Genomic DNA, 57,671 nt, shown 5'->3' with positions numbered 1-57,671 from the left:
TCGCCGGCATGCAGGCGCAGTCTCTGGAGCACGCCGCTCACCGGCGCCAGTACAGTGAACTTCTCGCGGACCCTGGTCTGCCCTTCGACCGTAATCGTTTCTTCGAAACGGCCGCGGGTGATGATGGCGCTTTCAATTTGTACCGGCTGCTTTTGAAAGGCGAGGACAATCAGAACCAGCGCAGCTCCGCCCAGAGCGGCGTAGATCAGTCTTCGACCCTTCAGCCAGCTTTTCCAGTTCATCGCGGCCTTCCTCCACGCTCCGGTTACTCGCGCACCTTGAGCACTGCGACAAGATCCAGGCGGCGAATTCGACGGTAAAGAAAGTACAGACTGGCCGCTGCGGCAACGCTGGTGTTCAGCGCGGCCAGCATGTAGGTCGAAAGGTCAATCTTCAGTGGAATTACGAAGCCCTCGACCGGCATTCCGACGATTGCCAGCCAGGCCATCAGCAATCCCAGCAGCGCGCCAGCCGGCAGCGCCAGAGCTGTTTGGACAGCCAGTTCGCCAGCCAGAATCCGGAAAACTTCCGTCGGTGAAAATCCCAGGATGCGCAGGCTGGCCAGTTCAAAGGCGCGCTCCGATAGAGCGCTCATCGCAGTGTTGTAGACAACGCCAAAGGCAATGACTGCGGCGCAGGCCAGCAGGATCAAACTGGTGGTCACGATTACCGCGGCGCTCTGTTCGCGAAAAATGCTCAGGCCCTGGCTGCGTGTCACTGCGGCGCTGACCCGCGGCATCTTACGCAGGCCGGCAAAGAGTTCGGCGCTGTAGGCTGGATCATAGAGCAGCCCGGCGCTGGTAATACGCCGTCCTTCGCCTGCCAGTCGGTTTGCCTCCTCCAGCGAAAGCAGGACACTGCGGCCCATAAATTCATCGACCAGCCCTTCAATACGCATCTGGCTCACACGTCGCTCGCCTTCCAGCGTTTCCACTTCAATGCGATCTCCGGCGCGCGCGCCCAGATCTTCTGCCAGCATTCGATTCAACAACATGCCGCCGGGAGGAGTACGCGGACTGCGCAGGCGTCGATTCAGAACGCGCCGCAATCGCTGGTCATCAGGTGCGCCGGTTATCGCCGCGTCCTCATGGCGCGGTCCAAAACGCAGGCGAACTGGCAGATCCCGGTAGCCTTCCGCATAGATCACGCCTGGCATGTGTTGCAGTTCTAGCAGCGCGCTCTCGGATACCGGCGCGGTGAAGACGACGGTTGCTTCCTCGCGATGCAGCAGATAGTACTGAACATGGACGATGTAGTCAATTGCATCCTGCCAGAACATTCCGACGACCACTACCGCCGATGCAAAGCCAATGCCTACGACGGCCAGCAGCGTCCGCAGCGGTCGCAATGTCAGTGCGCGCAGTAGCATGCGCGATCGCATTCCCGGGAATACTTTACTGAATCCAAGTTGTTCGGCAAGGCTGCGCTGGAAGGACGCCGGCTCCGGCGGGCGCATTGCCTGCGCCGGCGGCAAACGAGCGGCCTGCCGAAAAGCGCCGGCTGCGCCGCCCACGGCGGACACAATACTGATCAGGGCGCCAAGCGCGGGCAGATGGACGCCAAACTCGAAGCGCAGATCCGGAAAACGAAAAAAATCGCGATAGAGATCGACCCAGAGGGCGCCCAGGTAGTAGCCCGGCACGGCGCCAGCAATGCCGCCGGCGCCGGCAATCAACACGGCGATCAACACGTAATGGCGAGCGATGCTACGGTTGTCGTATCCAAGGGCCTTCAGTGTCGCCACCTGGTCGCGTTGTCGGGCGACCAGGCGATGCATGACGACGTTCAGCAGAAACGCGGTAACGCCCAGAAAGATAGCGGGCAATACGATCGCCATGGAGCGCAGCTGGTCCAGTTCATTGGCGACGAAGATGTCAGATGGTATTTCCTTACGCAGTCGCGCGCCATGGCCGCCTGCGGATTTCAACAATTCGTCGATTCTGGCCAGCGCCAGGCGGGGCGAAGCTCCTGGCCGCAGTGCAATAGCCAGGCTGTTGAAGGACCCCTGCATATCCCAGGCCGCTTCCAGCGTGCGACGCGAAACCCAGAGGATCGCATAATTCTGATCATCGGGCAGGCCTGCGCCGGGGCGGATGGCAGTCACATATTCGGCGCTCAAGGCTACGCCAGTAATGCGAAAGTTGCGTCGTTTGCCATTGAGCAACACCGCAATGCGGGCGCCAGGTCGCAGCGCGTTTTTCAATGCAAAGGCCTCGCTGACCAGCGCCTCGTCGGCGTCCTCCGGCCGCGGCAGGCGACCGCTGCGCAGGATTGGTCGATTCAAGCCGATTTCACCCTCGTAGGGCAAAGAAATCAAATTGGCGGCGGCTGGAAATCTTCCTCCCGGCATGTCCAGCGTGGCAAAGTAAACAAGGCGCGACTCGGCCAGCTGAACATCGGCAAGGGCGCGCAGCCGTTCGAGGGTCGACTCGGGCGCCCGCTGAACATCGGCAAAGATATCTGCGATGCGCGCCTGTCGATAGAAGCGATCGCGCGCCGAGCGCAGGCTCTGGTAGGCGCTGAGCGAAGAAGTCAGGACGATAACGCCGGCGGCGGCGACGGCGCCAATGCTGAAAGCCTGCCAGCGCAATAGGCGCAGGTCTCGCAATGCCTTTCGATCGATCGAGCGCATGCCTGACTACCAGCTGATCTCATCGGGTAGTCGTCGGCGGGTATTGTGCGTCGCGGCGACTATGCGTCCGTCGGCCATACGCAGCGTACGATCGCCAAGTTCGGCCATGGCTGCATTGTGAGTGATTACAACGCAAATGGCGCCAAGACTTTCGTTTACCCGCCCGATTGCCTGCAATACCAGACGTCCAGTTGCGTGATCGAGCGCGCCAGTTGGCTCATCGCAAAATAGAACCTCGGGTTGTTTGGCAATAGCACGAGCAATCGCCACGCGCTGCTGCTCGCCGCCGGAAAGTTGCGAGGGGAAATGATCGGCGCGATCGGCCAGGCCGACCAGCGCCAGCGCCTCGCTTGCCGCCAAGGGTCGAGCTGCAATCTCCGTAACCAGTTCCACATTTTCACGAGCCGTCAAACTGGGGATCAGATTGTAGAATTGAAAAACAAAACCGACATGTTCGCGACGATAGCGCGTTAACTCTTCGTCGTTGGCAGCGGTCAGCAGCCGGTTGCGAAATTCAATCTGACCCGCGCTGGCCGTATCGAGACCGCCCAGCAGGTTGAGAAGCGTCGATTTGCCGCTGCCCGAAGGCCCAAGCAACGTCACGTATTCTCCCGCAAAGATTTCGAGATCAACGGACCGCAGGGCGACAGTCTCGACCTCGCCGCTGCGATAGACTCGACTGAGGCCCTGCGCACGCAGTACGCACTCCGCCGGCCGCGAGACGGCAGCCGACTTGCGCCGGCCGCCCATCAGCCGAATGCCGATGCAAGTGATTCGATCTTAAATCTCGGACCGCCATCCAGGCTCGCGCTTTCGCCGACCTTTTTTCCCAGCAAGGCCTGGGCCAGAGGGGAGGCGTAAGAAATGATGTTTTGCTCCGTATCGGCGTCCCAGGGGCCAAGAATGCGGTAGCTGATGCGGCTGCCATCGGCCTGACTGAGTTCGACCAGCGAACCAATGGCTGCAACATCGCGGCGAACCTTCTTTGGCTCGATGATTTCGGCTCGCTTAACTTCTTCGCTGACCTGTTGAATTTCGGCCTGCAACGTACTCTGACGTTCCATAGCCGCCTTGTATTCGGCATTCTCCCGCAAGTCGCCCTTTTCCATCGCTTCGCCGATGTCGCGCGAATTGGCCGGCATCACAACATTGATCAAGTGATCGAGATGCTCGCGGCGCTTCTGCAGCGCCCCCGCCGAAACCAGAATGACGCCCTCCGGCGGAAGGAGCGACTCTACCGACTCGCTATCCTCTTCGGCGTCGGCCGTCGTTGCGCTATCGGCGCTGAAATCGGGCCGCATCTCGCTGAGATACTGCAGGAAGTTTTCCTTGTGGGCGTCAGCGACGTAGGGTACCTCGCGAAACAGAGCATACATGCGACGCAGGCGATCGACAGCGGCGGCCAGCACCAATTCGCCCAAACTATCGTTTTTCTTCAGGTTTTCAACGGTGATATTGCCGGTCCCCAGGATGGTTTCTATGGCGGTGTTCTTCAGCCGCGTTCCTTTCTTTTCAATGCTGTTCAGCGGCTTCAGCAGACGAAACACCATCAACAGCGTGTCCTCGCGCGTCGCCTCGACCCAGGAGTAGTTCCACTGTCCGGTCAAAATGCCCTTGGCCGCCCAGAGGAAAGTTTCGGGATGCTCGCGATAGCGAGTCAAGGTCTTGTGCAGGAAGGACTTGAGCGTGGCCTCCTGGCTGGTACGATTGAGTTCGTTGAGAACGTGGCGGTTGACTTTGATGGGCACTTCGAAAAGGATTTCCTCAAGAATCTCGGCATAGTCGGGGCGATTGCGCGCGATCCAGTTTACGATCTCGCGCTTCATGTCCACGGCGGTGGTTTCCGCGCACCACTTGATCAGATCCTTTGGCTTTGCTTTCTGAATCAATTCGCGCACCTGGTCGCGCTTCAAACGGCGATCGGCAATCTCCTCGCCCATGGCCTGCTGGGCAAGCTCCAGAAAAAGGAAACTGTGCAGCTGCTTGAGCGCGTCCCGCGAGGTTTCGCTTTCGCGATAGAACTGCACGCAGGTCTGAGCAGCGTCCTCGGTTTGATCGCTCTTCAGCGACTCCAGCGCCAGGTCGAGCTTCTGATTCCAGTCGGAGGCCGCCTGAAAACGCATCGATAGCTCTTCGGATGGAGAGACCTCGTTTTCGCGCAGTACGATCTCGTCCTTCTTTTTGAGGTTGAAGCCAAAACGCGGATGATCCTTGATTACTGTGCGCGCTCGCGTCCACCATTTAGACCACTCCGCAATGGAAAGGAAACGCGGCGTCAGCTCCGACTTGATTTCAGCGAGGGTCATTCGGCTGCCAAAGGACGAAAGCAGCATCTCGAAGAACATCGGCAGGTCGGTCTTGAAAAGCTCCTCCATGTCTGCCGGGGCTTCATACATGCGCACCCAGAAGTGGTTGGAAGTAATCGGTTGCAGGCTGGAAATCGCCATCTGGATCGACATGCGCTGTCCCGGATTGTCGCGGAAGTCGACGATCACCTGATCTTTGTCGATTTCTGCAATCTTTCCTACGCCGCGCGTGCGATGGTAGACGTAGTTGCCCTTATCGAAGACAATATTGCGTTCAAAGCTGGCGATGCACGGACCAACCGGCTTTTTGTGGTTGGTCAAGTCGGACATTTTCAGGAACTCGGCAAGCAGCGAGTGGTTTTCATAGAGCGAACGGTAAGCGCGCACCAGATCGCCGCGGGCGCGCGTTGAATCCGGTTGGTACTCCAGGATTTTCTTGAGAACGCTGATGACCGCCGGCCAGTTCTCCTCGGCGCGATGCGGCTCTACAAGATTGACCAGGTAGGCGGCGGCGCGGGTTTTTTCGCGGTTGCCAACCAAGATCCGCTCAATGCGTTCAAAGAAAGCCAGATCTTTGTAGTCGTGCTGGACAACCAGGTTCCAGATTTCCTCGAGATTGCGATAATCCTTGAGGCGAGCATAGGATTCAGCCGCCTGCTTCAGCGAACTGATGGCCCGAGGCGCATCCTCATCCAGAATGGAAAGGGCGAATTTTTTGACTACATCGGGATTCTTGCGATCGATCTGCGCCAGACGTTCCAGAAAGGGGCGCAGCTCTTTTTTTCCTTTGAGCCGCTCGGTGGCGTCTACCTTGGCGCGCAATGCCGTGCGATTGTTTTCATCCGTTTCCAGGATGCGGTCCGCAATGTGATCGACAATGGTCCATTTAGCATTGCGCGAGTAGTGATCCAGCAGGCTCTTCAGGCGGCCTTCGATGTCAACGCCCTCCTGCCGAAAGGAGGCCAGTCCCAGAACGTAGCGCGATACCAACGAGGTTCCGCTTTCCTTCAGGTTCTCCTCCAGGAGTCCTACTATTTCTGCCCTGTTGGCTGCGGCGCCAAGCTCCTGCGCGATATCGTCGAGATTCTTGAACTTACTCAACTGAACCAGATTCAAATCTTTGACAAGCTTCTCTTCATTGATCTGCGCCACGACTTTCTGGTAGAGCGGATCACGTACTTCAGTTTCGACTGTTTGCGACATGGTCTGGCCTCGGGTTGCGCGAGGCCTGCGCCTCCCGCACATATCGTTGATGCATGCCTTGCGGCCGCAGTTGTCCGTCCCTGAAAAATCCGAAAATCGCCGGACAAGCCTTGAGCCGGCCGGACCTCGCGCCATTTTGACGCGGCCGACGCTGGCGCTAACAGCTTAGCCTAATTTTCAACAGAGACTGGCGTAGCCAGCCCTCAAAGAGCGGACATATACCAGGATCGGCAAAAGTGGGCCAGGGGTCAAACGCTTTGGCTGACTGCAGCCGGGACTCAAAATACTGATCAAGTGTTTAGATATTTTGCCGCGCAGTTTGCTGGCGGGACCTTCATCTGCGACTTGCTTGCCGCGACCTGCCGCTTTGACAGTCTGACCATTCGATCGTCCGTAGCATCAGCAAGACTCATGAGCCAGAAATTTCCAGAATGGTCAAGCAAAGAGAAGGCAAAGGATCGCGAAGAGCGCCTGCTGCAGTTCTGGAAGAAGAAAAGGGTCTTTGAGCGCGGCGCACGCCAGAATGCCAGCGGGCCTTCTTTCGTTTTCTTCGAAGGTCCGCCCACAGCCAACGGTCGGCCCGGAATCCACCACGTCCTCAGTCGCGTCTACAAGGACATCTACATTCGATTTCACATGCAGCAGGGCTTTCATGTGCCGCGACGAGCCGGCTGGGACTGCCACGGGCTTCCCGTCGAACGCGAAGTGGAAAAGGAACTGGGCATCCAGGCCAAGAGCGAAATCGAAGAGAAGTACGGCATTTCAAAGTTCAACGATCTTTGCCGCCAGAGCGTGCTGCGCTATGTGGAGGCCTGGGACCGCTTCACCGAGCGCATGGCCTTCTGGGTCGATTTGAAGAAGCCCTACTTCACAATGGACAATTCGTTCATGGAGAGCGTTTGGTCGCTGCTCAAAGGAATCTGGGAGCGCGGCTTGATTTACCAGAGCTTTCGCGTCACGCCTATCGATCCGGTGATGGGCGCAACGATGTCGGATGCCGAGGTCGACCTGGGCTACCGCGAAACAGAGGACCCATCTCTGACTGTTCGCTTTGCGCTGGCCGGCGATGAGTTTGGAGAGAATGTCAGTCTGCTGGTCTGGACTACGACGCCCTGGACGCTGCCATCTAACGTTGCGCTGGCCGTGGCCCCCGACGCAGTCTATTTGTTGGCCGAACGCGACGCCGGCGAGGGGCGGCGCGAGCGCTTGATTTTTGCAGAGGCTTTGCAGAATTCACTTTTTGCCGACCAAGACTTGCAAACTGTTAAGAAGATGCAGGGCCGCGAACTGGAGGGCCTGCGCTACCGCCAGCTGCTGCCGCACATTCCCGCTGATCCAGCCTGGAACGCCTTTCGCGTGATCTGCGCCGATTTTGTTACGCTGGATACCGGAACCGGCATTGTCCATCTGGCGCCGGCCTATGGGGCGGATGACCTTGCCGCCGGACAGGCGCACGGATTGCCTGTCGTTCACGGAGTTGGGTTGGATGGAAAATTTCTGCCGGGCACGCCGCATGCCGGCCTTTTTTTCAAGGACGCCGATCCGCTCATTGTTCGCGAGCTGAAGCAGGCCGGCCTTGTTTTCAAATCGGAGCGCTACAAGCACAACTATCCTTTTGGCTACCGCACCGGCGCTCCGTTGATCTACTTTGCAAAGAACGCCTGGTACATTCGCACCACAGAGATTCGCGAACAGATGATAGCCAACAACCAGCAAATCCGCTGGGTGCCCGATCACGTCCAGAACGGGCGCTTTGGCAACTGGTTGGCGGCCAATCGCGACTGGGCGCTGTCGCGCGAACGCTACTGGGGAACGCCGTTGCCCATCTGGACGGACGGCGAGGGCGAATATCGCGTCATCGGATCGGTCAAAGAACTGGAAAAGCTATGCGGCCGCAAGCTGGGCCAGCTGGATCTGCATCGACCGCACATTGATGAGATTACTTTTGTGGATCCAGAGAGCGGCCGCACCATGCGGCGCGTTGCGGAAGTCATTGATTGCTGGTTTGATTCAGGCGCCATGCCCTATGCACAATGGGGCTGGCCAGCGCGCGGCAAGTCCGACTTTGCGCGCTACTTCCCGGCGGACTTCATCTGCGAGGCCGTGGACCAGACCCGCGGCTGGTTTTATACGCTGCTGGCCATTTCCACCATGGCCTCCGATTGCGCTTCCTATCGCAATGTCGTCTGTCTGGGGCATGTACTCGACGAAAAGGGCGAGAAGATGTCCAAGAGCAGGGGCAATGTCGTCGATCCCTGGAAGGTTTTTGAAATCCATGGCGCCGATGCCATTCGCTGGTACTTTTTGACGCAGGCGCCGCCCGGCAATGCGCGGCGTGTTGGACAGCCCGGCGATAAGAACGACCCGGTGGCTGTCGTCCACGGTCTGTTCAATATGCTGGCCAACAGCGTATCCTTTTTTTCGCTCTATGCGAATGTTGACGGCGTGCAGCTGGATAGCGACTGGCAGCATGCGCCAATCGCTGGCGCGCTGCCTGCGGCGCAACGTCCGCCAGCCGATCGCTGGATTCTTTCGGCGCGCAGTGGGCTGATCGAGCAAGTCACTTCAAATTTAAAGGATTACGATTGTCTGGCGGCGGGCAAAGCCATCGAGGAATTTGCTGACAGTCTCTCCAACTGGTACATTCGGCGCAACCGACGCCGCTTCTGGAAAGGCGCGCTGGACGCCGACAAATTGGCCGCCTATGATACGCTGCATCTGTGCTTGACCGCGGTAGCGCAACTGCTTGCGCCCTTTGCGCCCTTTTTTGCCGAGGAAATGTACCAGCAGCTGGTATGTGCGCCGCTGAAGAATCGCAAGGGCGTAGAATTTGCGGATAGCGTGCATCTGGCGGGCTGGCCGCAGGGCGATGCCAAAAGCTATTATGACGCCGCGGCCTTGCGTGAAGGGGAGCTGGTTAAATTGGCCGCCTTTCTGGGTCGCGCGGCGCGCGCCGATTCGGGCGTCAAGGTGCGTCAGCCGCTTTCGCGTCTGCTGGTCCATGTCGAGCGCGCCGAGGACCGACAGGCGCTGGAGAATAATGCCGATACGCTGCTCGATGAACTGAATGTGAAGAGCCTGGAATTTCTGGATGGCGCCGCCGGCATCCTGGAATACCGCATCAAGCCCAATCTGCCGCGCATCGGCCGCAGTCTGGGGGCGCGCGTCAAGGAAGTGCAGCAATTTATTCTGGCGGCGGATGCTCGCCAACTGGCGGCGCGCATCAAGCGCGGCGAAAACATTTCGATTGGCGAGGCGCCGCCGATTGTACTGGCCGGCGAGGATTTCTTGCTGGAGTCGATTTCAGCAGAGGGCGTCAGCGGCGCCGAATCCGGCGGTCTGCTGGTGGCGCTGGACACGCGCCTGAATGAGGCGCTGATTCAGGAGGGAATGGTGCGCGAGTTGGTGCGCAACATTCAAGAATTGCGTAAAGGAAGCGGACTGGAGGTAACCGATCGAATTCGTCTGCAGATCGAGGCCAGCGAGCGTTTGCAGGCAGCCGCGGCGCAGCACCGGAGCTATATCGATTCGGAAACCCTGGCGGAGCAAGGGAGCGGGGCAGGCGAGGCGCTAGGACAGAGTACGATGAAGCTGGAAGGGGAGGAAGCCCGCATCCGACTGTGGAAGCTTTGAGTGCATTGAAGAAAAAGGGATTGTCGCGCCGAGCAGTTTGACGAAGCCTTCTGTCATGGCCCGCTTCAAGCCCGTAAAAAAGACCACATTTCTGGAGGCGGTGGCTGCCGCCATCGACCATGAAAAGCGCGTCTTCGAATTTTATCTGCGTAATGCGGAGTCAATGCCCGAAGGGCGCATCAAGCAGTTGTTTTACCAGTTGGCCGAAGAAGTCGAAGACCACATTGACCTGATCAAAGAAATCTACAGCCAGGTGCAGGGCGGCGAAGCGCTGCCCAATTTGAAGATGCTCTCCAGCGTGCAGAAATTTCACTCCACCTCGTTGAACATTCTGATGAAGCGGCTCGATCGCAATACTCAAAGCGATGCTGGCGGCGACGAGCTGGAAGCGGTCAGCATGGCTACGCGGCAGCATGAAGACGCGGCGGACTTTTACCGCAAGATTACTGATAAGTTCGAGGATCCCAGCATTCGCATGCTCTTCCAGCGTCTGGCCAACTTCCAGGACGAGAATCGCATGTTGCTGGAATCTTATGCTGCGTACATGACGCAGGGCACGCCCTACAGTCAGCCGGGCGCCTACTGGGAAGAGGAGCACCTGTAGGGCGATCGATCGTTTGCTTGTATACTTGATCTAATCTGATCCTAATTCCGTAGAGTAAAGAATGCCAGAGCTTCGCGCCTTTCGCGCCCTTCGTCCGCAACCTGAATATGCCGATCAAATCGTCAGCGTTCCCTACGACGTAGTCGACCGCGAGGAAGCCCGCGCCATGGCCAAGGGCGCGCCCTGGCGCTTTTTGCGCATCACGCGTTCCGACCTAGAATTTCCGGATTCCGTAGATGCCTACAGCGACCAGGTCTACGCCCGGGCCGTGGAAAATCTGGAGAAATTCCAGCAAGCCGGCAAGTTACTGCGCGAAACAAGCGACCATGTCTATATCTATCGATTGAATCAGGGTTCGCGCCAGCAAACCGGGCTGGTGGCGCTCTCCTCCATTGAAGACTACAGGAGCGACCGCATCAAGAAACACGAGCTGACGCGCGCCGAAAAGGAGCGCGACCGTACTGTCCACATCGATCGTACCGGCGCCAATACTGGTCCGGTCTTTTTGCTCTACAACAACAGCCAGGCGCCGCGACTGGCGCAATTGATGGACGCTCATGCCGATACTACGCAGCCGCTCTATGATGTAAGTTTTGATGATGGAGTGCGCCATCGCATATGGCCAGTAGGCCCTGGCGCCGAGCAAAGCGAATTGCTTGCATTGTACCATTCACTTCCGGCCGCCTACATTGCCGATGGTCATCACCGTGCAGCATCAGCGGTTTCTGTGGGCGGCGCGCGGCGCAAGAGCGCAGCTCAGGTCAGCGGGAAGGAGCTCTTCAATTATTTTTTGACGGTAAGCTTTCCCGACGACCAATTGAGCATCCTCCCCTACAATCGGGCTGTCGTCGATCTGAATGGCCACAGTGGCGAACGTCTTCTGCAACTGGCAGCAGAGAGATTTGAAGTCCTGCCGGCAACTGCCGCGCCCCCCGCAGCCAATGAGTGCCGTATGCTGCTGGAAGGCCAATGGCGCACGCTCCGCGCCCGAGCCGGCAGCTATGACGATAATGATCCTATTGCATCGCTTATGGTAAGCATACTCCAGGCAAATTTGCTGGGACCCGTCCTGGGCATCGAGGATCCGCGCACCTCCGATCGTATTTCCTTTATCGGCGGCATCCGCGGCGAGGCGGAACTGGAGCGTCTGCTTGCTTCCGGCAAATTCCAGCTGGCCTTTTCCATGCCGCCGGTCAGCACGGCGCAACTGATCGCCGTCTCTGATGCCGGAAAGATTATGCCGCCCAAGTCGACCTGGTTTGAACCCAAGCTACGCTCAGGCTTCCTGGTTCACTTGATTGACGCTTGAATCATAGCGGCCGCCGGCGCTGCAATTGTGAGCGAAGCGCCGCCGGTCGGCGTCCGGAATAGTAATTTGCATGGCAAGCTACGATTTTGCCGATACAAGAGATTGCCGCCCGCTCTGAATGTCACCCGGCGGAACAGGCATTGTTGCCATCGAGTCGCTTTCCGCTAACGAGATTCTGGCGATAGGATATTCGCCAGCAATCCCCTTGAGCCGCGCCAGATATTTGACAGCGTTCAGTCCCGACTGCTTCAGCAGCGGCTGTAAAGCAGGCTCCTCTGCCAGACTGCGCGAGAGTATCAAATCGCCGCCCCGCGAAAGTCCCTGCAGACGCGCCGCCAGATTTACAGTACGGCCAAAGTAGTCCAGACGCTCGTTGGAATTGACGGCAATTGCCGGGCCGCGGTGCAAGCCGGTCTTGAGAACGAGTTCAGTACGCTCGCGAAGTTGTTCATGCATTTCCTGGACAGCGCGCAGCGCGTCGTTGCTGCGTTTGAATACGGCCATGATCGCATCGCCGACAGTCTTTACCACAGCGCCGCGATGTTCCGCCACGCAGCGGCTCAGAATATCAAAATGCTCCTGGACACGAGAATAGGCGCGCGCGTCCCCCAGTTGTTCGTAGAGATTGGTGGAGCCGCGCAAGTCCGTAAACAAAAAGACCAGATTGCGGATGGCATAGGAGCGCTTTGGATGGATCAACTCGGTGGAGAAGTGCTCGTGGAAGTGCCGATTCAGGGCAACATCCATGGCTCGCACCCAGGGCCTTGGTTTGCCATGGACCAGCTCGGCCTTTTTGGCGTTGCGATCTTGATTGCGGATAGTCAGACGGACTGGACCTGGGCGAATAGAGCGAATGCTGCTGGCAAGGCTGCTCTGACATCCAGCAGCGTTGATTGTCACTTCGATCTCGCGTTCCTCTGAAGTGCTTTCGCCATGACCGGCGCACAGCGCCAGCGGGGCCTGGGCGCTATCGTAGAAAAATGCATAAGGCCCGTGATCCAATTTGAGCTGCACTGTCTTTACTGCGCCGGCCGGCAGTTCCAGAGCGAGGCGCTTACCAGGAGCAAACCAGGCAAGAATCGAGTCGCCAAGCTCCGGCTGCGGCTCGCGTCGAATATCATGACTCACATTAAATTTCAATTCTATGGTTTCGTCAAATTCTCCAGGCAGATCAATGCGACAGATATTGCAGAATGCATTCTGTTCCAGCTCCTGTAGATGTTGAGCTCTGGTCTCGCCGACGCCACAAGCCGGACAGCGAAAATTCCATTCCAATTCGAACAGTCCGATCAGCACGCCAAGCAAGAAGGCATCGAGCATTTCGTCTTGTGAAAGCGAAAGGTCCTCGGCCAAACGATACGGAGATATCGCATACATTCTGGCAGCAGGCGCTTCCTCAATAAAGTTCCGCAAGGCTCTGCCGGTCTTTGGGTCCGCGCCGGATGCCAGCAGTTCCTCAATTCTTCTATCCAGTAACGCAAGATCGGTCATTACCTGGCTCCTTCCATTTCAAGCGTCCAGGCAATTGCCTGCAAAGCATGCCGCAAGGGCGCCGGGCTATTTTGAACGCGCGCCAGAGCATAGCCGCCCTGCAGCAGTAAGACTGTTCGCGTCGCCAGCTCCTGATCTTCGTTGACCAGGGCCGAAAGTCGCCGCTGGTAGCGTTGCAGTATTTCAGAAACTCGCTGACGTAGCGCCTCGCTGACCGCCGCCGATTCCACGCCGGTACTCACAAAGGGACAGCCCGGGATGTGACCGTGACGTTTCACGTGCCGAAGCTGTCGGCGAAGGCAGTCGCGCAGGTAGGGCAGCAATCCGGCCCCTGCAGGGCCCTTCAGCCGCAGGAAGCGTTGGATCGCCGCAGCCTCATCGTCCCAGAATGATTCCAGCACCGCCAATCCGAGTTCTTCCTTCGAAGAAAAGAAATAGTAAAACGAGCCCCGACGGATTCCGGCCTGCTGGCAGAGCTCCTCCACGCCTACCGGACCGAAGCAATGAGTCCAGAAGGCGGCGCGCGCCGCTGTCAGCAGCTTCTCGCGGGCCTGGCTGCGACGCGGCATGTTCGAAAAGAAGACATTCTTTACCGAACGGTCAACTATAAAATCGACCTGACTGAAGAGTCCCGGGCCAGGCGGGCGGCGGTCGGGGCGAATGCTACAGAGGTTCGCTCATCGCCATGGCGGCGATTTGCTCGCCGATGGCCAGGGAGGCGGTGGCGGCCGGCGAAGGAGCATTGATTACGTGCACTGCGCGTCGTCCGCGCAGGACGACAAAGTCATCAAGCAATTTGCCGTTGCGGTCGCAGGCCTGGGCGCGCACGCCGCTGCCGCCAGGCAAGAGATCGCTTTCTTTCAAGTCAGGAGTAAGAACCTGCAAGGCCCGCGTAAAGGCCGCCTTCGACAGCGAACGATGGATCTCGCCAAGGCCCATTCGCCAGTGGCGGGCGGCCAGTCGACGCAGTCCCGGAAAGAGCAGCGCTGCCAGAGTCTCCGTCGTATCAAAACTCTTCCAGTTGTAGGCCTCGCGGCCAAGGGCAAAAACTGCGTTGGGTCCGGCTTCTATGCTGCCGTCTATGCGACGCGTGTAGTGTACGCCCAGAAAGGGAAAGGCTGGATCGGGAAGCGGATAGATCAAATCCCGAACCAGGGAGCGCGCTGCAGGCGCCAGCTGATAGTATTCGCCGCGAAAAGGAAGTATCGCCGTCTCCACCTTTTCTCCACACAGCGCTGCGACGCGATCCGAATACAATCCGGCACAGTTGATCAAGGCGCCGCTTTCTACTTCAAAGCCATCGCCGCACAATTTCCAATGTGGCCCTTGCAGTCGGGCCTCGTGCAACTTGCAGTTTGCCAGGAATTCGCCGCCGCGGCCTTCGATTCGCCGACGCAGGGCCTGCGCCATGCCGGGAAAATCGACGATGCCCGTTTCGGGAACAAACAATGCGCCTGCTGCGCGAAGGCCTGGCTCGCGCCGTTTGATCTCCGCCGCCTTCAGCAAACGCAGCCCGCGCAGTCCATTCTGGATTCCGCGCCGGCGCAGCTCCTCGAGGCGCGGCAGTTCGCCCTCGCTGCTGGCGACGACCTGTTTGCCACAAAGTTCAAAGCGCACGCCTTCTTTACGACAGAATTGTAGCAAGCGACGACGACCGTCCACGCAGAGTCGCGCTTTGGCGCTGCCAGGTTTGTAGTACAGACCGCTGTGGATCACGCCGCTGTTGTGTCCGCTCTGGTGGGCAGCGACTCCGCTCTCCTTTTCTAAGACTACGATGTGCGGCTGTTTGCGTCCCTTGCTTGACTGTTGCAAGGCATAGGCGGTTGCCAGTCCAACCAGGCCGCCGCCAATAATTGTCATGTCTGCTTTGCGATGCTGCACCATGTCAGATCTCTATGGCAATGCCCGGCGAAAATCCGGATTCCATCAACGATCGAAGATTTCGCCGGGCGTCCAGACGCGCCCTGGCGCGCCGCTTTGCTCCAGCAGGCGCTGAAAGTAGAGTCCGGGTTCGGAGGGTAAATCGTCGCCAAGGGCAAAGGCGCCCCAGTGGACGGGCAGAATATAGCGCCCGCCCAGGATCCTGTTAGCGGTCAGCGCCTCCTCGGGGTCAATATGCGCGTAGCGCATGAACCAGCGCGGCTTGAAGGCCCCGATTGGCATCAGTGTCAGATCGAAGCCCTGTGGAAATCGATCGCTGATCTGTACAAAGTGATCCGCAAAGGCCGTGTCGCCAGCAAAATAGACCTTCCGATTGTCAATTTCCACTACGTATCCGCCCCAGTGGTACTGCATCATATCGTTCAAGCCCATGCGGCTCCAGTGAAAGGCCGGAACAAAAGTGATGCGTTGACCACGCAGCTCTTCGCTTTGCCACCAATCAACAATGTGTACATTTGCCAGACCCTGCTGGCGAGCCTGGGCGCCCAGGCCGGAGGGCATGTAGATCTGCACGCCGGGGCTGTGCGCCTGCAGCCTTCGCAGCGCGTCGTAGTCCAGATGATCGCGATGCGCGTGACTGATCAGAATGGCGTGAATCTCGGGGAATTCTTCGGGCTGCAACGGCAGCGCCGTGTAACGCCGCATCCAGAACATCGGCGATCCAAAAATGGGATCCGTAATTAGATGAAACCGTTTACCGTTGTGCTGACTGGCAATCCAGACCGTAGCGTGCCCTATCCATACCACACGCAGCTGGCCCTCGTTGGCCAGTAAGTCTTCCCTTCGCCGCGGGGTCACCGCGGGAATGGCCTCCAGATCGCCGTCCGCTGCCGGCGGATCGGCATCGCCAAAAATCTTCCAGCGTAACACGGATAGAAAGCCCTTCTCTTCCAGTGCGCGATCATCGCTGAGATTGTGGTAGCGGCCATCGCGAAACCAGGGCGATTGTTCGCGTTCCGGATCCAGCGTATAGCAGCTTGCCAGCAATAGCGCAACCACTGCTACGCCTATGAGGCGCAGAGATCGCGGCGGACAAACAGCTTTGCTGCAGCAAATGACCTCAGCCATCGGATACTCCGCTGGTGTGCTCAGCTAGACTCTCCAGCGGCGACTGTGGGCGGCTTTCCTTTTCGGTCTCCTCGTGATCGGCGGCCGGCGCCAGCGCGCCGCGGTCTGGATTGGTCAGCGGCTGGAATACTGTGCGGCGTCGATTGGCGATGGCCCTCTCCAGCTCGGCAAATTCCTTAATTGCGGTTTCGCGGAAGTGACGCTGCGAGGAAAATCGCGCCTCGTTGGCCCCGGGCCGCAAGCGCTCATAGCTGCCATCCGTAAGTATGCGACGACGATTGTGGTTGTCGCGGGCAATTGCATCCAGTACGCCGCGCAGGCTTGCTACATGATCCGCATCTTCCACCGGGAACAGGATCTCTACCCGGCGATTTAAATTGCGGGGCATCCAGTCGGCGCTGGACAAAAAGACGCGCGGCTGTCCGCCGTTCTCAAAATAGAAGATGCGGCTGTGCTCCAAAAAGCGGCCAACTACAGAATAGACCTCGATATTGTCGCTGACGCCCTTGATTCCGGGACGCAGGCAGCAGATGCCGCGGACCACCAATTCAATTGGCACGCCGGCTCGCGAGGCGCGGTACAGCGCAAGGATCATGTCCGAATCTACCAGCGAATTCATTTTCAGACGTATTCGCGCCGGCTTGCCCGCTTCGGCGTTAGCGATCTCGCGCTGCACCAGTCGTAGCAAGGTCTCGCGCAGGTTGATGGGCGCTGCCGCAAGCTTTCGAAAGCGCGCCGGCGTAGAGTAACCGGTCAGACTGTGGAATAAATCGGTAACGTCGTCATTGATGGCGCTGTCGCAGGTAAATAGCGAGATATCGGTGTACATCCGCGCTGTTATCGGGTTGTAATTGCCGGTAGAAAGATGGCAGTAGGCCTTTACGCCGTCCGCCTCGCGTCGCACAATCTGTAGCATCTTGCCGTGGATTTTCAGTCCCACCAGACCATAGACCACGTGCACGCCGTGCTTTTCCATTTCGCGCGCCCAGTTGATATTGCGTTCCTCATCAAAGCGCGCTTTCAGCTCTACCAGCGCCGTGACCTGCTTGCCGTTTTCAGCAGCTTGAATCAGGGCGCGAACAATCGGGCTGTCGGTCCCGGTACGATACAGAGTTTGCTTGATGGCCAGGGTCTTGGCATCGCGCGCCGCATAGTTTACCAGGTCGACCACCGGCTGAAATGATTGGAAGGGGTGATGCAGCAGCAGGTCTTTCTTGCGGATTTGGGCAAAAAGCTTCTCGGGCTTATAATCGGCGATGGGATTATGAGCTATGAAGGGACGATCGCGCAATTCCGGGTTTTCGGCCGGCGTATTGTAGAGCTGCCAGAGATCTTGCAAATTCAACGGGCCAGGTCGTTCATAGATCTCATAGGGCTCCAAATCCAGCCGTTCGCGCAAAAACTCGCGAATGTTTTCCGGCATTCCTTCGCGACAGGTGAGTCGAACCGCTTCGCCCCAGCGACGATTCTTGAGTTCTTCCTCTATTGTCGAGAGCAGGTTGTCCGACGCCACTTCATCGATGGAGAGATCGTTGTTGCGAATGATGGTAAAGCCATGAAAACTGCGCACCGCAGTGCCGCTGAACAGTTCGGCGGCGTGCATCTTGATCACTTCTTCCAGTGCAATGTAGCGCCGCGGGCCGTGGGCTTTGCTGCGCGCCGGCAGTTCCAGGAAGCGCGGCAAAACATTTGGAACTTCCACGATAGCGTAGGAGTCTTGATTCTTAACCGGGGCGTTCTTTCGCCGCAGAGTAACCGCCAGATTCAAGCGGCCGTTTACAATGTGCGGAAACGGATGCGCCGGGTCAATGGCCAGAGGCGTCAGAATGCGAAAGACCTCGCGGTGAAAATAGTCGGCGGCATAGCTGCGTTCGTGGGGTACAAGGTCGCGGTAGGAATCGATCAGATCCAGGCCATGTTCGCGCAGTCCGGCCAGCACCTCGCGCAGCTGACGCGACATGGTTTGCTCTGCCTGGTGCGAGATTCGTGAAATCTCCTGCAGCGTTGCCAGAGGGGTGCGGCCGTCGTCCTGAATTTCGGGAATGGCTGAGGCCAGCACCTGCTTGAGGCCAGCAGCTCGAATCATGAAAAATTCAAAGAGATTTGCTTCAAAGATTGCCAGAAACTTCAAGCGTTCCAGCAGCGGGTTGTCTTTGCGACCGGCCTCTTCCAGCACGCGGTTGTTGAACTGCAGCCAGGAAATTTCGCGGTTAATAAAGAGTTCATGGTTGCTGCGGCTGAGAAGCGGAGCGCCGGGCTCAGCGCGTCTCGACTGGCGGCGCGCGGCCTTCTCGGCGGCATGTTTCGGATTCGTCGATTGGGCCAGCGGTCGCCTCCAGCGGCAGTTGCCGCTCCCCACTAGTAACGGCCGGGGCAGGCAAGACGGACAATTACAAATTGGGCGAGGGGGGACCGGCCGTCGCCCTCAACGGGCCGGCTTTTTTCCGGCCAGATCCTCGATGCGCGCTGTCTCCCGCTCTACCCAGGCGTCCATAAACGGCCGCATATCCTTGATTCCGCGTGAAACGTCGTAACCGGCCTCCATCGTCGAGACCAGCTCCATGGCGCCGACCATGGAGGCGGCGACCTTGATTGGCGCCATTACCAGCCTGATCAAAGGCAGCTTGGAGAGCGTAAAAAAGAAGCCCAGGCTATCGGCGACCATCTGTACCTGCGTGATACGGTCTTCGAAGCGGCCGGCGCGGGCGACGCAATCGTTGAGCTCATGGACGCTCAGCGTGGCCCCTTCCAGACTTCGTTTGCGCAGCGGACCGCGCAGGGCGATGCGCGCGGTATCCAGATCAAGCTCGTCGGTCAGGCGGTTCAGCAATATCAGCTTGTGGATGTTGGCGGTCATTTCCTCGCCCGTTACTGATCGCAGCTTGCTGTAGAGCTGGTCCAGGGCGGCATCGCGCGCTTCCTTGTTAGGCGGGGAGTAGAGGTGATCGCGGAAAAATTGTGGTATCTTATCGTAGCCCTTGATCCCGGTGATGAAGTCGGAATAGGTCGACTCCAGCCGATCGATCATCGTAGCGACGACCAGATTCTTCGCCTGTGTCTCCTCGGGCGTCACGCCGCATGCTCTCTGGCTTCCGGCTTCGCTGACAAGTCGAAATCCCGCGACCTGCCGGGCCGCGATTCGGGGATTCCATGACTATATTCTAACGAAAGCGCTAAACCAGGCGGCGGCAAGGTCCGACCGCCGTGTACAGCGCACTCGTTGCCGCAGCATCAGTCTTCGACGCGAAGCGGCGCGTAGTGTCGGCTGCGCAATCTGGATTCAAGGCCTCGAATTTGTTCGCGCGTTTGACCGCCGCCGACGCGAACGATATGGCGATTTCCGCTGCGATTGATTTGCGGCTGAAAGCCTTGCTCGCGCAACTGGCTGGCCATGCGCGTCGCCGCCGATCGACTCTGGAAGGCGCCAAGCTGCAGACTGTAGCGTCGAGAGCCGTTATCAGCGGCGCGCGTCTGCTCTGTGGAATTTGGAGTCGAGTTTCCGGCTGCAGGCGCCTGAGGCGCGCTGCGATCGGCGGCGACGTTGCGCAGCGAAACACCTTCCGATTGCGCCGGTGAAGACGAAGGTCTGGATGTTGCTGCGCTCGGTTGCGCACCTGGCGGCGTCCGGCTGCCAGCTGCCGCCGCGGCATCCGGAGACTGGCGATTTTCGACGGCGGCGCCTGGCGGCGTGGGCGACGCAGGGGCGCTGTTTGAGGGTCTCCTCTGGCCTGTCGCATTCTCCGTCGCCGATGGCGCGCTTTCGGTGCGATGGTTCTGAGCGGCGCTCTGTCGCCTGTTGCGATCCGACGATTCGCTACGCTGCGTAGTCCTTCTGGATTCTTCGCGGCGCGATCTGTGGCCGCGTTCCGTTCGCTGCTCTGCCTCGCGTCGCCGCGATTCGGCGCCACGATTGCGGCGGCGCGGCGTCGGATTGCTGGCAAGCTCGCGTCTCTGCCCGCTGTCGCGCTGATCGCGAACGCTGGAAGTTTCGCCGCGTTGCTCCGTCAGCAGGCGGTCCTCAGCATAACCGGGCGCCGGCCTGTTGCTGTCACTGGCGGCCTGCGCAAGGCCGCGATTGGCAAAGTTTTGCCCGGACTGGCTCCGGGAACTGTCAGCGGCGCCGACCGTCGGCAGCGGGGCATGATCGATTGCCGCCGGTAGATCGTCGGCTCGCATTCCCGTCTCTTGTTCGGTAAGCGACCGCGCCAGGTTGCTATCATCTTGAAGCGTCGGCAAGTCCTCAGCGCCGGCGGCCGGCCCTGGCATGGGCGGCCGTAAGACGAGGCCCGGACTTTGTTCTCGCCCCAGGTTCAATCCAAGTGCAAAGGCCGTAAGCATGGCCGCCGCCAGACTGACGCCCAGCAGCAGCATTCGACTGCGATCCAGGTTGACTACATAAAATACTCGTTTGCGCATCATGCTTTGTCCCTCGTTTCGTTCCTGAAGTTCCCTCAAGTATCAATTCATGTTCGCGCTTGCGGCGCAGCCTTGCGAATCGCCGCCGCCAGCGCTGTGATCGCCTGCTGCAACTGCTCTGGCGATCCGCTGTTTTCAATGCACAGATCAGCGCGCGCCTCCTTTTCGGCCAGCGGCAGCTGTGCTGCTTCGCGCTGTTCAAACTCCTCGCGCGACCAACCGTTGCGACTGGCTGCACGCGCAAAGCGCAGCTCAGCCGGCGCCGTAATTGTCACAGTCAGATCAAAGTCCGCCTGGCGGCCCTTCTCAAAGAGCAGCGGAACCTCGTAGACCAGCGCCTCGCCAGGCCGCAGTAGCTGCCGCGCCTGCTCAAAGGCCTTTTCTACCGCTGGATGAACCAGGGCGTTGAGCTGCTCCCGTCGTCCAGTATCCAGGAAAACGATTTCTGCCAGCGTTGCACGATTGATGCGGCCCTCGGCGTCGACAATGCGCTGGCCAAAAGCGGCAAGCAATGCGCCCCGCAACTCCTCGGAGTGCAACGCTTCCCGCGCCAGGAGATCAGCATCCAGTGTCTGGAAACCCTCGCGCGCAAAAGCCTCGCGCGCGGCGGACTTTCCCGCGCCGATTCCGCCGCTCAGCCCAACCAGGAAGTACGGCCGCCGCCAGCGAATGACCGGCAACTGCGGATAACGCATGACCGGTGCATCCTGTTCAGCTGGGCCCAGAAGTACAAGAATTTTTCCGGCAGGCGCCGGTCAGCGGCGGCGGCAGGAAGGGCTTGCCGGCGCTGCGTCGAGTTCGGCGCAGTCTTTCTTCAAGATGCGCAGTCTCTATCCGCCCATTGAACCCTTTGATTCCTTTGAGCTGCCAGTAAGCGATCTGCACACGATCTATGTGGAGCAATGCGGCAATCCAGCCGGCAAGCCGGCGCTCTTTGTCCATGGCGGGCCTGGCGGAGGCCTGGACCCGGCCTACCGACGTTTCTTCGATCCGCAGCGCTGGCGGCTGGTACTCTTTGATCAGCGGGGGGCGGGCCGTAGCCGCCCCTTTGCTGAACTGCGTGAAAACGATACCTGGCATCTGGTGGAAGATATGGAGACTATACGCCAGCGATTGGCTATTGAACGCTGGACGCTATTTGGCGGCAGCTGGGGAAGCACGCTTTCGCTGGCCTATGCCCAGCGGCACCCTCAGCGCGTAAGCGCTCTGATTTTACGCGGAATCTTTCTGCTGCGGAAACTGGAAATCGATTGGTTTTACCAGCATGGCGCCTCCTTGCTATTTCCTGACGCCTGGCAGGACTATCTGCGACCCATTGCGCCAGAAGAGCGCCACGACCTGGTTGGCGCTTACTATCGGAGGCTGTGCTCCGAGGATTCCGCTGTACGGATGGAGGCTGCTCGCGCCTGGAGCATGTGGGAAGGAAGGCTCAGCAAGCTACAGGCTGATGCTGATTTTATTGCTCGCTTTGGCGCCGATCGCTTTGCCGAGGCTTTTGCGCGCATCGAATGTCATTACTTTATCCACCGCGGATTTCTGCAGCGCGATGATCAGTTGTTGCAGGGAGCGAGGGCGCTGGCCGGCATTCCGGGCGCCATTGTTCACGGTCGATACGACGTGGTCTGTCCGCTGGACAGCGCCTGGCAATTGCATCAGGCCTGGCCTGGCTCGGAGCTGCACATAACGCCCGATGCCGGTCATTCGGCGCTGGAGCCAGGCAACCTGTCCAAACTGGTCGAACTTACAGACCGATTTGCGCAGCAGGAGCGACCGGCCTAGCGGGGCTGGCGGCGCCGGAATTCGAGCGGGCGTCCGGCGCGTCTTGCTGTTCGGTTCTTTGTTCCGGTCCGCGCGCCGGATCGGCGGCTCGCTGGCTGTCGGGACCAGCCGGCGCCGGCAGACGACGGGAGAGTGCGCGCAGGACAATTGGATCGGGAGCAATCCAGGCCATCGGCGATGAGGCGCCGTTCAGCGAAAGAAACTGCTGACGAAAGCCCTGAACCACGTCGCCGCGCAACTCGACATCAAGCTGGCAAAGCTCTCGACCATGGATACGGCAGAGAAACGGCCCCTCCGGCAGACGGCGAAAGTTGCTGCGTTCCGCCGGCGCCTCTACGATCAGCATGCGTTCGGCAAGCGGATGTGGCCGTGCGCGATAGGGGTCGAAGTCAGCCAGGTCCTGAGGAAATAGCTGCTGCCAGAAGGATTCCTGGGCCAGGGCCTCGGAACTTCGCTGCCAGGCGCCGTCGCCGGCGCTGTTGTCCAAAAGTAGTACGAAGAAGTCCGCGCCGCTCTGTCGGCGAATCGCATCGGCCAGCGCGACGCCGCTGAGCGCGCCGAAGGAGCTTTGCGGGCCGCTTTGCGCCGCCGTAATCCAGACCTGGGCCTGCGCCGCTTCGGCGATACGATAGGCAGGAATTTTCTGATTCATCGGCCTACGATTGAAGGCCACGACTGGCAGGTTTCGCAGGGCGCGCTGCTCCATGGTTTCGAGCAAGATCGTTTCCGATCCCGACATTGCCATCGCTTGAAAGCCAAGTCGTTCGCTGAGTTCAAACTCAGGGTAAACCATGCGTTGCAGCAGAGTCGCCGTATCGCGTGCACCGCTGAAATCTCCCGATTGCACCAGCAGCACGCCGCCGCCGCTGGCAGCCCGCTGTTCACGCAGACGCTTCAAGTAGGAGGCGAGGGCCGCCAGGCCGCCGCGGCCCTCGCGGTCGATCCCAAAATCGCCGGACCAGGCCCCCAGGGCGACAATGCTCAACGTAACTCTGCCGTCGCCGGGCGGGCCTCCATCCTGCCCGTGCGGCGGTCGCTCTGCAAAGAGTGCGCTGAGCGCCAGCGCGCAACAGAGCGCGCTCAGCCAGAGGATTGGCCTTCGTTCACGCATGGCAGTTCACAGACTCAATATCGGACGTGACGAAGCGCAGCCCAAGTGCGCTTCTTGTCCTGGCTGGCGCTCCATTGCTTTGCGGCGGGCTATGCGCCAGAGGATTTGGCCGGGCCTAGCGAATCATGCCAGATAGCAGCAGCCATCTTCCACATCATATGCATCATGCCGGCCATGGCCATTCCGGTCTGGAACATCATGCCTCGACGGAGCGCAACCTTCTGCTGGCGCTGGCGATCAACCTTTGCTTCTCGATCATCGAGATCGTCGGCGGCCTGTGGACCAACAGCGTTGCAATTCTTTCCGATGCTTTGCATGACTTTGGCGATGTGCTGGCCCTCGCCCTGGCTCTGGGCATGCAGCGTCTGTCACGGCGGCAGAAGGATCGCACATTCAGCTACGGCTATCGACGCTTTTCCCTGCTGGCGGCGTTGATCAATGGCGTCATCTTGCTTGGCGGATCAATTTTTATTTTGAGCCAGGCGATACCACGTTTGTTGCATCCTGCTCCCGTTCACGCGGAAGGAATGATCGTACTTGCTGTTCTGGGCGTACTTTTCAACGGCGCGGCGGCGCTGCGACTGCGGCGCGGTCGTAGCATGAATGAACGCATGGCTGGCTGGCATATGATGGAGGACCTGCTGGGATGGGCAGCCGTATTGCTGGCCGCACTGGTAATGCACTTTGTCGATTTTCCGCTGCTCGATCCGCTGCTGGCGATCGCTTTCAATGCTTTCATTCTGATTGGCGTCGCCCGTTTGCTGTGGGGCGTGGCGCGCATTTTCTTACAGGGTACGCCCGGCCAGTTGCAGATTGAGGCCATCGAAGCGCAAATCCGCTCCGCCCCGGGCGTTGAGTCGATCCATGGCACGCATCTGTGGTCGTTGGATGGCGCTTACAATGTACTGACCACGCACGTTGTCGTTGCCGCCAATGCCAGTATGGATCGCGTATGCAAGGTAAAGGCTCACATTCGTGAGACGCTCGAGGAACATTCCATCAGCCATACCACCATTGAGGTTGAACGAAGCGGCGAACGTTGTCTGCTGGACGGACGGGACAACGCTCATCCCTGATCAGGAAGCCATTGCAAGCTTGGACCGCCGCTGAGCGGCAGCAGTTGCGACCACAATAGTAAATCCGGATCTACAGCCACGCCCGAACGCAATGCGCCCACGTCAATGGCGCCGTCGGCGCGACGCAAGAAGACAATCAGGTCGCCGCTCTTTGCGCTGAAGCGCAGCAGTCCATCATTCTGGCTGAGCGGGGCCTCCCACTCGCTGATTGTATGGGCGCCAAGAAATTGCAGCGCAACATAGCGCGGCGCCTCTGGCGAGAGCCAGATCCAACCCGATGATGCGCCGCTGGCAAGCAGCGGCGCCGCCTTGCAATCTGCAGCGCGAATGCAGGGCAGCGACAGCGCCCCGCGATGCCTCCGCACAACGCCGCCAGGCAGAGCGGCGATCCACTCTGCCGCCTGCAGCCCGACCAGTTCTGGCAGGGCGCCCAACGAAGCAGCGAGGCAGCGCCGCGAAGCCCGTCCATTCTCCAGCGGTAGCACGCAGATCGCGCGCCAGGGGCCGCTGCCGCCGCCGCTGGCCATCTGCAGCGCGCCGGGTGGAGCGCAGACTTCATCGGCGGCGCACTCCAGCGCATCTTCCTCAGGGGCAGGCGGTGCGAAGGGCGGGCGAGGCAGAGTGCGCGAGCGATCGGCAATGCGCCGGAATTCGGCGGCAAAGGCCTGCACGGCCAGCGGGTCGACCAGATCCAGCAGGACTTCGGCGTTTTGATCTCGCGCCGCCACGGACCAATTGTAGCTGCCGCTCAGCACACGCTGATCATCGATCAGCAGCGTCTTGTGATGCAGGTGCCCGCCATGCTGCACGCCATCGATGGCAAGCAGGCGCCGCGCTCCTTCCAGGCGTACGACGGATGCGCTCAGGCCAAGTCCGGCGTTGATCAAGGCGCCCTGCGCATCGTCGGGCAGCTGTCCGTCGTTGCCCTCGTCGTCGTAAATCAGATCCAGGCGAACGCCGCGGGCTGCGGCCTCCTGCAGCGCTGCACTCAAGGCGCGATCGCTGTGCGCAAATTGCAGCAATCGAATGTCCTGGCCGGCAGAAGCGATAGCTTCTGCCAGCAAGAATTGAATCAACGCGCCGCCCCGCGGCGCAAATAGCATTCGCCCGCCTGGAATGGGAACCTGCAGTGGCGATCCATTGGTTTCGCGCAGAGCATCGAGTATCTGCGCCGCCGATTGGGGATCGATTGCCGTGGCGATAAAGCCGTTGTAGCTATAGAAGAAATCGCTGCGCGTGAAATTGCCAGTGCCGACAAAGAGCAAGCGGCGATCGATCAGCGCCAGTTTGATGTGCTGCAGTCCAGAGCGATCGCGAAGCTCCAGCGGCAAACGACGTGCAATCAGAGCGCTATGATCGATCTGGCGATCGCCCACGATGTGCAGCTCGACGCCGCGGTCCGCCGCGCGCTGCAGGGCGGCCAGAATTTCAGTTTCATCCAGGCCAAAGCTGCGTAACTCGATCTCGCGCTCCGCTCCGTCGATCCAATGGAGCAATTGGTCGCGCGCGGCATTGCGTTGCACGTCGCTGGCCTCTTCTTCCGGACGCGTAAAGAGATAGCGAGTTGGCGGCGGCACTAAAAATGGCAGCAATGACTCGCCGCTGCTGGCATCGCAGGAAAGCGCCGCGAAAAAAGCCGCGGCAGAAAATAGGATTCGCTTCTGACAGGCGATCACAATCGGGCCTCCAGCGAAAAGGATAGACTTTCGCCCATCAGCTCGCGCTTTCCGCGCCGTCCGTAGCGGCGGTAGCTGCGCACGTAGTGCAGGCTCATCTTGTAGTCGCTCTGCAGCGAACGCCACAGGCGCAGTTCCAGTTCGCCAAATCGCGGCGCTTCAGGGTCAGCCCGCAGCAGCCGAAAGCGGTTGGCCCCCGGACGGGCTGCGGCCAGCGGAATCAGTCCGTGAGCCGCGAGAGCGGCGCCGCCGCTAGCGGCCTCATAACCCAGCTCAAGCTGTAGTTCGAAGGACGGCAGTCGGTAGCTAGTTTCTTCGCCGCTGCGACGAAGACCGGCGCAGGAATCGGCAGAGCTGCAAAGCTCGGCCCAGGGCCGCATATCCAGCGAGGCGCCAAGCAGCCCGCCTCCGCCGCTTTCGCCGCCGAAGCCAACATAGCCGCTGCGTTCAGAACTCTGCGGCTGCGAACCTGAGCGCTGATCGGCAGGAGTCGGCAGCAAAGCGCTGAATGATCCATAGAATTCCGAATATTTGATGTAGCTCAACCATCTCATGGCGGCGCCCTCGATGCGCTCCACCGGGCGATTCTGCTCATTCCACAAGGCTGAGGCGTAGTCGCCGCGTGTATTTTCGTAGCTAAGTCCCAGCTGCAGATTCAGTGACGAGCGGTGATCCAGGCCAAGTCCAATGCTGGCGTATTCGATACGATCGATGGGCAAGGCGGCATTGTTGGCGGCCGCCGGCCTCTGCGCAGCGGCCTCCTCCGCCGAGGCCGGCTCTCGATTTTGCCGGTTGACGCCGTAGCCCAGGGCAAGGCGATATTCATTGCCCAGAACCAACTCAGCGCGGTAGCCATAGGAGCGCGCATCGGCTGCAGCATTTTGGAAACTGCGCCGAAAACGAAGCGGGGCATAGAGTTGCTGTTGTCCGCCGCCCGAGCTCAGCAGGTATGCGCCGGCAAGCTCCGGCCGATGAAGCGGCGCCACCCGCAAATAGAGAAGATCGCCGACGCAAAAGTTGGCATGAATCCCGGTGAGCGAGCCGTGGGCGCCAAGCAGGCTGTTATCCAGCGCGTCGCGGGAGGTCAACCGGCCCAGCAGCAGCGAGGCCTCGGTGTCAACGCCTGGAGCAAAGTCGAATCCTCCATACAATTGATTTCCAGGAACTATTTCCAGCGGCCGATCGCCTCCGTGGGCGTCGCCGTGAGCTGGATCGATGTAGAGCGCTCTGCCCAGAACGACAAAAACGGCCAGATCGGCATGCAATATGGGACCGGGCTCTTCCCCTGCGCGCCGCGCGGCATACATTTGCAGTCCGGCGGACTGGCCGTGATCCAGGCGCGAACGGCGGCGAGGCGGTTGCAATGCAGCGGCATCAGCCAGCGGCGGCAGGTAGCGTTGGGCGCTGATCTGAGCCAGTGCAAAAAGTTCCAGCTGCAGGCGCCGATCTTCCTCCTGCGCGCTCAACGTAGCTGGAAACATTGTCGCCAGCATTGCAGCGGCAAATGCAATGATCGACGGCCAAGAACGCCGGCTCATGGCAGCGTTCCTGCAGCCTGGTTCGCAAAGCCAGCGCTGGCTTGCGTATAGCGCCCACAGGCGGAATGAGGAGAAGCCCCGTGCGCCGCCCAGCGCTCGCCAGGGATGGCGTCGAACCTTGCCCAGCTGCGACGCAATCCGTCGCCGACCAGCGTCAAGTAGTCGGCGCTATTCAGTTGAACTCGCTCAACTGATTCTCCCATGCGCAGTTCGTAATCTGCGGCGCCGTCCGGCAAGCGCAGGTTGGGCGCCGAAAGCCATTGATCCGGAGCGAAGCAGGCGGGAACGCCTCGACCCACTGCAAAAAGTTCAATTGCGCCCGGCGCCGGCAGAAGGTAGCCGTTCACTAGCTGCTCGCCGCTAAGGATAAGCAGTTGCAACAACGGCCGCGCCGCGCGCTCCTCGATTGCGGCGGCAAAGGCGATTTCAACAAATTCGTCAGCGGCGCGCAGGCTGCCGTCGTCCAGGCGCGAGCCCTGCGGCAGGATTTCCCGAATTGCAAGCGGCAGGCGGCATGATTCTGGCGCGGCCTGTTCCGAATCGCTGGCAAATCCCGGGCTCATGGCCTGCTCGTTTGCATAGTCAGGGCGCAGTCCCAGGCTCTGCAGGCCGTGGGCGCACAGACCGCAGACGCATGGACACAGCGAATGCAAAGAACGCAGCCCCAGAGTTTGCGCATCGGCGCCGCCCAACCACTGGGAAGCGTCCGGAACAAAAAGCGCCTTCTCTCGTTGCCCGGCCAGATCGACCAGCGCCAGGGGCTCTTGCCAGTTCAGGCTGCGCAGGCGCGAATCAATCGTAGCCTCTTGCAGGAAGGGCGCCTGCGCGGCGGCCAGCAATTCGCGATCGCCGAGGCGCGCTCCTTGCAAGGAAAAGAGGCGTAAGCCGGCCCGTAGCAGCAAGCGGCGCGGATTGCAGACCCTCAGATACTTAAGTTCTATAAACTTTCCGCCGGCATCGCCGCTCATTCCGCTGCGGCGCAGGGCCAGTGGATTCCATTCGCTCAGCAGAACGTCATCAAGGCCGCAATCGAAGGGCGACGCCGCGGCAGTTTCGGTATCCAGTAGCGCTGCGTTGATGCCTGGATTGCCTGGGAATCGGTCGCCGACGGCGCGCAAGGCCGGTTGAAAAGATTCGGACGCAGTCAGTCGCAAGCAGCTGCGCTGCGCCGAGCAACCGACGACCCGTGCAGCGGCGCTGTCGAATTGAAAGCCAAGCGATGGCAAGGCGGCATTGCGACTGAGGCGAAAGTCCGAATAGACATCGTCGACCAATTCGGCGCTATGTGAAAAGAGAAAACGCGATATTCGTAGCTGATAGGCGCCATCATCCAGGATCAGCAGTTGATCGAAGCGCGTGTCGCGATCCTCGCTGGAAATTTCAAGAAGCGGTCCGTCGCTTTGCGACGCAAAGCGCAGTTCGCTGACGTGCGCCAGATTGCTTGCCGCGGCGGCCAGCAACGCGCTGTTGCGCGCTGGCGCCCCCTGCAATGCTGCGGCGGCGGCTTGCGCAACTGCAGGATTATGTAAAATCCACCCGACAAGGCGCTGCCTTTGTTCGGCGCGGGGATATACAAGCGCCAGGTCCGTAGTTCCTGCCAGAATCAAAAATTCAGCCCGTGCAAAACGCCGGGCTAAAAAGTGTAGCGATTCGGGATCGGCGGCCGCGTAGCTCAGATAAAGTTGCGCCGGCTGGAAGTCGTTGAGCAAGGCGCGCCGACCATCGGCGACGGCAATCAGGTCCCCAAGCTGGGATCGCAGTTCAGAACTGCTGTATTCTCCGGCCTCCCAGCCCTGGCCAAGTATGCGCGGCGAAAAGGCGGATGGCTCTGAAGCGAACAGGAGCTGCAGTTGCAACGCGTTAGCGTCGCTGAGATCTGAAAGTCGCAGCCGCCAGCGCAATCCACGTTCCAGATCAAACCAGCCGCGCCTCTGGCTCTCGACGCAGAGCTCGCCGTCGTGAAATTGCAAAGAAGGCTGACCGGGTGCATCGCCGAAGGCCACAATGCTTTCCGTCTGGCAAGCGGGATTGATTGAAATTGAATCCAGCTCAGGCAGAGGGCCGGCATAGTCGATGCTGAACGCCTGGGCGCCGCCGCCAGAGGGCAGCAATGCCGGCAGCCGATCCGATGCCGCGCATGCATTCATTTGGATTGCTGTCGCCAGCAGTAGCAGCGCAAGGCAGGTCGCACGATCTGGAAAGCTTCGATGCGATGGCTGCAAACGGCGAAGGCCAACGATTGAGGTCTGCATGCCGTCGGCTGTCGATTCTGCAGGCGTTGTTCCGCTCTTTTCCCAGCGCCGGCAGCGCTGTGCGCGGATTTGGACTTGCCGCTTTGGATGGCGTCGATGAATTGACGACATGGTGCGGATTGCGCCCCTGCCCGGATTTGAAGCCACGGTTCGCCGTGCGCGGCTTCCTTTATGAAGCGCATTGCGCTAGTTACCGACTATTTTCGTCCGGAACCGGGCGGTCTCGAAGGCTTGTTTACGGGCATTGCCAGACGTTGGGCGGCGGATGATGTCGCGGTAATTGTTACGCGTGAGGCTGGCGGCGCGCTGGTTGCGGCGGAGGAAATTGAAAGGTTTGATGCTGGCGAGGGCTACCGCATCATTCGGCGCAGCAGAAGCAAATCGCGCTGGTCGCAACTGCGAAGGGCGCGCGAGGATCTGGCAGAGGCCCGCGCTTTACTGGAGCAATTGCGCTCCGAACATGTCTTGCTGGCAGATCTCAGCGGCAGTTCCGTGCTCTTTGCGCGCGCCGCCACGGGGCTCAGTATTCCCTATTCGGTTTTTTTGAATGGCGGAGACTTGCGCACTCGGCTGGGTTTTCTGAATTTTCCTGAGCGTCGTCTGGTCCAGAATGCACGCAACGTATTTACGGTAGCAAGATTCATCGCCCGCGATGCGCGCAGCTTTGGCGTGCGCGAGGATCGTTTGATCGTTGCTCCACCGGGCTTCGAGCCGCGTTGGCCCGTGCGCAAACGCAGCAAGCTGCCTGAGGATCTGGCGGCGCGCATCGGCGATCGTACGCTCTTTGTCGGACTCGGGCCGCTGCTGCCGCGCAAAGGCTTCGACTACGCGTTGCAAGCTCTCCAGCGACTGCGCGGCCTGGCCAACCGCATGCATTTTCTGATTGTGGGTTCCGGCCCGGAGTACATCTACTTGCAAGAGATCATTCGACTGCAGGGATTGGAATCGATGGCCAGCATGACCGGCTTCCTGCCGGACGCAACACTCTATGCCGTTTTGCAGAGAGCCGATGTGATCCTGCAGCCGGGAAGCGTTCGGGAGGATGATGTTGAGACGCTGGGCGCAGTGTTTATGGAGGCGGCATGGCTTGGGCTGCCTTCCCTGGCCGGCCGTCTGGGCGGCGTTGAGGAAATTGTTCGGCACGGCGTCTCTGGATTTGTCGTCGAAGCTGGAAATGTTGCGGAGATTGCCGAGCGTATGGAACAGCTGGTTGCCAGCGAGCGACTGCGCTATCAGCTTGGAAAGAATGCGCGAGATATTGCCCGCAGCGAATTTGACTTCGAGCGCACCTGCTTTGCTATTTCCAGTCGGCTCTAGGGTTGCGAACTGCCGTCAGGCAGCGGCGTGGATTTGCCTGTTCTCACTGCTGGCAATTCTTGCTCTGGCGCTGGACTGCCGCCGGCCGCCCGCTGATTCCAGCGCAGCGTCCGCCACAATGTACAGTTCGGCTCGCTCCGGACTGCGCCTGCGTTTGGCGCCGCGTTCTGATTCGGAAACCCTGGCGGTGATTCCCTTCAATGCCGAGCTGACGGTCTTGAGCAAGAGCCAGGAGTCGATCACCGTCGATGGCATCACGGCGCCATGGATGCAGGTACGCTATCAGGGACAGGAGGGTTGGGTTTTTGGCGGCTACCTGGTCGCCGCGGTCTCCGAATCGCCGCCCGATCAGCTGCGCGAGCGCTACCTGGGCGTCTGGAACGGTCGCAACCTCTGCGAAGGCGTGCAAAGCAACATCGCCATCGATGCCGACGGCCGATTTACAGCGCGCCTGTTTGGCGGCTGCGATATCAGCGGCTGTTCCTGTGGGGCGCTCAACGGACGCTGGAAGCTGCAGGATCGGATGATTTGTTTTCAGGTGGAGCATTCCGACTTCCAGGTTGCGACGGGCGAGGGACCGTCCTGTTATCGAATGAGCGGTCGCAGTCTGATTGCGGCGCAGAATGCCTTTGTCGAAAACTATGGCAGCGAAACATTGCAGGTGTTGCAACGTCCGGCCTCGGCGCCCCGCTAGATCGATGCAAACGTGGCCCGTCAGTCCTCAGCGATTGGCGCCTTCCGGAAATGTCAGCCCCTCGCTCTCAAAGCGCTGCAGCAGGGCAATGAACAGCGAATGCGTCGGCGCCGTCGAGCTTGGCGGCGCCGGCGACGGGGCCGCGGGCAAGGCGGCGACGACTTCGGCCACGGCGCGCAGCAAAGTCGCGACAATCGCCGCCTGCTGTTCGGGAATCGGACAGCGTGAATTCTCGGCCCGCGACCAGCTCATTGCACCCGCCGCCAATGGTAGTTGAAGTTCGCATTGTTCGCCAATTTTTCTCCAGCTGAGGCCCTCTTCGCTGCGCCAGTAAGATTCGCCGGGATTGGCGCCCGGTCCCAGATTGTAGTAGATCAGGCGCTGCCGCAGTTCCGGACGCTGATTTACAATCTCATAGCTGTCCAGTTTCGCCAGGGAAAACTTTCGACAAACCTGGAGCTGCCATTGCTGGCTGGAACGGCGTTCGTAGAAGTTCAAGCAATCGTCTTCCGGCCCGGCATGCCTTTGTCGATAGCCGACGCTCTCCTGCAGTTCCTCTTGCGATGCGCAGAGCAGCGCTGTCCAGGGGGGCGGGGCGCCAGGCGGCGCAAGGTAGGCGACGCGACGATCGGGGCAGGGGAGCGACGCTTCGGATCCTGCCGGACCTGGAACTTCTGGCGCGGCCGGCGCCACATCGGACGCAGGCGCAGCCGGCGTCGCTTCCGACCCAGCTGCATTTGAAGCCTCGGATTGTTCGTTCTCGGCGTGCAGCGCGGCGCTCAGACACAAGACCGCAGCCAGGCTGAGGGCTGCGGTCATCATTCCGGTTTTCCCTTCGAGTATCACAAAAGCCTGGCGCCAGCTGCTTGCTGCCGTTGTACTCTGCTTCGGCGCCGCTGCCTGCGATCCTTAGGCGCTCCGTAGCACGGCCTGGCGCAATTTGCCAGGCAAAACCAGGCATCGCTGCCAGGGAAACACTATCAATTTCACTGGTCAGGTCTATCGTCCTCTCAATATTTGTACTCGAGTATCATGCAAAGCGGAGGCCACATCATGGAACAGCGCATCCAGCCGCGACGCAGCGGACGGTCGCTGGAGCTTTTTCGTGTTGATGTGGAATGGGAAAATCGGCGTTTTGCGGGATTTCCGCGCAATATTTCGGATAGCGGGGCCAGCCTTTGCCTGCCTGGTTCGAATGCCTTGCATATCCCCAGCGGAGCGATGCTGCGCGGTCAGATGAGCGTCGGGAATACTCCCGTGCACTTTCAGGGCAATGTAGTCTGGACCCGTCGAGAGGAGCGCCACGGCCGACCCGCGCTATTGCTCGGTCTTCAATTTGATTCTGAACTTTCGCTGCCTGATGCAGTCCTGAGCGCTTCGGCGCCGGACGCCGGTTTTTTGCGCGATGCAAAGTAGGCCGCGATTTTTCGCGCCGTCTCCAGCCCGATTCCGGGCGCCTTCATCAGCGCTTCCACACTTGCTTCCTCCAGCTTGCGATCATCCAGGTGTCGCAGCAAACTGGCCTTGCGCGCCGGTCCAATATCGGGAATCTCATCCACCAGATGGGAAAGCAGCGCGCGGTTGCGACTGCGTCGGTGCTGACTGATCGCGAAGCGATGCGCTTCGTCCCGCAGCCGGCGCAACAGGCGCATGCCGGCCGAGTTTGGATCAAATTGTCGCGGAGCAGATTCGCCAGGCAGATAGATTTCTTCTCGCTGCTTGGCCAGCGAAATGATCGGCAAGTCGCCCAGCGACAGACTCTGCGCCGCCTCGCAGGCCGCTGAGAGCTGCGTCAATCCGCCGTCAATGACCACCAGGTCGGGCAGGCTCTTGTCTTCGTTGAGCAAGCGCTGTAGCCTTCGACTGAGCGCTTCTCTTATGGAGGCTGGATCGTGGATGCCCTCCACGCTGCGAATGCGGTACTGTCTGTAGGCTGATTTTTGAGGGGCCCCGTCGACAAAAACTACGCCGGAGGCGACCGTATGGCTTCCCTGAAAGTGTGAAATATCGTAGCATTCGATAACGCTGGGCGTTTCCGGCAGCGTCAGCATCTGTTGCAATTCAGCCAGCGCCGCGTCGCGATCGCGGGCGCGAACGGCCAGCAGACGCTCCGAAAGCAGCAGTTCCGCGTTGCGTGCGGCAATCTTCAGCAGCGAGCGGCGTTGCGAATTTCCGCCGCTGCGAATTAGAACTTTGCGGCCGGCGCGTTCGCTGAGCAGCTGTTCCAGCAGCCGCGCATTTTCAGGATGAGCCGGCAAGACAATGCGCGCTGGCAGACGATCGGCGCTCAAATAGTAATCGCGAAGAAAGGAAGCCAGAATTTCCGGCGCGGCGGCTGAAGCCGCGCCCTGCAGCGGGAAGGTGCGACGGTCGAGCCACTTTCCGCCGCGAATCTCCAGCAGCGCAATTTGAGCGGCGTCTTCGCGTAGCGCAAGTCCAATGATGTCTTCGTTTGTCTGGCCCGTCTGAACGACGCTCTGGCGCTCCTGTGTGCGGCGTACATTGATCAGGACATCGCGGTAAATGGCCGCTTTCTCGTAAGCCATAGTAGCGCTGTACTCATCCATCCGTCGCTGGACCATCGTTTCCAGCATCTCCCCTTTGCCTTCCAGAAAGAGCAGCACGTCTTGCACCACGCGAGCATATTCCTCGGCGCCGACAGCGCCGCTGCAGGGCGCCAGACAGCGCTTGATGTGGAAGTTCATACAGGGGCGCGCCGCCTTCTTCAGCGGCAGTCGCTGACGAACCTTGCGGATGGGAAAAATCTTGTGGATGAGAGCAATGGTATTGCGCGCCGCCCGCACATCAGTAAACGGTCCGAAGTAGGCGTCGCCATTGTCTCGAACTGTGCGCGTTAGAAAGATCTGCGGAAAGGCCTCGCTGGTGGAAACAGAAATGTAGGGATAGCGTTTGTCGTCTTTCAGCCGAACATTGAAGCGCGGTTGGCGCTCCTTTACCAGCGTCGCTTCCAGGATCAGGGCCTCAGCTTCGGCGCCGACGCTGATCCATTCCAGATCAACCGCATTTTCCATGAGCGCCAGGGTGCGCGGATTGTCTTGCGAAGCGGAGAGATAGTTGCGTAAGCGGGCGCGTAGATTGATGGCCTTGCCCACGTAGAGGCTCTCGCCCGCCGCGTCCTTCCAGATGTAACAGCCGGCGCTGGTCGGAGCCCTGGCGACTTTCTGCCGTAGCAATTGGAAAATATCCGTGGACACGATGCCCTGACCCTTCGCTCTGGCCCATGCTGCCGGCGATACTGTGCTCAAGAGAAGCGCAGCGGAGCAGCAAACGGCAAGCGCTTCTGCGCTGATCGGAGGCGCCAGCTTATGGCAGTCGGCCACGATCCGGAATACTTTTTCTCGCCTGACTATCAATCTGCGCGGCGTCGCTTTCTGCTGGCTGCGGAGCGTCGCAAGGCGCACCTCTGGTCGCTCGATTGGGGCCTGCGCGGACCGGCTGGCGAATCGCTGGCCATCGATATTGCCTGGCTTGGATCGCTGCGCGCCAGACGGGCGGTCATCCACTCCAGCGGTCTGCATGGCGTTGAGGGCTTTGCCGGCAGTGCAATTCAGCTACAGGCCATTCAGCAAGCGCACGCGGCCCCGCCCAACGGCGCGCTGATTTTCATCCATGCCCTGAATCCTTTTGGCATGGCCTGGCTGCGTCGGGTAAACGAGAGCAACGTTGACCTCAATCGAAATTTCCCGGGTCCAGCGCAAAGCTACAGCGGCGCTCCGCCTGCCTATCGACAGCTGGATGCGCTGCTCAATCCGGCCGCGGCGCAGGGAGGCCCGGAGTTCTTTCGCAGTCGCTTGATTCTTACCTATCTGCGATTGGGCGTGCAGGCAGCGCAACTGGCCGTGGTCCAAGGACAATACGAGTATCCTCAGGGCTTGTTCTATGGCGGCGAAAAAATGGAAGAGGGGCCTGCTCATCTCTTGCGCTGGCTGCGCAGCAAGGCCTCCGGGCTACGCCGGTGTTTGTGGATCGATGTGCACACTGGCCTCGGCCGTCGCGGCGACCACACTGTCATTCTGGAACACGCCGATGAACCAGAGCTGCAAGAGCGGCTGAAGCAGCGCTACGAGCAACGGCTCGATATTCCGGGCGCGGCCAACGCCCAGATCTATCGCGTGCAAGGCGGAATCGAAAGCGCTGTGCCGGCGGCGCTTTCGCGCGCCCGATCGACATTTCTGACTCAGGAATTTGGTACGGTCAGCGCAATGCGCACACTCTGCGCCCTGCGCGAGGAAAACCGTCTGCATCGTTTGCATGGCGAACGTGCGTTGCCGCATCATCCGGCTCGCGAGGCTCTGCGGCGTGCGTTTTCTCCGCCAGATTGGCGCTGGCGTAAGGCAATTCTGGAAAAGGGCGGCCTGCTGCTGGAATTTTGCCAGAATGAGCTTTTCCGGGAGCGCTGAATTACGATTGACCCATCGCAGGAAATACCTGGTATCAGTACGAGATGTTGCGTACTCGCCTGGTGCTATTCCTTGTGCCGGTCGTCTTGTGTCTGCCCCTGCAGGCGCTCTTTGCCGACCTGATTTTCTTAAAAAATGGCGAAACGCTGCGGGGTCGAATCGTCGCCCAGACCCCACAATCCGTTCGAATTGAAACGGGCGGATCCTCGCGCGTTGTTCCAAAGACTGAAATTCAGCGCATCTCCTTTGATCCTGAAGAGGAAAAACTGTGGGCTGAGAAGCTGGAGCAGGAGAAGGAACGGGAATCTCAAACTGTGGCGCTGCGTGAAGAGCTGGAGGGATTGCGCGCCCAGAACGTGGAGTTGCAGGATCGGATGGATCGTATCAACCAGAACTTGAGCCTCTATCGCAGCTTGAGCGCCGACGCAGCCTGGCGCAGCTTGATCTGGCCTGGCTGGGGACAGTTTCACCGAGGCGAAAGCACGCGCGGGATCATTGGCATGGGCGTCGCCGGTCTTCTGGCCTACAACATCTATCGCGCTGATCGAAGCTATCGTAGCGCCAGCAATGAATTCGAGCAGTCGGCCAATCTCTCTTTGCTATCGGCGGCCAGCGGCAGCCCGACAACAATCGCCAGCGCTTTCTTTCTGGCCAATGAGTCGCGCAACGCCAAACAACGAGCGGCCAGTGACGCCAACTTCGCTGTGGCCCTTTTTGCCGGCTGGTATCTATACAACGTGCTGGACGCTTATTTCAGCGGCAATCAGTTGATCGAGGATATGTTGCAACGTCCATTGCCTGTGCCACAATCGACTCCGACTCCAGAAGAGCCAGAGTCCCTTGAGCCTCCCGCTGAAGGCGAAGAAACGACGCCGGATGAGTCCGCGCCGGTTCCTGCGACAGAGCCAGCTCCATCGGTCGAACCTGCGCCCGCATCGCCCCCGACCGACAGCGGCGATCAAAGTTACGAGGGCGGAGGGCGCGGCTCAGCAAGAGGCCGCGATCTGTATCTGGGAATTGGCGCAAGCTTTGTCTTTTAACTGACACAAGGCGCGCACTAAGGAAGACGACAATGCGCCGGCAGAGCGGGCGGCGGCTGCAGGGGATCGCTGTAGCGCGGGTCATTGATAAAACAGTCATCGCTTAGCGACATCAGAAAAGCTGCCAATTGCGCTTTCTCAGCGGCATTCAGTCCAAGCCTGCGAATTCGCGAATCCTTGTTTGGATTGCGCCGGCCATCGCCAGCAAAGGGCCCGTCGGCAAGCATTCGACCCCCGCCGTCAAAATGATCAATGGCCAGCGACAGGGTAGCGATGCTGCCGTCGTGCATGTAGGGTGCGGTCAATGCGACGTTGCGCAAGCTGGGCGTGCGAAAGCGACCGCGATCGGCAGCCCTGCCGCTGAATTGCTGCAGTCCCTGAGTCAGGCGCGCTGCTGTCGGCCCGTGCAGCCGATGATCCGGATAGTCGCCGCTGTTGCCGACATTGTAGAGTCCGATATTGTAGTAACCTGTAGTATTTGATGCAGCATCCTGATTGAAATCTGTTCCAGAATGACAGCCGGAACATCCGACGCGCTGCGAAAAAAACAATTCCTTGCCCCGTAGCGCTTGCTTGCTCAGCTCCTCGCGATCAAAGGGCGAGCGCCTTGATATCAAAGTACTCTCAAAGGCTGCCAGCGCCAGAGCCATGTGGATCACATCAATGGTCTGGCCTGGAAAGGCGGCGGCAAAAAGCGCCTGCAGTCGGGGCTCGGAGCGCATGCGATCGGCAAAGATGTGCTCCTTACCGGCCATATTCAATTCTTCAATCCCGGTCGCCGTACTTTTCGAGAAGAAGGGAATGCCCGCCTGCTTGTCGAGGCGCGTCAGTTCCGGCAAGGCCCAGGTAAGTTGCTGCAAATAGCCGACGTTGGCCAGGCTCTGCGTATTTCTTGGATGCAGCTGACCGGTAGAACCAATTGCTCGCACGCGCCCATCGCTGAAGGCGCGACTTTGCTGGTGGCAGGCGCCGCAGGACATGCTGCGATTGGCGGAAAGCTCCTTGCTGTAGAACAGCGCCCGACCCAGCTCAACGGTCGCTTTGCTGACGCAGACGTCGGGCGGCGCGGGCGGGGGCGATTGGCCAGGCGGCAGGCCGTAGTCGAAAGTTGGGCAGCGACTGCGGGTAAAGCCGGCCGGGCTGCAAGCAATCAACAGACCAAAAATCGGGAGGTAGAGGACGCAGGAGATCCAGCGCAAGCCGCCCACGATTGCCGCCCGCTGCACTTATCAGAAGGGCGGCGCGTCGGCATTTGGAAAGGCAATCGCATTCAGTCCATTGATGGTTGCAGTTTGCAGATCATCGTAACCGCCGGCCCCGGCGCCCGCCGTATTTACCTCGCTATATAGCGCATCAACCCCGCCATAACCGGTGACGGCATTGGCATCGGGGTAGCCTGTGGGGATAGCGCCTGATGCAAGGTTGTCGCTTACAAAGCCGCTGCCGGCAAAGATGCCATGCTGCAGGATGTTGGCCCCGCAGATCGTGGATACGCCCGAGGCTGGAAGCGCGCCAAGCGCCAGTCCGGAGAGCGCGGTAGTTTCAAAATTGCCAGTTGTCTTCTGACCGTAAGCAAGTGCATAGTAATGCGCGCCTGTGCCGCAGTCGCTGCTAAAGGACACGGTGCGCGCCGCAATCTTTACGCACAGCCCGGCCGTCAGCCCGCCATTCTTTTCGCCAATGGTCATTTCCTCCAGCACCACGCGACCGCGGTCGCTGGTCGTCGCGGCGTTTGGTCCGGAAGTCCAGAAGGCGCTTCCCCAGGAGTAGGTCTGTCGGCGACTGGGCGCGCCGCCGCTGATATAGCTTTCGACAATCAAGCTTTCGTTGTTAGAGATTGTGCTGTCCAGTACTGCCAATCGATAGAGGAGCAGAACGCCGCTGCCTGTCGCCGGTGAGTTCACATTGTCAAAGAGCATCTCCAGCGCTGCTGTCCCGTCGCTGGCGCGCCAGAATTTCAATCGATTGGCGTAGGTCTTCGTTCCGGTATAAGCTGTAGAAGACTTGTTCATACAGATTGCAGCGGCCGAACAGCCCGTATCCAGTCGCAGCTTATAACTTACGCCGTTGATCACGGTGGTAGTCTGGAAGGTTCCGCTGTTTGCCAGCAGTCCGGCGTTCTTCAGGGCGACGATGATCTTGTCCGCCAGGTTGGAGTTGCTATTGGCCCAGGTGGCGGATTGACGGACAAAGAGCCAGCTGCTTTCCGCGGCGGCTGCCTCGCGCAGCGGGCCTACTTCCAGACCGCGCTGATTTGTCGAAAAGAGCACAGGGCGCCCGCCTTCGGCGCGGGCCTGCAGCGCATCAAAGGCCGGTTGCAGATCAGGAAGATGGATCCAGACGGCGCCCGCCTGAGGATGGCGCGTGATGTGCGTGGACAATCCAAAGAAGGCGGCGCCCAGCAGGGCGCCTATCAATAGCGAACGCAGCGTTGTTTTCATAAGTAGCGACCAGAAAGCCCTAAAAGCGCAGCCCCGGAGGAATGCAAATGACCAGCCCGGACTGGTTCTGGCATTGCGCCTGACTGAGCAGGTACGCCCCCAGCAGCAGCAGGAGCGAGGTATTGTCATCCTCCTCCTTTTGAAAGAGGCTACAGGCCCCAAAACTGAGCAGAGCGGCCAGCACGGCGACGACCAGGTTGCGCAGGAATCTCATGACGCTTTCTAGTAGGCCAGAAGCGGTCGCTCGCAACCAAAAAAATGCCATCCGAAGCGGCAATTGGGACCGCATCCGACCGGTCTTCCCGGCGCTCGGGCCCGGCCGCGGCGATGCGACTAATGTCAGACAGGAATTTTCGGATTTACAGTGCAAGCCTGCGGCGCTGGTCTTTCCGGGTGAAGCCTGCCGACGAAACGGTGACGCTGCTGAAGCGCGAGGGGCTGCGTGTAACGCCGCAGCGTACCGATATCTTGCGCCAGCTAGCGGGCAAGAAGGGGCGCGTTTCGGTGCAGCAGGTTTTCAAGCAGATCCAGCAAAAGCATCCCGGCATCAGTCTTGATACGGTCTATCGCACCCTGAGCACCTTTGCCAATCTGGGTATCGTTTCGCAGGTCAATCTACAAAGCGGCGACCTGCTCTACGAATACCAGGGCGGGGCCGCACGCCACCACCACCATGCCGTCTGCCTCTCCTGCGGCAGCACCTTCTGTCTGGACGAGTGTCCGCTTCCGGAGAGTTATTTCCAGACGCTGGCGCGAAAGAAGTTTCGTGTGCGCAGCCATGCCTTCGAGGTCTATGGCTACTGCTCTCGATGCGAACAAGGCGTCGATGATACCTGAGAGACTTGCTGGCGGCGGCCGCCATTGCGCTCTGCGCCAAACATTCATCTTGCTCTGCCTTATCCTGGCCGGCGCCTGCCAGGCGCCCGAACAGGACAGCCGGCCGCTGGTTGCGGCCAGCATTGCACCCCTGCAGTTTTTTGTAGATCAGCTTGCCGGCCAAAGCTTGCGAACGATTGCTCTGGTTCCGGCAGGCAGCGATGCCCATGTCTTTGAGCCGCGGCCCGAGCAGCTGCGCTTGCTGAGCGAAGCGCATTTGCTGGTGGAGAGCGGGATGGAATTTGAGGCGGCCTGGCGTCCGCGCTTTCTGGCAGCTAACCCCTCGCTGCAGATTATTTCGCCGGCCAGTCGCTTTGCCGACCTGCGCTACATCCACATCCATCGCAGCGGATCCTCGAATCCTGTTGCCCAGCGGCACGATAGCCCGGATCCGCACTACTGGCAGTCGCCAGCGCGCGCCGCCGCCCTGCTGGACTATTTGCGCGATGAACTTTGCCAGCGTTTCCCTGAGCGTTGCTCGAATTTTCGAGCGCATGCTGAGTCCTTTCGTCCGCAGATCGCGGCCCTGGATGCCGAATGCCGCAGACGCACGCAGGCCCTGGCCGTGCGAAGCTTTGTCAGCTATCACCCATCATGGAATTACTTTGCAAAGGACTATCATCTGGAAATGATTGCACTGGAACACGGCGGGCAGGAGCCCGGTCCGGCGCAAACTGCCGCCGCCGTGGAACACGCCCGCAGTCGCGGCGTGCGCGTCGTGCTGATTGAACCAGAGCTCAGCGATCGCAGTGCGGCCATGTTTGCACGCGAGATTGATGCGCCGCTGCGTCGCGTAGCTCCGCTTGCCTATGATTGGCCCGCTGCCATTCGCTCCTTTCTGGACGCTTTGGAGGGGCGTTGATGGCCGTTGCCCTTGAAATTGAGAATATTTCTGTACGCCTCGGCGGCCGCGATGTTCTGCAAGGCGCCTCCTTGCGCGTCGAAGAGCGCGACTTCATCGCCTTGATCGGGCCAAACGGCGGCGGCAAGACAACGCTGCTGCGCGCGATCCTCGGCCTGGCGCCCTTGAGCCAGGGCGCCATCCGCATCTTCGGAGCGCCGCCGCAGCGCGGTCGTACCAGCATTGGCTACTTGCCGCAGCACTTTCGCTTTGACGCGGATTTCCCGATTACGGCCCTCGATGTGACGCTCAGCGGACGATTGAGCTCTGTGCATCCCTTTGGCCGCTACAGCGCCGAAGATCGCGCTGCGGCGCGCGAAGCGCTGGCCGAGGTGCATCTGGAGGGAATGGAAGAGCGGCGCCTGGATCAACTGTCCGGAGGTCAATTGCAGCGCGTCTTTGTGGCCCGCGCGCTGGCATCGGCGCCGCGCATCCTGCTGCTCGATGAGCCGGCGGCGCACCTCGATCCGCACGTTAGCGGCAGCCTCTATGAATTGTTGCAAAAACTCAATGAACGCCTGACGGTCGTGATGACCACGCACGATGTGGGCGCAGTCTCATCCTACGTCAAGACGGTGGGATGTGTAAACGGCGCCTTGCACTACCATGGATCGCATCAATTGACTCATGAGATGCTGCACGCCGCGTATGCCGGGGCCGGACCCACGGACATGCTCGATCACGGATTGCACAGCCGGAGCCTGCATTGATGGATTCCATTTTGCACTACGATTTTATGCAGAATGCGCTGCTGGCGGCGGCATTGGTCAGCATTGCTACAGGAGTCATGGGGGCCTTTGTGGTGGTCAACCGTATGGTTTTCATCAGCGGCGCCGTGGCCCATGCCGCCTATGGCGGAGTGGGCATGGCCGCCTACTTTGGCTGGAACGTAACGCTGGGGGCCTTTCTTTTTAGCGGAGTCTCGGCAACGGCGATGGGCGTGGTGCAGCGTCTGGCACGCGAGCGCGCCGACACAATCATTGGCGCGCTCTGGGCCATCGGCATGGCAATCGGCATTGTCTTTATCGATCTCAGTCCGGGCTACCGCTCCGATTTGATGAGCTACTTGTTTGGCAGCATCCTGACCGTTAGCCGCAGTGCGCTGCTGTGGATGGCCGGGCTTGATCTTTTGCTGCTGGCGGTGGTGCGCGCATTCTACCGGGAATTGACCGCGCTTTCCTTTGATCGAGAGTTTGCCGAAATTCGCAATATTCCAGCGACCGCGCTGGAACTGCTGTTGCTGGCGCTGGCCGCCATCGCTGTGGTGCTGGTCATGCAGGCGGTAGGCCTGATTCTGGTCATCGCCTTGTTGAGTATCCCGGCGGCCATCGCCGGTCGATTTGTGCGACGCCTTTCGGCAATGATGGTCCTGGCCTCGCTGCTTGGCTTTCTTTTTACATTGATCGGTCTCGTATTGGCCTATGCCTTCAACCTGACCAGCGGCGCGGCAATCATTCTGACGGCCGGCGTCGCCTATCTCTTGAGTTTGCTCTGGCCGCGTCGCGTCCTGGCTTGAGGCCGCCCTCTTTATCCAGTCGTTCCAGCATTTCCGCTGTCACATCGATGCCGCCGCGCAGGTTGATCCACAAACATTGTACTGTGTAAAGCGGCCCCCAGGGAAGCCCCCACCAGCCGGCCAGCAGAGTATAGAGCGAGAAGCGCAGCGCCGGTCGCCACGCTCGTTCGCCCGGTGCGACGTAAATGACAGGCGACGAACGCCGAACCGTCGCTACCAGGAAGCTTACGCAGTAGCGAAAACACAGGAAGCGCCCGCCGTTGCGGATATCGCTTAGTAGCTGATCTGCGCCGATACTTTCAACTTCCACTATTGTCTGGCCTCCCTGTGGCTTTGCTGTAACGACTTCAGAAATTGGATGATTGCTTTCCGACGTTGAAACGAAGCGGGTCCATGCGCCGAAGGATGCTCCATTCCAGCGGCGGCGCCTCGCCGCAAACCAGAGCGGCCAGCGCCGCCGCCGCCAGTTGCGCGCCGGCGATACCGCGCGATCCAAAGGCCAACGATGCATAGAGTCCGGACGCGCCCAGGGCGCCGACCAGCGGCCGATGATCGCGACTGACACAGCGAAAGCCGACGCGCGCCGGCAGTTGAACAGGATCTGCAACGGACAGCGTCGCGGCGAACTCCGGAAATCGCTGCTGCGCCTTGCGCCACAGGTAGTCGCTGCTTTCCGCTTGCGGAGTCGGCAAATCGTTCCATCGTTCAAAGGTGGCGCCAATGGTGTGCTGGCCAGCCACAGCCGGAGTTACGTAGCCATCATAGCAAATGGGAAGGCGCAGATTTTGCGAACGAGTGCTGGCGTCTGCCAGCAACGCCTGACCGCGCAGCCGGTGCAGAGGCAGGCGGGCCAGCAACTCAAACTGCAAGGCGCCGTCCGAGCAGGCAAAAAAGACCTGGGGCCCCGACGCCAGTACAGCGCCCTCGCGATCCAGCAGATTCCAATCGCCCGCGGCGCCCTGCAGTCGGTCGACTGGTTGACCGCCGCGAAATTCAATATCGCCTTGCTGTATTTGCAGCTGGCAGAGTTTTGCAGCAGAAAGCAACAGGGATTGGGGAAGGTAGACTGCGTTGCAGGGAGCGCCAAAGCCGCTAAGCTCGCGCAATTCTTTTTCATCGATCATACGACCGGAGGCCTCTGTCAACCCGTGCGCAAGCAACGCTCTTCGCCAGCGCTGCTCCAATACTTCGTTCCAGCAAAGCAACGCCGCGCCGGCGTTGGCGTCCGCTGCCGCGCTTTGCAGGGCGTAGCGCTGGCGACGGCGCAGATACCGCAACGCAGCCAGGGAAAGCAAACTTTCTGCAGTCGGCAGCGCGCTCAAATGCGGCATGGCAATGCCGGCGGCGGCGCCGGAAGCCCCGCCAGCCGGCAGCAAATGTTGATCAAGAATTGTGCAGACGATCCGACGTTCGGCAAGTTCTGCTGCCAGTGCACAGCCAGCCAGACCGCCGCCCAGAATCAAAGCCCTGCCGGGCGACGCCGCCCGCCGACTCCACAAAGCTGCTCCCGGCGCTGGCCGATAGCGGCCGCTCAACATCTCACGCTTGCGTCCAAAGCCAGTCTGCTTCTCTACCACAAATCCAGATGCGCTCAGGTCGCGTCGAACCTGAGCGGCCGCGCTGAAGGTGCTCAGCGCTGCTTCGGCTCGGCTCCTCGAAGCCATCTGCGCAAACAGCTCTGCTTTCCACATCGCCGGATTACGCGCCGGCGCAAAACCATCGAGGTACCACAGATCGACTGCGGCGCCATTCCAGCATTCGGGCGGCGCCATTTCGCGCAGCCAGTCGGCGGCGTCTCCCAGATACAGGAGCAATCGAATGCGGCCATCCAGCAGCGGCAAAACATGCAAGCCAGGTTCCGCTTCCGGATACAGTTCCAGCAATTCTTCGGCCAGCGCAAGCAGCGCGGGCCGGCGCGTAAGCGGCCGCAATGCTCGCCTGAGATCATCAAGCGTCAACGGACGCAACTCGCAGCTCTGATAGATCAGTCTTTGTGGCGCTGCACTTCTCTGGATGAAGCGCTCTGCACTCAGCAAGAAATTCAGCCCCACGCCAAAACCAAGCTCGCCAATGTGCAAGACCTGAGGCGCCTGCGCCAATATGCCATTCAGATCGCAAGCATTGAGGAAAACATGTTCGCTCTCGGCAATCGCGTCTTCAGGCTGAAAGTAGATGTCGCCATACTCCTCCGAGATTGGACAATCGCCGCGCCATTCCAGGCTGGCTGTTTGAATGCGCGCGATGGGCGCTTGTTGCGACACGCGGACAGAGTTGGAGGGCGAGAAGCGGCGGCAAGCCACTTAGGCAGCGACGGGGTGCGCGCGGCCCGCTCAGGGCGGCGGGAATGCCTTCCGGAAAATTTCCGGAGCGGCGATGGCGGAGCGTGCACGATAATCGAAAAAAATCAATCCGGTCGTCGCCCGCGCTATTTCCTCGGAGCTTGCTGATCGTTCCATCCGGTAGACCAATTCGCAGCCGCGTTCCCAGAAATCGCGGGCGGCAATGAAAATGCGCAACAAATCGCCAAAAAAGGACTCCGCCAGATACTGGACGCTTAAGTACTGCATGATGATGCCGGCGCCGGCAATGTCCAGTTCGGCAAATCCTGCGTCGCGAAACATGCGCGCCCGCGCCTCATGGAGCAGGCTGACCAGACGATCATGGCCCAGGTGGCCGCCAAGGTTCACGTCGCCGACGCGCACCTCCAGCTCAGTCTGAAAATGCCAGTCGACCGGCAGCTCGATTTGCACGCGGGGCATAGTCGACGAGGGATGGCCGGCCCGGCGCCGCGGCAAGCGCTTCCTTTCCGGCCGCGGAGTCGCCGATGCAGGGCCGCAGTCAGAAGCGACGCGTGGCGATCACGCGATTGCCGCGGTCATTGTAGCGCAGCCGGTCAAAGGCTGCGCGGGCGATTGCCAGACCGCGTCCGTGTTGCAGATGTCCGCTTTCCATGTCGGCCTCGGTGCGCCTTTGCATGGCGCGATGGTCAAAGCCGGCGCCCTGATCGGTAATTCGAAAAAAAATGCGACGTGAATTGATGGAATGTTCCACGATGACGCGCCGGTCGCGATAGGCTTCCTCTTGCTGGCGCTCGGCAACAAATTTCATGTACTGGCCATCGTGCATCATCTTCGATTTGGCGGCGTAGTCGATTTCCAGATTGCCGTGTTCAATTGCGTTGATCAGCAATTCGCGCAATCCCAGACGAAGCATGGTCAGGGCATCGGCGTCCATATACGCCGCTGCATTGCGCGTGGCGCGGTCGCTGATCTGGTCGGCCAAAATAAGATAGTTTGTAAGTATGTATCGTTGTCGTTCGGAATGGAAATAGCGAATCAGCATGTCGTCGACGTGCAGAGAAGCGCGTCCGTAAATCATGTGGTTCGCTTCGAAGTCAACTGGCTCCAGGCGCATAACCATCTCGGCGGCCTCGCCCAGTCGCGTATGCAGCCGAATTGTAAAATTTGCCGGGTTGGGGCGTCGTTTCATCGACTGCAAGGTTTGTTCGAGAAGCATGCGGTCTACGCCGCCGCGCTCTGGGCTGACCAGATCGAGCAAAGTTTTTCCAATCCAATCTGCAACGCGATGGCCAAGGGTATTGGTAAAAGCCCGATTCAACGATAGGAAACGAAACTCTTCGTCGAGGGCGAAGATGATATCGGCGCCGCCCTCCACCAGCAGCCGGTAACGTTGCGTCGCACGTTCGCGCTCCTGGCGATGGGCCTGGCTTTCTTCGTCCAGCAGCTGCTGGTTGCGCATCATCAAATCGCGAATGGTGTGGGCGACCAGAAAGCAGGCAATCAACAACAGGAGGGCGACGGCGCTCAGCAGCCAGAGCGGCAGCGGCGGCCCAGCATAGAAGCTGCGCCAGGGTTGCCAGAAACTGGAACTGACGCTGGCCGCAAAGAACGCCGCTGGCGAAAGAAAGGCCGCCAGCATGCCATAACGAAAGGCGGAAGAAAGCGAACTCAGAGCGGTGATCACCATGTAAAGGAGCACCGCAAAGTGGCCCGGGGGGCCCATCAGGAACACGAATACGGAAATGAATGTGAGATCGACGGCGAGCGGCGCCAGTCCCGTCCAGAAACTGCGTTCTTCAACAATCCAGCCTCGTTGCACAGCCAGGTGCCAGAGCAGGGAAAAGATCAGGTGTGCAACGACAAAGTAGATCACCGAGGGCAAGCCGGCGTAGGCGGCGACGCCGCCCAGCAGCAAGCTCAGCAGGATTCGCGCGAGGTTGACCGGGCGAAAGGGCGAGGACTGTGCTTCTGCTGGATTCAAGGCTGCGGACGCGGGCAAGTAATCGGATAGCGCAAAATAGTTTGATATTCTTCAGGATCTCCCTTGAATATCATCCCCGGACCCTTGAGATATTCCTCTTCATGCAATCCGGAGACCCTACACCCCTTCTTTCGAATAAACTCCATCAGCTTGGCGACGGAGGCAGGTTCGCGATCGTAGGGACCGATGTGTAAAATCTCCGCGACAAGACCATACTGCCAGGTTTCCAGGCGCACCGGCGGTTCGCTGGCGGCAGCCTCAGGCGGCAGCGATTCAATATGATTCGATACCGGCACAGCGAAGAGGCCGGTCCATTCTTCGGGCGGCGTCTCCAGACTGACAGGCCAGCGTGCGCGCGGCGAGCTCTCTTCTTTTTTCAGATTGTGATCAGGTTCATCCAGAGAGTAGCGAAGCTTGTAAAGAACTCCAAACGCACGGCCGACCGTTTGCGCCGGCGCGCCGCGCAGCTCTGCTACCAGCATGCGCATCGGCGGTTTGTGAGTAAGACGCGGCCTGCGCAAGGCCTGGAATTGTGAAAGGTCGGGGCCGCAATGAAGCGCAGACCACAAAAGCGCAGCGCTCACTGCGGCCAGCGCCGTTTGCCGCCGCCAGCCTTGCCACGGATTCATGGACGCAGAACAAGGCCGGACGTTTCGGTTGCAAGGCAATTTGGAAACTGCAGTCCTCGTCTGAGCGCTTATTTTCCGCCCTGCAAGCGGCGGCGAATGCGCGCCTCGCTCTCTTTCAAAAGGCTTGATTCAGGCTGCTTGGTCCGAGCGCGCAGAACATAGTGCAGCGCGTCTTCAAAGCGGCCCAAACCGTAAGCAGCGCTGGCGGCAATGGAGAGCAAGGCAACATGCTCAGGTTTCAACTTGAGATAAGCCTGCGCCCTTTGCAGCGCTTGCACATAGTTTCGCTCTTGCAAGAGCTGACGCAAGGCCGCAATTGCGCCTGGCGCGGAGTCCGCGGCAAGGGCCCTTGCCCCCTGCGCTGTGGACTCCGTTGTGAGCGAGGCCGGGATCAGTTTTTTTTTGGGCCAATTCGCTGAATGCCATCAAGGACATCATCCATATTGGAGAGGTCCATCGGAAGGATGACCTGATTTTCCTTGCGCGCCAGGCCGCCCAGCTTCCGCAAATACTCTTCGGAAAGGCTCAACTGCATGGCCTCCACGCCGCCCGCCGCATTCAGCGATTCGGCAATTTTGCGGATGCCTGCGGCAGTAGCGTTGGCTACGGCCCTGATCTCGGAAGCCTTGCCCTCGGCTTCATTGATCATTTTCATCTTCTGGCCTTCGGAACGGTTGATCAACTCTTGCTTCAAACCTTCCGAGCGGTTGATCACCGAGGTCATCTGGCCTTCGGAGATGGCAATTTTGGCTCTCTTTTCGCGTTCCGCAGTCATCTGCTTTTCCATCGAGTGCAGGACTTCTTTGGAAGGTGTGATGTTCTGGATCTCGTAGCGCTTGATGTCGACGCCCCAATCGGCAGCCGCTTGATCTACGACGGCAACAATCTTGGCATTCAATTGCGAGCGTTCCTCGAAGGTCTTGTCCAGGTCCAGCTCGCCAAATGCGGCGCGCATCGTTGTCTGAGCCAGCTGAATGACGGCATAGCGATAATCAGTGATATTGTAGGCCGCTTTGTATGATTCCATTACCTTCATGTAGATGATGCCATCTACCTTGACCTGCACGTTGTCGCGCGTAATGCAAACCTGCGCCGGCACGTCGATGGCCTCTTCCTTCAAGGTGACAACATAGCGCACCAGATCGAGAAAGGGAATCAGGGCATGGAAGCCAGCCCCCAGCGTCTTGTGGTATTTGCCAAGACGCTCCACTATGTATTCCTCTTGCGCCGGAACGATGCGGATCGCCCGCACAAATTTGAACGCGACGTAGATAGTCAGTAAGATGTAAAAGATGTATGCGCCAACGTTTAAGATATCGCCCATGATTGCTTACTCCTTTGGCCCTCAGTCCTGCTTCTTGATTCCAGCCATGGTCTTGGAGACGCCCTCGAAGACGCCCTGAATATTGGCCACGGAAAGCGGTACGACGGTCGTGCGCGACTGCTCCACAACTTCGCCAAATTTGCGGATAAACTCCTGTGCAATACGCAGCTGTACCGCTTCGCGACCGCCTGCCGCGTTGATCGATTGGGCAACAGTGCGCAGCGCCTCGGCCGTCGCATCGGCTACCAGCTCGATCTCCTTGGCGCGGCCTTCGGCTTCATTGATCCGTTTCTGCTTTTCGCCTTCGGAGACGTTGATTTCTTCCTGTTTTTCGCCTTGCGATTGATTGATCAGTGCGGCGCGTTCGCCTTCGGATTGCAGAATGTCGGCGCGCTTTTCACGTTCGGCCTTCATCTGCTGCTCCATGGAGTTCAGAATCGATGGCGGCGGAACGATGTTTTTGATTTCATAACGCGTAACTTTGATTCCCCAGTGTTCGCTGGCGTGGTCTACTGCTTTGACCACTGCATCATTGATCTTTTCCCGTTCTTTGAATGTCATGTCGAGGTCCAGCTTGCCGATCTCGGAACGCATGCTGGTCTGAGCCAGCTGCATGGCGGCGAAGCCGTAGTCCTGAATTCCGTAGGAGGCGCGTTCCGGATCCAGGACGCGTAAGTAAAGAATGCCATCCACTTCCACCTGGACGTTGTCGCGAGTGATACAGATCTGCGCTGCCACATCAGCAACCTGCTCTTTGAGCGTGTGACGATAGGCGACGCGGTCAATGACTGGCACCAGAAAGTGAAAACCAGGCCCAAGAACGCCGCTGAACTTGCCAAGCCGCTCCTTGATGAAGGCCGCCTGATTGGGCACCACGCGGAAGGTGCGACGGATAAAGATGATCAACAGGATCAAGATCAATGCGCTCAAAAAAGGCATGAATCCCTCCGAACTCGGGAAGTCTCCGTCCCGAGGGGCGCGGAGCAGGCCGGCAGGATGCAGGCCCGAGGCTGCTGGCAGCAACTAAAAAAGATGCGCTCCGATCTTTCGGCGTTCAGGCGTTTTGGGATGGGCTGCGTTGCTCAGAACTCGTTTGTGGCGGCGTTTCGTCGCTTGCTTCGACAACCAGCCATAGATTGTCGCGTCTCAGAATTCGCGCCTGCTCGCCGCGTCGCAGCAGATCTTTCTCGCTGCGGGCATTCCAGCTGGCGCCCTGAAAGCGCACGCGTCCTTCGCTTTCGCCTGGCGCAATATCTTCCAGGACTTCCACCAGGCGGCCGGCAATTTCGTCATTCTCAGCCCGGCTATCGTCGCGTTCCAGCGCTGGAAACCAGCGTGTAACTCTGGCGCGGAGAATCAAGATCAAGACCAGCGAAGAGAATACCCAGAATACAAACTGCGACGTAAGGCTGTTCAGGGCGCCCAGATAGGTGAAGCCTCCGGTCAATAGCGCGCCCAGTCCCAGAAATACACAGATCGCCCCGGGTACGAAAAATTCAGCGATGACCAGGGCGATGCCGGCGCTGGCCCAGACGACGGCGCTGAGCGTGCTGTTGTTGACGAGACTGCTGAGCGATTCCAAAATTTAGCCCCGGCATGCAAGGGTTCGGCGGCGGCGCCGGGGCGGCCAGCTTTTCCTGGCGCTTGCCAGGCCCGCGCGGCGCCACGTGGTTCATTTTTTTTGCAAAGTTTTCGGCAAAGGGAGATGAAAGAATTTTGTATGTTTCGCCGCTCTTGCATCGTCGTACTGTGCGGAGGCCCAGATTGAAGTGCTGGAAAGATCGTATCTGCCGCGGCGCCGCTATCCTCCTTGGCTCTCTGCTATGGCTGGGTTGCAATGGTTCCGCGGTGGTGCTGGCCGACGATGGCATGAGTGACCTGAAGATTAGCGAGCGTCTGGTGCATCCGACGGCAGCCGACCAGGGCGTTAGCAATTGGGACCTTCCGCATCTGGTATTGCGAGCCGAGGACCGCCCGCAGATTGGCGCGCTCTTGCTCTTTTTTCCTGGCACGCTGGCCGCTCCCGACGATTATCGAAACCTCCTGTCCGAAGCCGCCGCACGCGGCTATCATGTCATATCCTTGAGCTATCCAAACGAATTGCGCTTGAGCGCCGGCTGTAATGCTGGCTCGGATCCCGACTGTCACGGTCGGGCGCGAGAAGAAATCCTCTTTGGCCGCGACGTTTCGCCGCTGATCGAGGTCCGGCAGCCGGATTCTATCCTGCAGCGAACACAAGCGCTCCTGCACTACCTTGCGGCCCAGGATCCGGAGGCTGGCTGGTCTGAGTTTCTTGACGACGAGGGCGCAGTGGACTGGCGCCGCGTTGCCGTATCCGGCTACTCGCAAGGCGCCGGTCACGCCGCCTACCTGGCCAAGCACTTTCGCGTTATGCGCGTCGGGATGTATTCGGGTCCGGCCGACGTAACTGTCAGCGGCCGGCCGGCGAGCTGGCTCTCGATGCCCTCCGCTACGCCGCCGGAGCTCTATGCCGGATTCACCCACAAGCGTGATGAGGTGCTCTACTACTGGTCCGTGCTGCGCAACTGGCGCAAGCTTGGCCTTTCCGACGACGGACCTGCTGTTGATGTCGATCACAGCGCCTTTCCGTTTTCGGGACGGCGACAGCTGTTCAGCGATCGCGATCCGGGCAATGAGCGCGCCTACGTATTCCATGGTGCAACAGTTCGCGACAGTGATACGCCGCGAGACGAACGCGGCGCGCCGCTCTACCGCGGCATCTGGCGCTATGTTAGCCTGCCGCACTAGCTTGCACATCGGCGTTTTCGCTTGCCCGCGCTGGCCTCGGCGCCCAGGTCTTATGGCATGCCCTCGCTATTGATTACGCAATGCCTCCAGAATGATTTCGTCAAACCCATCGGGCGCTTCGATGCGCTGCCCAATCAGCTTCATGTTGGCTACGATGAAGCGATGCGCCTGCTCGGCGAGCGCGTCGAGGAGGGAGCGGTACAGAGCGTAATCGACTGGGCCTACCAGACCCCGGCCGATCAGTTGGCCCTGATTCACATTCGCGATTGGCATGACCCTGACGCGCCGGCACAACGGGAGCATCTGCAGCAGTTTGGCCAGCATTGTTTGCGGAACACTGAAGGCGCAGACTTTGTATTTCGCTCCGCGATGCGCAACGATCGTGCGCACCACATCATTGATGCCAGCGGATTGAACGACTTCATTGATACCGACCTCGATGAGGTCTTGAAAAACTATAACGGACGTCGACGGGTCGGGCTGATGGGCGTCTGGACCGAAGCCAAAATTACCTTTTTGGCTTACGATCTGGCCACTCGTTATCCAGATTATGAGATTGGTCTTTGCAGTGCGCTTTGCGCCTCCTCCTCGCGTTCCATGCATTTTGTGGCGCTGGAACAATTGCGCAGCATTCTTGGCCTGCAGCTCTTTCCCTCAGTGGCCGCGTTTACAGAATGGCTGGCCGGGACGGCGCCAGCGTTGCAGCGCCGGAGTTCCAGCGCTCGGCTTGACGTTTCCCGACTCGAGTTTGAAAACGGCGATGGCGTCGCGTCGGCAGACCAGCAAATTCTGCTCTACCTGTTCCGAGAAAGCGCGGGGGCGCAGTTGCGTCGACTGGACGGCGGATTTTCTGGAAATGTTGTGCTGAAAGCGCGAGCCACCGATCGCTTTGGTCACAAGCAGGCGCCCTACGTTATCAAGATCGGCGCGCGCGATCCCATCGCCGGGGAGCGGACGGCCTTCGAACGAGTGCAGGAAGTGCTGGGCAACAGCGCCCCGTCGATCGTCGACTTTGCGGAGCTGGAAGATCGCGGCGCAATCAAGTACCGTTACGCTGGCATGCTGGATGGCGATGTGCGCACCCTGCAAAAGCTGTATAGCGACACGAATGAAGATCTGCCGGTCTTTGAAGTTTTCGATACCGTCTTCTTGCGACAGTTGGGGCGATTCTACGATGCGCGCAGCCGTGAAAGCTTAAACTTGCTTCAATATTACGATTTTTCGGAGCGCTATGCCCCTGGCGTGCGACGTCGCGTCGAAGCGCTACTTGGCGAGCCGGCCAGCAGCGAGGAACTGGAGATTCTGCCTGGCCTGCAGGCGCCGAATGTCTGCCTGTTCTATGAGCGCGACTTGCCGGAACTCAAGGAATCTTATGCCGCTCCGCATTTTACATCGTACTTGCATGGCGATTTGAACGGCGCTAACATCCTGGTCGATGCCTCTCAAAATGTCTGGCTGATTGACTTCTTTCACACCCATCGCGGCCACATCCTGAAGGATTTGATCAAACTGGAGAACGATCTGCTCTATATTTTTACGCCCCTGGACGGACCGGATGCATTGCGCGCTGGCGTGGATGTGGTTCATGCCCTGCTGGACACAGAGGATCTTGGCGCGCCGCCTGACCCCGCTCTCGACCAGCGTTTTAAGCTTCCGCAACTGCGCCGGGCCTACCGCATGGCAGCCCGGCTGCGATCCTACTACCCGGCGCTGATTGAAGCGGACCGCGATCCCTATCAGCTTTTTGTCGGCGTAGTTCGCTATGCCATGCACACGCTCTCCTTTGACGAATGCAATGAGTGGCAGAAGAAACTGGCGCTCTACGCTGGCTGCATCGCCGCAGCTCGTCTTCGCGATTCGCTGCGCTTTGCACGGGCATTGCGCATCGACGAGATTCCGTTGCCGGCGCCGGCCGGCGCGCCGCCGGGACGGCTGGGTCTGACCTTGCTGCCGGGGCGCAAGGATCGCATGCGCAATTTGCAGCTGGATCTGGCCGCCGTCCTTCAGGCCGGATACAGCGACGTTCTCTGCCTGTTGACGGAGGATGAATTTGAGCGATATGGAGTCCTGGAACTCAAGGAGGCCTATGCCCGGGCCGGAATTGCGGTCCGCTACTTTCCCATTCCGGATCAAGGCGCGCCGCGGCGCGATGCGCTGCTGATCGAACTGGATGAGCTTGATCGGAAGCTGCGCGCCGGTCGATCGGCGCTGGTGCATTGCGTTGGAGGCGTTGGCCGCAGCGGTCTGGTAGCGGCAAGCTACCTTTTGGTGAAGGGCGGTTTGCAGGCGGAAGCGGCGATTGAATGCGTTCGAAATTCACGATCGCGTCGCGCCGTTGAGAATCGCCTGCAGGAAGATTTTGTGCGATCGCTGGCGCAATAACAGCGCTTTGATCAAACTTTTCAAAGAAAGCCGAGCACGCCAAATCGCATGTAGTACTCAAGCGTCGTAATCTTAAAGGAGGCTGAAGTTTCGCCAATGCCAATAAAGGTTGGCGTCTTGGATGCAAACTGACCGCCGGTGGAAAGCGAGGCGCCAAAGTAGCTGGAATAGGTGCGGGTCATGTCTTCCTTCAACACTCCCAACGTAAAGGTGTAGATGCAGGAGAAACGAATGGTACCCTCCAGGGTATGGCGGACGCCAGAATCTTTGAAATCGGCCACGGCAAAGGGAAAGATCGGCAGCAGCGTCAGTCCGGAGGAGTTCGAGTACTGGCTGAGCGTCTGAAAGCCGGACATACTGAAGGCGCCGGAGCGGCGGTAGAGCGGGGCAAGTCGGTAGCTGACTCCAAGCCAGTCAAAAATCTGGTAACGTGCGGCCAATCCAATCAGCCACCCGCGCATATCGTAGCGCGCCGGAGTAACAGCGGCGTTTGATGCAGTGATCGTAGAAGGCGGCGTGGCGCTACTGCGCGTTCCGGTATAGGAGCCCAGGGTCAAATCATTGTTTTCGGTAAATCTTTCGTAGGCGATGAAACCGCCCAGTTTCAATCCGGGCGTCAGCAGCGGATAGAGATACGCGAAGTCAATGGCGCTGCGTCGTTCTTCATAGCGCACCAGGCGAAGGCCCTCATAGATGGATGGCTGCAGTGCGGTATTGCCTGGAACCAGAAAGTTGACCCGGCTGGCTGATTCGCGCGGCGTGGTGTAGTCGACCCAGCGCCATTGCAGGCCGACAAAAAATCGATCGGCATAGGCGTATTCCGCACTGGTAGCAGCAGTCAGCATGTGCAGCGGCGTGCTCTCATTCAGAATGGGAATGCTGAAGGGATAGTTGGAGTCGATGCCGGTCTGGACGGCGCTGTTCAGCAGCCAGGCGTTAGGAGTCTCATTGAGGATGCCCGCGCGTATGGCGGCGCGGCCCAGACCAAGCTGCAGCCAGATGCGATGCAGCTCGCGCCGACGGTTGCCGCCCGGCGTTGGAACGCCGCCTCCAGCTTCCGCCGGCTTTTGTTCCGCAGGCTTTTCTCCTGCCTGTTGTGATCCTGGGGGAGTTGCGCCCGGTTCCGGTCCGGTCTGCGCTGCCAGCTCGCCCAGGACGGTGATGCTAAGTAGAACGAAAAATAGAAGCCGCGCAATCTTGCTCACAATCTATTCCATTACCACTCGGATCTCAACACGACGATTGCGAGGCTCGGCGCGATTGGTCTGTACGATGCGCTGTGTGTCAGCGTAACCGCGTACCTCGAGAATTCGCGAGGCGGAGATCCCATGCTCGCGCACCATTTCATCACGCACCGCCTGCGCCCGCTGCTGGCTCAATCGAAAATTAAGCGGCCGGCCGCCGGTCGAATCGGTATGGCCGCCAAAGCGCAACTTCGAATTGGGAAAATTGGCCAGCGCCTCCGCCATCTTGGCAATAACCAGTCGAGCGTGCGGCGTTAGCGCGGAGGATCCATGCGCAAAGGAAACGTCGCCATCGATCGACAGAATCAACTCTCGGGGCGGTTGGCCGCCGCGTTCAATCGTCACGCCTTCGCCGCGGTATCCGGTCGGAATGCGATGCATATCGACGCCCGCGTCTTCCAGCGAGTCGCGGGTCTCTTCCAGAGTCTTTTCCAGATACTCCGACTGCTCATCGGTGATTGGCTTCTGCTCCTCTGGTTTGGGCGGATTGTTTGCCGTCTGGCTGAGTGTAGCCAGTTCTTCGGTCTTTTGCGGTTCACACTGTGTGCAGACGGAGGGGAAGGCCACCTCTTCTTCGTAGTGCGGGCAGCCCTGCATGTACTGCAAAGCGGTCTGTCCGGCGTTTTCTACCGTCGCGCAACCTGCCGCGACGCTTGCCGCGCCCAATACGAGGCCTGCAACGCAATGGAACAATGGCTTTTTCATCCCTGGAAGATTCATGCTGAGTGACGGGCAAAGGATGGCCGCCCAGGGCGCCAGGCGAGCAAAAAAGTGCGGAACTTGATTAGCGGAGCGTTAGCAAGCATAGGACCGCTCTATGCGGAATCGTGCTTTGCAAATCATCACACAGTCCGCCGGTTGTTTGGGGACTATGCTGCAACCCGAACAGGCTCTGGCTTTTGCTCGACGATGGATTGAATGCTGGAACTCCGGCGACATCGACCGTATTTCGCAGTGCTATGCGGAAGATTGCGAGTTTTCTTCGCCGCTGATTGTGGAACGTTTGAAGCTGGCCAGCGGCCGGCTTCGCGGGCGCCAGGCCTTGCGCGAATACTGGATGCCGGGTCTTGGCCTTCAGCCGTCGCTACATTTTGTGTTGCTGGATGTGCTGGTCGGAATCGACAGCATCACGGTCTACTATCGCAGCGTAGGGCGGCGCGTCGTTGCTGAGACCATGAAACTAGATCTCGACGGACGGATATCGGCGGCTGCTGTACATTGGTCAGCGGAAAAACCTAACCCGACCGGATAAGACGGCTTGCCGGAAATCGTAGAATGAGGCCAAAACCAGTAGAAACTTAAACTAAGAATTGATTGTCAGAACTGCAGGATATTTAAATTTCGTGGAATGCGGGCATGGATTCCGGCGTTGACGGTTGTGATTTTGCTCCCGATGGCCATTGGGTCTTTGCGGGCCGAGAGTCCTTCAAGCCGGCGCAGCAATTCTTCGGGCTTCCATTCTCGCCGCTGGTCGCTGGAGGCAAGCTGGGGCCGATCAACCGTCGATGGGGAGGCCATTACGTTTCTGGCCCCCTACCGCAGCTATTTCTATGACTTCCTGGCCTTGCGTTCTGGAAATCGACAGAAGGTAGAGTTGGCAGCTCTGCGCAGCGTTTTCTATCAGCGCCCGAAGGCGTGGAACAGCGGCGGGGATGCGCAGGCCGAGGTGGCTCTGGGAAAACATCACAGCATCCTCTTTGGCTTTGTTACGGGTGATCTTTATATCGAAAATGCACAGACCGGCTGGCTTCCGCGCGACCGGGAACCAGCGGCCTTCGCCGGCTGGTTGGTCTCTTACCTG

Annotated in this window: 50 protein-coding genes (1 of these 50 running past the window's edge); 18 read left to right on the top strand and 32 right to left on the bottom strand. The window is 59.6% G+C overall.

Going from position 1 to position 57,671, the window contains the following annotated elements; translation table 11 throughout:
- The 4 genes in view from K1X75_12160 to greA are tightly spaced (at most 23 nt apart) and all read right to left on the bottom strand, a layout consistent with a single transcriptional unit that may run on beyond the window.
- Window positions 1–242, bottom strand: the start of a protein-coding gene (locus K1X75_12160) for an HlyD family efflux transporter periplasmic adaptor subunit (protein ID MBX7058811.1). It extends 643 nt beyond the left edge of the window; the window shows 242 of its 885 coding nt (coding positions 1–242); its start codon is at window positions 240–242; the stop codon falls past the left edge of the window.
- A 23-nt stretch (window positions 243–265) separates the two neighbouring features.
- Complete coding sequence (locus K1X75_12155; GenBank protein ID MBX7058810.1) at window positions 266–2,632, bottom strand: ABC transporter permease; 2,367 nt, start codon at window positions 2,630–2,632, stop codon at window positions 266–268.
- A 6-nt stretch (window positions 2,633–2,638) separates the two neighbouring features.
- Window positions 2,639–3,382 (bottom strand): ABC transporter ATP-binding protein, encoded by a 744-nt coding sequence (locus K1X75_12150; GenBank protein MBX7058809.1) that lies wholly within the window; start codon window positions 3,380–3,382, stop codon window positions 2,639–2,641.
- Window positions 3,382–6,141, bottom strand: coding sequence for a transcription elongation factor GreA (gene greA / locus K1X75_12145; protein ID MBX7058808.1), 2,760 nt, complete (start codon window positions 6,139–6,141; stop codon window positions 3,382–3,384). The genes K1X75_12150 and greA overlap by 1 nt, the downstream gene beginning before the upstream one ends.
- Before the next feature lie 411 nt (window positions 6,142–6,552).
- Here greA and ileS point away from each other — a divergent pair, with 411 nt between their 5' ends.
- From ileS to K1X75_12130, 3 genes are all read left to right on the top strand, one after another.
- Window positions 6,553–9,774: an isoleucine--tRNA ligase gene (ileS, locus tag K1X75_12140; GenBank protein MBX7058807.1), complete on the top strand. Its 3,222-nt coding sequence runs from the start codon at window positions 6,553–6,555 to the stop codon at window positions 9,772–9,774.
- A gap of 55 nt (window positions 9,775–9,829) precedes the next feature.
- Window positions 9,830–10,378: a ferritin family protein gene (locus K1X75_12135; GenBank protein ID MBX7058806.1), complete on the top strand. Its 549-nt coding sequence runs from the start codon at window positions 9,830–9,832 to the stop codon at window positions 10,376–10,378.
- 61 nt (window positions 10,379–10,439) lie between these two features.
- Window positions 10,440–11,687, top strand: coding sequence for a DUF1015 family protein (locus K1X75_12130; GenBank protein ID MBX7058805.1), 1,248 nt, complete (start codon window positions 10,440–10,442; stop codon window positions 11,685–11,687).
- A 78-nt stretch (window positions 11,688–11,765) separates the two neighbouring features.
- On the opposite strand, the gene K1X75_12125 is transcribed toward K1X75_12130, so the two are convergent.
- The 8 genes from K1X75_12125 to coaE form a co-directional block, all read right to left on the bottom strand.
- Entirely contained in the window at window positions 11,766–13,178 is a 1,413-nt protein-coding gene (locus tag K1X75_12125) for an adenylate/guanylate cyclase domain-containing protein (GenBank protein ID MBX7058804.1), read from the bottom strand.
- On the bottom strand, window positions 13,178–13,747 hold the full coding sequence (locus K1X75_12120; GenBank protein ID MBX7058803.1) for a TetR/AcrR family transcriptional regulator: 570 nt from the start codon (window positions 13,745–13,747) through the stop codon (window positions 13,178–13,180). Before K1X75_12120 ends, K1X75_12125 begins: the two co-directional genes overlap by 1 nt.
- Before the next feature lie 94 nt (window positions 13,748–13,841).
- Complete coding sequence (gene lhgO / locus K1X75_12115) at window positions 13,842–15,062, bottom strand: L-2-hydroxyglutarate oxidase (GenBank protein MBX7058802.1); 1,221 nt, start codon at window positions 15,060–15,062, stop codon at window positions 13,842–13,844.
- Between the two features lie 42 nt (window positions 15,063–15,104).
- Window positions 15,105–16,187 (bottom strand): MBL fold metallo-hydrolase, encoded by a 1,083-nt coding sequence (locus K1X75_12110; GenBank protein MBX7058801.1) that lies wholly within the window; start codon window positions 16,185–16,187, stop codon window positions 15,105–15,107.
- Entirely contained in the window at window positions 16,180–18,513 is a 2,334-nt protein-coding gene (ppk1, locus tag K1X75_12105; protein MBX7058800.1) for a polyphosphate kinase 1, read from the bottom strand. Before ppk1 ends, K1X75_12110 begins: the two co-directional genes overlap by 8 nt.
- Before the next feature lie 99 nt (window positions 18,514–18,612).
- Window positions 18,613–19,215 (bottom strand): hypothetical protein, encoded by a 603-nt coding sequence (locus K1X75_12100; GenBank protein MBX7058799.1) that lies wholly within the window; start codon window positions 19,213–19,215, stop codon window positions 18,613–18,615.
- 203 nt (window positions 19,216–19,418) lie between these two features.
- The gene (locus K1X75_12095; GenBank protein ID MBX7058798.1) at window positions 19,419–20,606 is read right to left on the bottom strand and encodes an SPOR domain-containing protein; all 1,188 of its coding nucleotides are present in this window, start codon (window positions 20,604–20,606) and stop codon (window positions 19,419–19,421) included.
- A 44-nt stretch (window positions 20,607–20,650) separates the two neighbouring features.
- Window positions 20,651–21,298, bottom strand: coding sequence for a dephospho-CoA kinase (coaE, locus tag K1X75_12090; protein ID MBX7058797.1), 648 nt, complete (start codon window positions 21,296–21,298; stop codon window positions 20,651–20,653).
- 124 nt (window positions 21,299–21,422) lie between these two features.
- On the opposite strand from coaE, the gene pip reads away from it, so the two are divergent.
- On the top strand, window positions 21,423–22,382 hold the full coding sequence (gene pip, locus K1X75_12085; GenBank protein MBX7058796.1) for a prolyl aminopeptidase: 960 nt from the start codon (window positions 21,423–21,425) through the stop codon (window positions 22,380–22,382).
- Here pip and K1X75_12080 read toward each other — a convergent pair.
- A complete protein-coding gene (locus K1X75_12080) occupies window positions 22,345–23,493 on the bottom strand; it encodes a hypothetical protein (protein MBX7058795.1) in 1,149 nt (382 codons plus the stop codon). The genes pip and K1X75_12080 overlap by 38 nt on opposite strands.
- A gap of 125 nt (window positions 23,494–23,618) precedes the next feature.
- Between K1X75_12080 and K1X75_12075 the strand changes: the two genes are divergently transcribed.
- Window positions 23,619–24,569 (top strand): cation diffusion facilitator family transporter, encoded by a 951-nt coding sequence (locus tag K1X75_12075; GenBank protein MBX7058794.1) that lies wholly within the window; start codon window positions 23,619–23,621, stop codon window positions 24,567–24,569.
- Here the strand turns inward: K1X75_12075 and K1X75_12070 are convergent.
- Genes K1X75_12070 through K1X75_12060 form a run of 3 tightly spaced genes read right to left on the bottom strand, consistent with a single transcriptional unit; the run spans window position 24,560 to window position 29,930 of the window.
- Window positions 24,560–26,245 carry a hypothetical protein gene (locus K1X75_12070; GenBank protein ID MBX7058793.1) on the bottom strand — a complete coding sequence of 562 codons (1,686 nt, stop codon included), beginning with the start codon at window positions 26,243–26,245 and terminating at the stop codon, window positions 24,560–24,562. The two genes, K1X75_12075 and K1X75_12070, sit on opposite strands and share 10 nt — an antisense overlap.
- Window positions 26,242–27,783, bottom strand: a complete 1,542-nt coding sequence (locus K1X75_12065; GenBank protein MBX7058792.1) for a hypothetical protein — start codon at window positions 27,781–27,783, stop codon at window positions 26,242–26,244. The genes K1X75_12070 and K1X75_12065 overlap by 4 nt, the downstream gene beginning before the upstream one ends.
- On the bottom strand, window positions 27,780–29,930 hold the full coding sequence (locus K1X75_12060; protein ID MBX7058791.1) for a hypothetical protein: 2,151 nt from the start codon (window positions 29,928–29,930) through the stop codon (window positions 27,780–27,782). The genes K1X75_12065 and K1X75_12060 overlap by 4 nt, the downstream gene beginning before the upstream one ends.
- Before the next feature lie 276 nt (window positions 29,931–30,206).
- On the opposite strand from K1X75_12060, the gene K1X75_12055 reads away from it, so the two are divergent.
- Both K1X75_12055 and K1X75_12050 read left to right on the top strand, forming a co-directional pair.
- Entirely contained in the window at window positions 30,207–31,352 is a 1,146-nt protein-coding gene (locus tag K1X75_12055; protein MBX7058790.1) for a glycosyltransferase family 4 protein, read from the top strand.
- Window positions 31,353–31,470: 118 nt separating this feature from the next.
- Entirely contained in the window at window positions 31,471–32,046 is a 576-nt protein-coding gene (locus tag K1X75_12050) for an SH3 domain-containing protein (protein MBX7058789.1), read from the top strand.
- 27 nt (window positions 32,047–32,073) lie between these two features.
- Here K1X75_12050 and K1X75_12045 read toward each other — a convergent pair whose 3' ends face one another.
- On the bottom strand, window positions 32,074–32,868 hold the full coding sequence (locus K1X75_12045) for a hypothetical protein (protein MBX7058788.1): 795 nt from the start codon (window positions 32,866–32,868) through the stop codon (window positions 32,074–32,076).
- 231 nt (window positions 32,869–33,099) lie between these two features.
- Between K1X75_12045 and K1X75_12040 the strand changes: the two genes are divergently transcribed.
- A complete protein-coding gene (locus K1X75_12040; protein MBX7058787.1) occupies window positions 33,100–33,462 on the top strand; it encodes a PilZ domain-containing protein in 363 nt (120 codons plus the stop codon).
- On the opposite strand, the gene uvrC is transcribed toward K1X75_12040, so the two are convergent.
- On the bottom strand, window positions 33,378–35,264 hold the full coding sequence (gene uvrC, locus K1X75_12035; protein ID MBX7058786.1) for an excinuclease ABC subunit UvrC: 1,887 nt from the start codon (window positions 35,262–35,264) through the stop codon (window positions 33,378–33,380). The genes K1X75_12040 and uvrC overlap by 85 nt on opposite strands.
- A gap of 108 nt (window positions 35,265–35,372) precedes the next feature.
- Here uvrC and K1X75_12030 point away from each other — a divergent pair, with 108 nt between their 5' ends.
- Both K1X75_12030 and K1X75_12025 read left to right on the top strand, forming a co-directional pair.
- On the top strand, window positions 35,373–36,467 hold the full coding sequence (locus tag K1X75_12030; GenBank protein MBX7058785.1) for a M14 family metallopeptidase: 1,095 nt from the start codon (window positions 35,373–35,375) through the stop codon (window positions 36,465–36,467).
- A gap of 44 nt (window positions 36,468–36,511) precedes the next feature.
- Window positions 36,512–37,507, top strand: a complete 996-nt coding sequence (locus K1X75_12025; protein MBX7058784.1) for a hypothetical protein — start codon at window positions 36,512–36,514, stop codon at window positions 37,505–37,507.
- Between the two features lie 17 nt (window positions 37,508–37,524).
- Here the strand turns inward: K1X75_12025 and K1X75_12020 are convergent, their stop codons facing one another.
- The 3 genes from K1X75_12020 to K1X75_12010 are packed head-to-tail and all read right to left on the bottom strand — an operon-like array spanning window position 37,525 to window position 40,162.
- Window positions 37,525–38,733, bottom strand: a complete 1,209-nt coding sequence (locus tag K1X75_12020) for a c-type cytochrome (protein ID MBX7058783.1) — start codon at window positions 38,731–38,733, stop codon at window positions 37,525–37,527.
- Between the two features lie 3 nt (window positions 38,734–38,736).
- The gene (locus K1X75_12015; GenBank protein MBX7058782.1) at window positions 38,737–39,936 is read right to left on the bottom strand and encodes a hypothetical protein; all 1,200 of its coding nucleotides are present in this window, start codon (window positions 39,934–39,936) and stop codon (window positions 38,737–38,739) included.
- 31 nt (window positions 39,937–39,967) lie between these two features.
- Window positions 39,968–40,162 carry a hypothetical protein gene (locus tag K1X75_12010; protein ID MBX7058781.1) on the bottom strand — a complete coding sequence of 65 codons (195 nt, stop codon included), beginning with the start codon at window positions 40,160–40,162 and terminating at the stop codon, window positions 39,968–39,970.
- 179 nt (window positions 40,163–40,341) lie between these two features.
- On the opposite strand from K1X75_12010, the gene K1X75_12005 reads away from it, so the two are divergent.
- Genes K1X75_12005 through K1X75_11990 form a run of 4 tightly spaced genes read left to right on the top strand, consistent with a single transcriptional unit; the run spans window position 40,342 to window position 43,241 of the window.
- Window positions 40,342–40,785, top strand: a complete 444-nt coding sequence (locus tag K1X75_12005) for a transcriptional repressor (protein MBX7058780.1) — start codon at window positions 40,342–40,344, stop codon at window positions 40,783–40,785.
- The gene (locus K1X75_12000) at window positions 40,775–41,686 is read left to right on the top strand and encodes a zinc ABC transporter substrate-binding protein (protein ID MBX7058779.1); all 912 of its coding nucleotides are present in this window, start codon (window positions 40,775–40,777) and stop codon (window positions 41,684–41,686) included. Before K1X75_12005 ends, K1X75_12000 begins: the two co-directional genes overlap by 11 nt.
- Complete coding sequence (locus K1X75_11995; protein MBX7058778.1) at window positions 41,686–42,435, top strand: ABC transporter ATP-binding protein; 750 nt, start codon at window positions 41,686–41,688, stop codon at window positions 42,433–42,435. Before K1X75_12000 ends, K1X75_11995 begins: the two co-directional genes overlap by 1 nt.
- Complete coding sequence (locus K1X75_11990; protein ID MBX7058777.1) at window positions 42,435–43,241, top strand: metal ABC transporter permease; 807 nt, start codon at window positions 42,435–42,437, stop codon at window positions 43,239–43,241. Before K1X75_11995 ends, K1X75_11990 begins: the two co-directional genes overlap by 1 nt.
- On the opposite strand, the gene K1X75_11985 is transcribed toward K1X75_11990, so the two are convergent.
- The 9 genes from K1X75_11985 to K1X75_11945 form a co-directional block, all read right to left on the bottom strand.
- Window positions 43,177–43,551, bottom strand: a complete 375-nt coding sequence (locus K1X75_11985; protein ID MBX7058776.1) for a hypothetical protein — start codon at window positions 43,549–43,551, stop codon at window positions 43,177–43,179. The genes K1X75_11990 and K1X75_11985 overlap by 65 nt on opposite strands.
- Window positions 43,552–43,588: 37 nt before the next feature.
- Entirely contained in the window at window positions 43,589–45,502 is a 1,914-nt protein-coding gene (gene mnmC / locus K1X75_11980; protein ID MBX7058775.1) for an FAD-dependent 5-carboxymethylaminomethyl-2-thiouridine(34) oxidoreductase MnmC, read from the bottom strand.
- A gap of 69 nt (window positions 45,503–45,571) precedes the next feature.
- Window positions 45,572–46,000, bottom strand: coding sequence for a thioesterase family protein (locus K1X75_11975; GenBank protein MBX7058774.1), 429 nt, complete (start codon window positions 45,998–46,000; stop codon window positions 45,572–45,574).
- Window positions 46,001–46,079: 79 nt separating this feature from the next.
- Window positions 46,080–47,522 (bottom strand): ATP-binding protein, encoded by a 1,443-nt coding sequence (locus tag K1X75_11970; protein ID MBX7058773.1) that lies wholly within the window; start codon window positions 47,520–47,522, stop codon window positions 46,080–46,082.
- A complete protein-coding gene (locus K1X75_11965) occupies window positions 47,519–48,151 on the bottom strand; it encodes a GyrI-like domain-containing protein (GenBank protein ID MBX7058772.1) in 633 nt (210 codons plus the stop codon). Before K1X75_11965 ends, K1X75_11970 begins: the two co-directional genes overlap by 4 nt.
- A 68-nt stretch (window positions 48,152–48,219) precedes the next feature.
- Entirely contained in the window at window positions 48,220–48,459 is a 240-nt protein-coding gene (locus K1X75_11960; GenBank protein MBX7058771.1) for a hypothetical protein, read from the bottom strand.
- Window positions 48,460–48,542: 83 nt separating this feature from the next.
- Window positions 48,543–49,475 (bottom strand): paraslipin, encoded by a 933-nt coding sequence (locus K1X75_11955; GenBank protein MBX7058770.1) that lies wholly within the window; start codon window positions 49,473–49,475, stop codon window positions 48,543–48,545.
- A gap of 21 nt (window positions 49,476–49,496) precedes the next feature.
- On the bottom strand, window positions 49,497–50,414 hold the full coding sequence (locus tag K1X75_11950; protein MBX7058769.1) for a paraslipin: 918 nt from the start codon (window positions 50,412–50,414) through the stop codon (window positions 49,497–49,499).
- Between the two features lie 115 nt (window positions 50,415–50,529).
- Window positions 50,530–51,057, bottom strand: coding sequence for an NfeD family protein (locus K1X75_11945; protein MBX7058768.1), 528 nt, complete (start codon window positions 51,055–51,057; stop codon window positions 50,530–50,532).
- Window positions 51,058–51,239: 182 nt separating this feature from the next.
- On the opposite strand from K1X75_11945, the gene K1X75_11940 reads away from it, so the two are divergent.
- Together K1X75_11940 and K1X75_11935 are read left to right on the top strand one after the other, a co-directional pair.
- A complete protein-coding gene (locus tag K1X75_11940) occupies window positions 51,240–52,244 on the top strand; it encodes a hypothetical protein (protein ID MBX7058767.1) in 1,005 nt (334 codons plus the stop codon).
- Window positions 52,245–52,301: 57 nt separating this feature from the next.
- A complete protein-coding gene (locus tag K1X75_11935; GenBank protein ID MBX7058766.1) occupies window positions 52,302–54,626 on the top strand; it encodes an isochorismatase family protein in 2,325 nt (774 codons plus the stop codon).
- A gap of 20 nt (window positions 54,627–54,646) precedes the next feature.
- Here K1X75_11935 and K1X75_11930 read toward each other — a convergent pair whose 3' ends face one another.
- Entirely contained in the window at window positions 54,647–55,831 is a 1,185-nt protein-coding gene (locus tag K1X75_11930) for a hypothetical protein (protein ID MBX7058765.1), read from the bottom strand.
- 3 nt (window positions 55,832–55,834) lie between these two features.
- Window positions 55,835–56,590 carry an OmpA family protein gene (locus K1X75_11925; protein MBX7058764.1) on the bottom strand — a complete coding sequence of 252 codons (756 nt, stop codon included), beginning with the start codon at window positions 56,588–56,590 and terminating at the stop codon, window positions 55,835–55,837.
- 151 nt (window positions 56,591–56,741) lie between these two features.
- On the opposite strand from K1X75_11925, the gene K1X75_11920 reads away from it, so the two are divergent.
- Together K1X75_11920 and K1X75_11915 are read left to right on the top strand one after the other, a co-directional pair.
- On the top strand, window positions 56,742–57,122 hold the full coding sequence (locus K1X75_11920; GenBank protein MBX7058763.1) for a nuclear transport factor 2 family protein: 381 nt from the start codon (window positions 56,742–56,744) through the stop codon (window positions 57,120–57,122).
- 96 nt (window positions 57,123–57,218) lie between these two features.
- Window positions 57,219–57,671: hypothetical protein (locus K1X75_11915; protein MBX7058762.1), on the top strand; the 453-nt coding region annotated here is incomplete at its 3' end.

The sequence above is a fragment of the Leptospirales bacterium genome, assembly GCA_019694655.1.
GTDB lineage: Bacteria > Spirochaetota > Leptospiria > Leptospirales > Leptonemataceae > SSF53.
The sequence above is the reverse complement of the archived record's forward strand: the minus strand, read 5'-3'. Positions and strand labels throughout refer to the sequence as shown.

Excerpts from the sequence above, each read along its gene's own strand:
- pip (MBX7058796.1), top strand. The coding sequence starts at position 21,423 with ATGCGCAGTCTCTATCCGCCCATTGAACCCTTTGATTCCTTTGAGCTG.
- K1X75_12065 (MBX7058792.1), bottom strand. The coding sequence starts at position 27,783 with ATGAGCCGGCGTTCTTGGCCGTCGATCATTGCATTTGCCGCTGCAATG.
- K1X75_12025 (MBX7058784.1), top strand. The coding sequence starts at position 36,512 with ATGTTGCGTACTCGCCTGGTGCTATTCCTTGTGCCGGTCGTCTTGTGT.
- K1X75_12055 (MBX7058790.1), top strand. The coding sequence starts at position 30,207 with ATGAAGCGCATTGCGCTAGTTACCGACTATTTTCGTCCGGAACCGGGC.
- K1X75_11955 (MBX7058770.1), bottom strand. The coding sequence starts at position 49,475 with ATGGGCGATATCTTAAACGTTGGCGCATACATCTTTTACATCTTACTG.
- K1X75_12100 (MBX7058799.1), bottom strand. The coding sequence starts at position 19,215 with ATGATCGATCGGCTGGAGTCGACCTATTCCGACTTCATCACCGGGATC.
- K1X75_12120 (MBX7058803.1), bottom strand. The coding sequence starts at position 13,747 with ATGCCGCGTCGCAGCCAGGCCCGCGAGAAGCTGCTGACAGCGGCGCGC.
- K1X75_12045 (MBX7058788.1), bottom strand. The coding sequence starts at position 32,868 with ATGATGACCGCAGCCCTCAGCCTGGCTGCGGTCTTGTGTCTGAGCGCC.
- K1X75_12030 (MBX7058785.1), top strand. The coding sequence starts at position 35,373 with ATGGCAGTCGGCCACGATCCGGAATACTTTTTCTCGCCTGACTATCAA.
- K1X75_12095 (MBX7058798.1), bottom strand. The coding sequence starts at position 20,606 with ATGATGCGCAAACGAGTATTTTATGTAGTCAACCTGGATCGCAGTCGA.
- K1X75_12125 (MBX7058804.1), bottom strand. The coding sequence starts at position 13,178 with ATGACCGATCTTGCGTTACTGGATAGAAGAATTGAGGAACTGCTGGCA.
- K1X75_12150 (MBX7058809.1), bottom strand. The coding sequence starts at position 3,382 with ATGGGCGGCCGGCGCAAGTCGGCTGCCGTCTCGCGGCCGGCGGAGTGC.
- K1X75_11965 (MBX7058772.1), bottom strand. The coding sequence starts at position 48,151 with ATGAATCCGTGGCAAGGCTGGCGGCGGCAAACGGCGCTGGCCGCAGTG.
- K1X75_12130 (MBX7058805.1), top strand. The coding sequence starts at position 10,440 with ATGCCAGAGCTTCGCGCCTTTCGCGCCCTTCGTCCGCAACCTGAATAT.
- K1X75_12000 (MBX7058779.1), top strand. The coding sequence starts at position 40,775 with ATGATACCTGAGAGACTTGCTGGCGGCGGCCGCCATTGCGCTCTGCGC.
- K1X75_12080 (MBX7058795.1), bottom strand. The coding sequence starts at position 23,493 with ATGCGTGAACGAAGGCCAATCCTCTGGCTGAGCGCGCTCTGTTGCGCG.
- K1X75_12060 (MBX7058791.1), bottom strand. The coding sequence starts at position 29,930 with ATGAATGCATGCGCGGCATCGGATCGGCTGCCGGCATTGCTGCCCTCT.
- K1X75_11935 (MBX7058766.1), top strand. The coding sequence starts at position 52,302 with ATGCCCTCGCTATTGATTACGCAATGCCTCCAGAATGATTTCGTCAAA.
- greA (MBX7058808.1), bottom strand. The coding sequence starts at position 6,141 with ATGTCGCAAACAGTCGAAACTGAAGTACGTGATCCGCTCTACCAGAAA.
- coaE (MBX7058797.1), bottom strand. The coding sequence starts at position 21,298 with ATGCGTTATCCGCAGTTGCCGGTCATTCGCTGGCGGCGGCCGTACTTC.
- K1X75_12010 (MBX7058781.1), bottom strand. The coding sequence starts at position 40,162 with ATGAGATTCCTGCGCAACCTGGTCGTCGCCGTGCTGGCCGCTCTGCTC.
- lhgO (MBX7058802.1), bottom strand. The coding sequence starts at position 15,062 with ATGGTGCAGCATCGCAAAGCAGACATGACAATTATTGGCGGCGGCCTG.
- K1X75_12075 (MBX7058794.1), top strand. The coding sequence starts at position 23,619 with ATGCCAGATAGCAGCAGCCATCTTCCACATCATATGCATCATGCCGGC.
- K1X75_12155 (MBX7058810.1), bottom strand. The coding sequence starts at position 2,632 with ATGCGCTCGATCGATCGAAAGGCATTGCGAGACCTGCGCCTATTGCGC.
- K1X75_11920 (MBX7058763.1), top strand. The coding sequence starts at position 56,742 with ATGCTGCAACCCGAACAGGCTCTGGCTTTTGCTCGACGATGGATTGAA.
- K1X75_11990 (MBX7058777.1), top strand. The coding sequence starts at position 42,435 with ATGGATTCCATTTTGCACTACGATTTTATGCAGAATGCGCTGCTGGCG.
- K1X75_12040 (MBX7058787.1), top strand. The coding sequence starts at position 33,100 with ATGGAACAGCGCATCCAGCCGCGACGCAGCGGACGGTCGCTGGAGCTT.
- K1X75_11975 (MBX7058774.1), bottom strand. The coding sequence starts at position 46,000 with ATGCCCCGCGTGCAAATCGAGCTGCCGGTCGACTGGCATTTTCAGACT.
- ileS (MBX7058807.1), top strand. The coding sequence starts at position 6,553 with ATGAGCCAGAAATTTCCAGAATGGTCAAGCAAAGAGAAGGCAAAGGAT.
- K1X75_11925 (MBX7058764.1), bottom strand. The coding sequence starts at position 56,590 with ATGAATCTTCCAGGGATGAAAAAGCCATTGTTCCATTGCGTTGCAGGC.
- K1X75_12050 (MBX7058789.1), top strand. The coding sequence starts at position 31,471 with ATGTACAGTTCGGCTCGCTCCGGACTGCGCCTGCGTTTGGCGCCGCGT.
- K1X75_11995 (MBX7058778.1), top strand. The coding sequence starts at position 41,686 with ATGGCCGTTGCCCTTGAAATTGAGAATATTTCTGTACGCCTCGGCGGC.
- K1X75_11950 (MBX7058769.1), bottom strand. The coding sequence starts at position 50,414 with ATGCCTTTTTTGAGCGCATTGATCTTGATCCTGTTGATCATCTTTATC.
- K1X75_12135 (MBX7058806.1), top strand. The coding sequence starts at position 9,830 with ATGGCCCGCTTCAAGCCCGTAAAAAAGACCACATTTCTGGAGGCGGTG.
- K1X75_12110 (MBX7058801.1), bottom strand. The coding sequence starts at position 16,187 with ATGGCTGAGGTCATTTGCTGCAGCAAAGCTGTTTGTCCGCCGCGATCT.